Here is a 57,671-nt window from a genome sequence, read left to right as displayed (position 1 = left end):
AGGTGAAACTCACTGATGGGCTGCATGGACATGGCCGCGGTCCCACCAAGAAGGACGCCGAACAGCAGGCAGCTCGCACGACCTTTGCGGAGATCAGCGAGAACCGGCGCTGACGATGCCGGAACTGCCCGAAGTCGAGACTGTCCGCGTCGGCCTGCAGCGCCGGGTGGTCGGACGCCACCTCGGCGGGGTCCAGGTTGCCCATGAGCGTGCCGTGCGTCGCCAGGCAGGTGGGGTCGACGAGTTCCTCGGCCGGATGTCGCACGTCTCGCCCATCGCGGCGCAGCGGCGTGGTAAGTACCTGTGGCTCGAACTGGCGGACAGCGATGACGTTCTGGTCGCCCACCTGGGTATGAGCGGTCAATTCCGAGTCGTCGACAACAGTGACCTCGTCGAGCCGGATCCACATCGGCGGGTGTGGTGGCCCATGGACGATGGATCGGCGCTGGTGTTCCGCGATCAGCGCACCTTCGGGTGGGTCCTCGCCGACGAACGTGCCGGCGATGTGCCGACGGCGGCCGCCCACATCGCCCGCGACCCTTTCGACCCGCTGTTCGACGCGGGGGAGGTGTCCCGACACATCCGCCGCTCTCGTTCCGGGATCAAGCGGGTGCTGCTGGCTCAGACATTCGTCTCCGGCGTCGGGAACATCTACGCCGACGAAGCGCTGTGGCGGTGCCAGTTGCACCCCGAACATCCCGCGAATCGCCTCAGCAGTTCCCGTGTCGCCGAACTACTCGAAGTGGTCACTGACATCATGCGGGCTGCCATCGCCGCCGGGGGGACGTCCTTCGACCCTCTCTACGTGGCGGTCAACGGCGATTCCGGTTGGTTCGACCGGAGCCTGTCGGTCTACGGCAGGGAGTCGGAGCCGTGCGCGCGATGTGGACGTCCCATCGTTCGGGAACAGTTCGCCAATCGCTCGTCTCATCGGTGCCCGAAATGTCAGCGCCGTCCCCGCGTCTCCACCGCTGGAATTCACCGGTGAGTCCCCGGCGAGGGGCTCACCGGTGGGGCGGCGGCATCCAGCTCCGGAGTCGCCGGAGTTCGCCTGCGCAATGAGGACGGCTCCGGGTTGACTGAGCATCTGCGCCGGCGGCTTCCGCGGCAGGCGAGTTGCTGCCACACTGAGGGTGCTGCGACGCCGCCGTACCCGGGTACCCGGAGGGACCCGAGGCGAGGTGTGGCAGTGCAGGACTCGGCCCCGTGCGGGGTCGGCATGGGGAAAGGCCCTTGGGGCCACTAAGGGGTTGAGATGGCCAAGGCTCTGTACGGGCACATGGCGTCACCTGACCACCGGGCCGCGATCGAGATCGCACGCCTGCGCCGTCGGGTCGCCGAACTGGAAGCGCAAGTCGAGGAACTGCAGTTGGAGCGTTCCCTGTCGTTGTCCGCGTTGGAGGCGGAGTTGCTGGAGCCGGTCGCGCACTGAATGGGTGCGTGCCGTTGCGCCGGGTGCAACGTCGGGCGGGTTAGCCTGCAACGACCCGTCGCAAGGAGTTCGCGTGCACCTGAAGAGCCTCACTCTCAAGGGCTTCAAATCCTTCGCCTCGCCTACCACGCTCAACTTCGAGCCGGGCGTCACCTGCGTCGTCGGACCGAACGGATCGGGTAAGTCCAACGTTGTCGATGCCCTGTCGTGGGTGATGGGGGAGCAGGGCGCCAAGAGCCTGCGTGGCGGCAAGATGGAGGACGTCATCTTCGCCGGAACGTCCAATCGGGCGCCACTGGGTCGCGCCGAGGTCACGCTGACCATCGACAACACGGATGGCGCCCTCCCCATCGACTTCACCGAGGTCACCATCTCACGCATCATGTTCCGCTCGGGAGGGTCCGAGTACGCCATCAACGGCACACCGTGCCGCTTGCTGGACGTCCAGGAGTTGCTCTCCGACTCCGGCATCGGTCGCGAGATGCACGTGATCGTCGGCCAGGGCCAGTTGGACTCGATCCTGCACGCCACGGCAGATGACCGGCGCGGGTTCATCGAAGAGGCTGCCGGCGTGCTCAAACACCGCAAGCGCAAAGAGAAAGCACTGCGCAAACTCGAAGGCCTCACCGAGAAGATGAGCCGCCTGACGGATCTCACCGCGGAACTGCGGCGGCAGCTGAAGCCACTCGGCCGCCAGGCGGAGGTGGCCCGCCGGGCGGCGGTGATTCAGGCCGATGTGCGTGACGCCCGGCTGCGTCTGCTCGCCGATGACCTCAGTGCCCTCACCGAAGCACTGGCCAAAGAGCAAGCCGACGAGACCGCGCTCCGCGAGCAGCGTGCTGAGGCCGAGGCGCAACTCCTGGCCGATCAAGCTCGCGAGGCTCACCTCCAGGCGGATGTCGAGCGGCTGGCCCCGACTCTTGGCCGGCATCAGGACGTCTGGTTCCGGTTGTCCGGCCTCTCCGAACGATTCCGAGCCATCGGGTCCGTCGCCCGGGAGCGCGCCACCAACCTCATCGACACCGAGGTCGTCACCGCGACCGGTCCCGATCCCCAGGCCCTCGAGGCGGAGGCTCACGAGCGGCAGGCCGAGCACGCGACACTCATGGCAGACAACCGGCAACGGTCCCAGGACCTCGCCGAGGTCTCCGCCGCACGGGCCGCATCAGAATCCGAACTCGCTGCCGAGGAACGTCGTATCGAGGCTGAGCAACGGTCGGCCGCTGAGCAGCGTGAGCGGCTGGCTCGGCTGCAGGGCAAGGCCGCCGCTGCCCGCAGCCGCATCGAAGCACGCCAGAGCGAACGCGACCGGCTCGAGCACGGCCTGGCCGAGGCCCGCGGTCGAGCCGAAGCAGCAGCCACGGAGTTCGCTGCCCTCGAACAGCAGGTGTCCGGAATGGACAACGGCGAGGTCGACCTGGACTCACGGTACGAATCCTGCAACGCGGCCGTCTCACGGTCCTCGGCTTCACTCGACGCGGTCCTCACACAAGAGGCGTCCACCACTTCGCGGAAGGCCGCTTTGACCGCGCGGCTCGACGCGCTCCGCTCGGCTGTCCGCAGCCGTTCGGGTGTCCCCGACGGCATCAGTACCGATCCGGCGGTGTCGGGTCTGTTGCGAGATCTGATCCATGTGGCACCGGGTTGGGAGGCTGCCGTTTCCGCCGCTCTCGGCGAACTGGCCGACGGAGTTGTCGTCGGGTCGCACGAGTCCGCCCTGGATGTGCTCGAGCGCTTCCCCTCGGTCCCTCGCTTCATCGTGACAGCCGACGGCCCGGCAGCGCCCGGCCCCGACAGCGAACTGGCGAGCGTGATCTCCGGGCGCGACGACGTTGTCCGGGCGCTGCGCTCCGCCTTGGCGGGAGTTGTGCGTGCACGTGACGTTTCCGATGCCGCACGCCTGGTGGCCGATGGTGCTCGCCTGGCGGTGACCGCGGACGGGCATGTCGTCGGTCCCGCCTCACTGCTCATCTGGGACGACACCGAGTCAAGTGCGCTGGAACTCGCTGCGCAGATCGAGGCCACCGAGCAGGAGCTGCAGGAGGCCGCAGCGGACAGCGATAGGCTCCGTTTCACTGTCGACCAGGCGCGCCGCGAACTTCAGGAGGATGAGGAGCGGTTGGCGCACGCGCTGTCCGAACTGCACGAATCAGACGCCGCCATGGCAGCCGTCGCCGATCAGTTGGGTGCGCTCGGCTCCAGACTGCGCGCGGCCCGCAACGAGGCGCACCGCTTCGAGGCCGAACTCACCTCGGTGCTCGAGCGTCTGTCCCAGGACCAGGTCGCACTCGTCGCAGCGGATCGCGAACTCGCGCAGGCAGCGAGCCCGACTGCGCCGGACACCGCATCCCCCGACCGTCGCGAGGAACTCACCACTGCTGTGCACGAAGCCCGGAGTCGCGAGATGGAGGTCCGACTCGCGTTGCGAACTGGCGAGGAGCGGGCAGCCGCTCTCGAGCGCCGGGCCCAGGAACTCCTGGCTGCGGCACACCGGGAACGATATGCGGCCAAGGAACGGGAGCGCTTGGTTCGCCAAAGACGGCGCCAACGGGAGATCGCCCTGGCAGTTCAAGGTGCGGCTGCCGCGTCCGGAGTGCGCGCCGATCAACTGGTCGTGGTCGCCGATGCGCTTCGCGGCGACCTGCAGACCCGCCGGGACCAGTGCGACCGGGAACTCGGTGTCCTCCGTGGCCGGATCAAGGAGGTTGCGGCTGTGCTGGACACTCTCACCGACTCGGTGCACCGTGACGAGATGGTCCGCACCGAACAGCGACTGCGCATCCAACAGATGCAGGACCGTGCCTTGGAGGAGTTCGGCATCGAGGCCGACAGCCTGGTGACGGAGTATGGGCCGCACGTGATGGTTCCGCCCAGCCCCCGAGCGCCTGGTGACGAGGAGGACGGCGGTCCTGCACCCGAGTCATACGCCTTCGAGCGCGGTGAACAGGAACGTCGCCTGAAATCAGCGGAACGCGCCATGAGTCTGCTCGGGCGGGTCAACCCGTTGGCTCTCGAGGAGTTCGCCGCCCTAGAGGAACGGCACCAGTTCCTGTCGACCCAACTCGACGATCTGCGCGGTGCTCGGGATGACCTCACCTCGGTGATCAGCGAGGTCGACGAGCGCATGGAGCAGGTCTTCGCCGAGGCCTTCGCCGACACTGCCGCCCAGTTCGAGCGCGTCTTCGCACGCCTGTTCCCCGGGGGCGAAGGTCGACTGATCCTGACTGATCCGGCCGACATGCTCTGCACCGGAGTCGAGGTCGAGGCTCGTCCCCCGGGCAAAAAGGTCAAGAGGCTGTCGTTGCTCTCCGGCGGCGAACGATCCCTGACGGCGGTGGCGTTCCTCGTCGCGCTGTTCAAGGCCCGGCCCAGCCCCTTCTACGTCCTCGACGAAGTCGAGGCAGCGCTCGACGACACCAACCTCGGCCGACTCCTGGAAGTCATCGAAGAGTTGCGCGCCGATTCCCAGTTGATCGTCATCACGCATCAGAAGCGCACGATGGAGGCCGCGGACGCGCTCTACGGGGTGTCGATGCGTGGCGACGGCGTCACCAACGTGATCTCGCAACGGATCCGGGAGCCAGCGGGGGTCTGATCTGTACGGATCCGGTCAGACGTCGGCTTCCGTCTCGTCACGCCTGCCCGGTCGGGTCACACTGGGCCCATGACCACCACCTTCGAGGACCGACTCGCCGCAACCCGTGAGGCCCTCGAGCTTCTCGAGGTGCCGCAGCCGGCCGGGGTGCAGCGCCCCCCTGGGCCTTCGTCCGCCCGCAGCATGGCTCGTCTGTTGACGCGTCGGGTCGCTCCCTATCAGTTGTTCACCGAGATCAGTTCTACGCACCATCCCATCGGACACGTGAAACTCGGCGGCGCCCACCTGTATCTGTTGTCCGATCCCGATGTCATCTGGCAGGGCTTCGTGGGAGAGGCGAAGTCGCTGGCGAAGGGACGCGGGCTGCAGTTCACCCGGCCACTGCTCGGCGACGGATTGCTCACCTCGGAGGGAGCCGTGCACCTGCGCAACCGCCGCCTCGTGCAACCAGTGTTCCATCGCCAACGGATCCGCGGATACGCCGACGGTATGGTCGCCGCCACAAATCGTGTGTCACATCGGTGGCGGCGTATGTCGGGCGGCTCGCCCGTGCGCATCGACGTGGTCCAGCAGATGTCCGGTCTGACGCTGGACGTGGTCGGCAGCACGCTGTTCGGTGACGACCTCACCGGTAACGCGGGTGACATCGGCCGGTCGCTCGATGTTGTCCTGGCGGGCTTCACACGCATGATGCGACCGGGCGCCCTGGTCGCCATGCGTGTGGCGACACCAGCTCGCACACGCATGATCACGGCCGTGGATCGCCTCGACACGGTGATCGCGGCACTGATCGCTCGCAAGCGCGCTGAAGTTGCTGCCGGTCACCCGGGCGCCGACGTGTTGTCCCTGCTGTTGCAGACAGTGGACGAGGAGACAGGGGAGTCGCTCAGTGACCAGGAGATCCGCGACGAAACCATGACCATGGTGCTCGCCGGCCACGAGACCACGGCCATGGCTTTGTCCTGGGCGCTGCGGGATCTGACCATGAACCCCTCGGCCCTGCAGTGGCTGCGCGAGGAAGTCGACAACGTCGACCCCGAAGGATTCGACGCCTTGCCCCAGTTGCCGCGCACCTACGCGGTCATCGCCGAGGGAATGCGTCTGCATCCCCCCGCGTGGGTGGTCGGCAGGTACGTCACGGCGCCCATCAACCTCGCGGGGTACGATGTGCCGCCGGGAACGTCGATTCTGGCCTCCCAGTACGCCATGCATCGCGACCCTCGATTCTGGCCCGATCCTTGGGCTTTCCGACCGCAGCGCTGGATATCGCCGACCGGATCGTTCGATGAGCGCACGCCGGATGTTCCTCGGGGCACCTGGTTCCCGTTCGGCTTCGGGACCCGTCGCTGCATCGGTGAGCAGTTCGCCTGGGTGGAGGCCGTTTTGGCGCTGGCCGGCCTGATCCGTCAATGGGACATCCGGGTCCTGGCACCGGAGCAGGTGCGTCCGTTGGCGGCCGTGACGCTGCGTCCTCGCGACGGGATGCCCGCGGTGCTCCGCCCCCGCTGAGTCGGCGCCGGTCATCGGCAGCGCCGACGCTAACGGGGGTTCGGCGACCGCCCGCCCAGAATCACGCGAACCGGCCAACCGGTTCTGTCCACGCGACGCAGGTGGCGCGATAGTGGCATTCGGCTCAGAGGCCTCGGGTGGACGAGGCCGGACGTTGGTCGGGCTACGACAACTTAGACTCTGGGAGTGGAAATCGTCATCGCTCTCGTCGTCTTGCTGGTCGTCCTCGGAGTCGGCTTCATCGCCGTGCGTTCCCGGAGACGGGCGGAGTTGCCCCCCGCACCCGAGAAGCCGGAGATTCTCCCTGGCGTCAACGACGACGCCTCGGAGCCGCGCGACACACCATTGCGCGACATCGAGGACATCTCGCTGGACGGTGCTGTCGGCACGGCAGTGCTGGAACCACCGACTCCCACGGTGGAACAGCCAGCGCCCGCGCTGGGACGTATGGCTCGGCTGCGGGCTCGCTTGGCGCGCTCGAACACCGCGCTGGGCAAGGGATTGTTGGCACTGCTGTCGTCCGGCAAACTCGACGACGCCACCTGGGAAGAGATCGAGGACACACTCCTTGTCGCAGACGTCGGCATCGCCGGAGCAACAGATCTCGTCGAGCGACTCAAGACCCGGGTCAAGGTGGAGGGCACTGAGGATCCCGAACACGTGCGGCAGATGCTGCGTGAGGAGTTGCTCGTCTCAGTCGACCCAGGACTGGATCGATCGCTCAATACCGTTCGAATCGGCGCCGACCCCTCGGTGGTCCTGGTCGTGGGTGTGAACGGCACCGGAAAGACCACCACAACCGGCAAACTTGCCCGACTCTTGGTCGCCGAGGACCAAGATGTGGTTCTCGGTGCGGCCGACACCTTCCGCGCTGCGGCGACCCAGCAGTTGCAGACCTGGGGCGAACGAGTAGGAGTACCGGTGATTCACGGCCCCGAGGGCAGTGACCCCGCTTCCGTGGCCTACGACGCAGTTTCGGCGGGAATCGAGACCGAAGCGGACGTGGTGGTTGTCGACACCGCCGGTCGACTGCACACCAAGACCGGCCTCATGGACGAACTGGGGAAGGTCAAGCGTGTCGTCGAGAAGCAGGTTCCGGTCAGCGAAGTGCTGCTGGTGCTCGACGCCACCACCGGTCAGAACGGGATGACGCAGGCGCGAGTCTTCTCAGAGGTCGTGGCCATCACCGGCATCGTCTTGACCAAACTCGACGGCACCGCCAAAGGCGGCATCGTCATCTCGGTCCAGCGCGAGTTGGGCGTACCCGTGAAGTTGGTCGGTCTGGGTGAAGGCCCGGACGACCTGGCGCCATTCGATCCCACCACGTTCGTCGACGCCCTGATCGAGGCCTGATCGTCAGATCAGAGGCGGCGGGACCGGTCAGGTTCCGCCGATTGCGGCGTCAGGTGCAGCCAGCCAGCGCTGGGCGAACACTTCCGGCGGCTGTGGGCGGGCGAAAAGGAAGCCTTGGTAGCGGTTGAAGCCCGCCGAGCGTAGCCAAGCCAACTCCTCGGCGGTTTCGACCCCCTCGGCGAGACACTCGAGATTGAGCGCCTCCGCCAGTGCGATCGTCGCTGACACAATCGACGCTGCTCCCGTATTGCTGGGTACCCCCCGGATCAGTGACCGGTCGATCTTCAAACGGTGCAACGGAATCCGGTAAAGCATGGACAGTGACGAATAACCGGTGCCGAAGTCGTCGATGGCGATCGGAACCCCCGACGCAGCGAGACGTTCGACGTCGGCGGGAATCTGTCCCGTCAACGGCATCACGACCGACTCGGTGATCTCGACCTCGAGGGCATCTCGGGGAAGCCCGTAGCGTTCCAAAGTCGCCAGTAGCACGGGCGAGATTCCCGGCTCTGTGAGGAAGTGCCGTGGTGACAGGTTCACGGACACCGAGGGGAAAGGCAGCCCCTGGCTGCGCCAATCAGCCATCTGTCTTGCCGCGCGGTCGAGGACCCACACCCCCAGTCTTTCGACGAGGGGTGTCCCCTCGATGATCGGGATGAACGCGCCTGGGGGAAGAACCTCGTTGTTCTCCGTTCGCCACCGGACCAAGGCCTCGGCGCCGGTCAACGCACCGTCGGAGTCCACTTGGGCCTGGTACTCCAGAAAGAGTTGGTCGCGCTCGAGAGCCTGATCGAAACGTGACAACACGACCATGTGCTGGCGCATCACCTCGGACATGTCCTCGCGATAGAGCTGACAGGCTTCGGCTCCCCGCGCAAGGTGCAGGGCGATATCCGCGTGCTGCAGCAGGGTGCCCGCATCCGGGTCCGATCCCACTGCCAATCCCACGCGAGTGTCCAATCGGATCGGAACGTCAAGAGGGCCCGAAGTGACGAGCTGAACGGCTGCCCGCACACGATTGGCAAGTTCGAGGGCTTCTTCGGACGAGATCCCCGGGCTGAGGATCAAGAACTCGTCCCCGCCAATACGCGAGAGGTGATCCTTGGCGGGCAACAGGCGGGCCAGCGTCCGGCCCACGCGGCGCAGCACTTCGTCACCGAACTCATGGCCGTAGGTGCCGTTGATCTGCTGAAACTCCACGAGGTCCAACTGGAGCACTGCGACCGGGGCCCCTCTCTGCAACATCCGTTCCAGTTCGTTTCGGGCCGCTGTGCGGTTGGGTAGCCCGGTGAGATGGTCCTCAAATGCCAGCTTCTCCAAGGAGTCGCGCGCTTGACGAAGCTCCGTCACGTCCTGCGCGGTACCGATCGAGCGGAGTGGAAGCCCGTCGCTGCCGTATTCAGTCCTTCCGCGCTCGTGGATGAACTTGACCCTCCCATCGCGGAAGAGCACCCGATGTTCGATGGAGTACGGGGAGTGGGTCTCGACAGATCGACGGTATGCCTCAGTGAGAAGGTGACGGTCATCCGGGTGGACGAACTCGAGGAACGCGTCGTAGTCCGGAGTGAAACTCCCAGGATCCGTCTCGAAGATCCGATGTGTCTCGGCCGACCAATGCAACTCATCGGTTGTCAGATCGAGATTCCAACTGCCCAGTTGGGCCAGCTGTTCGGCCTCCGCGAGCAATTGTGACTGGAACTGAAGTTCGGTGATGTCATGGACCACGGCGATGAGCACGGGCCGACCACCGATCTCGGACAGGGTGAGGTCGACTTCCACCTCGCGGATACCACCATCCTTGCGGCGATGTCGGCTCGAGAAGCGGGCCCGACCGTGGGCGAGCAGATGTTCTCGGGTTTCCGCGGGCCAGTGGTGCCCCCCGTCTGCTTGCAGGTCGCCGACACTCATCGCCGCCATCTCGGCTCGTGTATACCCGAGCGATTCGTGTGCCGCAGTGTTGAAGGCGCGGAAGCGCATGGTCTCCAGGTCGGTGATGAAGATCCCGTCGCCGACCTTGTCGAAGAGGTCTCGAAAGACGAACTCCCGGTCATGGATGGCGACATCGAGGTCTTGCAGCGCCGTGAGATTGCGGGCAACGGAGAACAACAGTCCATCGTGTGCGCCCGACCGCAACAGCTCGGTTGTCACCAGCAGTTCCACCGCGTCTTCGTCCGACCCGAAGATATTGACGTAGGTGACGCCGGCTCGCCGTTCCCGCACCTCCGCATCGTGGCGATCCATGCGGTCGGCGGTCGGGCGTGGCCACAACTCACGTACAGTGCGCCCCACAATGTCGGTGGCGGGGAGTTGGACCAGTTGCGCGAAAGCGCGATTCACGGCGACGAATCGCCCGTCCGCGTCACGGATACACATGAGGTCCGGAGCTACGTCGATGGCGGCCCGCCACAGGGGATCAACCTGGCCGGAGTCGGCTTGATCCGCCATATCGGTGCTCCGGTCCAGGGACGCAGGTGGGCCCCCAACATCTTTCACGCTACTCGCTCCCCGACCTGATGGCCCGACTGGCGGCGTCGGTTAAGCGGCCTTCATGGCGTTGCGATCGCATAGACGTCGCCATGGTTGTAGCTGTGGCAGTGGATCCGCTCCGTCAACCACCACGGTCACAGGGGCGGGGTGCGGTCGAACCACGGCCGCGCTTCCTCGAGTTGCGCCCCCAGCGACAACAGCAGTGCCTCTTGGCCGGGCGCGGCGGCGAACTGGATGCCGATGGGGAGTCCGGTCGTGGTCCAGGCCAACGGAACACTCATGGCCGGCTGGCCGGTCATGTTGAAGATCTGGGTGTTCGGGGTGCGGGCCAGCGAGTCCGACGCCAACTGGCGAATCGCCTGACGGAACACCGGATTCATCGTGGGACCGGCGACGGCCGAGACCCTGCGGATCGTGGAAAGTCCCAAACGTTCGGCCAGTCCCAGCCCCAACTCACCAACGGCCGCGGGAGGTTGTGCGGTCGTGGCGCTGACGTGAACATCGATGGCCTCGGTCTGTCGGGCGATCGACCGGGTGAGGCTGCCGACCACGGCGAGGGCGTCCTCCAGCTCGTGGGCAGACAAGGCGTTGCCGACCTGCCCGAGGAACCATGTCGCCCGTTCGAAGTTCTGAGGCTTGGGATCGCGTCCCGTCTTGGTCCGCGTCTCGGCGATGTCTCGGGCGATGTTCGCGGCATTGATCGTCAGATAGGCCTCGGCGACCTGCTCTGCGTCGAAGGTCAGATCGAGTTCGACGACGTCGTGACCGAGCTCTGCCAGGAGCCCGGCGGTGTTGTCGACAGCCGCCACGATCTCGCGATGCTGGTCGTCGGCGAGGAAGGCGCGGCGAGTAACGCCCACCCGCAGCTTGCGGGGATGCCGACCTGCAGCGGCGACGAAACGAGTGCTGCCAGTGGGTTCCCCGTACGGGGCGCCGAGGTCCGGTCCGTGGGTTTGCTGCAGGAACAATGCGCTGTCGCGCACGCTGCGCGTGATCACGTGCGGCAGCGCGAGCCCGTTCCAGCCCTCGCTCACGTCCGGACCCATCGGCATCCGACCGCGGCTCGGTTTCAGGCCGAAAAGCCCGCAGTAGGCGCTGGGGATTCGGATGGAGCCGCCACCGTCACCGGCGTGGCCGACTGGGACGATTCCCGCCGCCACGGCAGCGGCGGAACCGCCGCTGGATCCACCCGGCGTGTGGTTGGTGTTCCAGGGGTTACGCGTCGGTCCATGGACCTCGGGCTCGGTGATGCCCATGATGCCGAACTCGGGGCAGTTGGTCTTGCCGACGAACACCACGCCGTTGCGACGGTAGCGCGCGAACAGGGTCGAGTCGTTGGGGGCGATCCAGTCGCGCAGCGACCGGGACCCGAAGGTGCACACGGCATCCGCGAGGGTCCCGTCCATGTCCTTCACGACCAGGGGCACACCCGACAACTCGCCCTCCGGCAGACCTTCGGAGATCTGGGTCGCGGCCCGTCGGGTCAGGTCGAGGACAACGGCGTTGATCCGTGAGTTGACCTGTCCCAGCCGGTCCACGGCCGCGTCGAGGAGTTCGTCAGCTGTGAACTGCTTGTCCCGAATCCCCTGGATCATGTCCGTGGCGTCCATCGCCCGGTACTCCGTGAACTTCATTCTTGCGCCCTCCGCCGTCGTGGTCGAATCTCAGAAGACCACGAGAGCCAGTATGGTCGCCAGCCACACACAACCTGCGAGCACCACCGAGGTGAGCTCGATCAGCATGGACAGGCCCGCGGCGTGGATCGCGGTCTTCGTGGCGGGCCACGCCCTGTGCCACGAGCGGGTGCGCACGAGTTCGGTGCCCAACACGCCCACGATGAAACCGACGAGGATCCCGACCACCGGGATCACGAAGAAGCCGATGACGGCGCAGATGCCGCCGACGATGATGGGGAAGTTGTCCACCTGGCCGGACACCTTCTTGGCGGGGATGAGCCACTTGCCCACCATCCCCAGGACCAGAACGACCACAGCGACGCCGGCACCGGCCCAGGCAATGGGTTCGTTGATGAGAATCGCGTAGAGGACGACCCCCGCCATGACCAGAAGTGAGCCGGGGAGGAGGGGGACGACGGTGCCGACGATCCCCAGAACGATGACAGCCCCGGCGACGAGGGTCGCCAGGATGTCGATCACCGGGCGGTGGCCTCGAACAATCGACTGGACTCATCCACGACCTCGAGGACCAATGGCTGCAAAGCCTGCGAATGAGCGGTGTAGTGATGGACGCAGAACTGAAGGTCGAGTCCGGAGTGGAGCCGGACCAGTACATACGCCTGGGCGCCGCAACGGTCGCAGCGATCGTCTGCGGCCAGGACGGGGGTCACAGTCGTGGGCATGAGTTCCACCTCCATGATTCATAGTGACACCGACCGCCGACAGGCACGAACTGCCGACGCGGCGGTTCGCGCAGGGCTTAGCCGTGACCCACCGATGGCCGTCGTAGTCTTGACCGCGTGACCGCTGATCCCACTCCGACCGCGCGGACCCCGCGCCGCCGCGCCGACAAGGATCCCGGGGTGTACTCGGCGAAGCAGTTGCGGGTCCTCGAAGGGCTCGACGCGGTACGCAAGCGGCCGGGTATGTACATCGGGTCCACCGACGGTCGCGGTCTGATGCACTGCCTGTGGGAAATCCTCGACAACGCGGTCGACGAGGCGCTCGGAGGCTGGTGTCAGCACATCGAGGTCCATCTGTTCCCCGATGGCTCGGTCGAGATCCGTGACGATGGCCGCGGGGTCCCGGTCGACAAGGAGCCCAAGACCCGCCTCACCGGGGTCGAGGTTGTGTTCACGAAACTCCACGCCGGGGGCAAGTTCGGGGGTGGCTCTTATACGGCGTCAGGTGGCCTGCATGGCGTGGGCGCCTCCGTCGTCAACGCCTTGTCCGAGCGCCTCGACGTCGAGGTCGACCGCGGTGGCAGGATCCACACAATGTCCTTCCGCAGGGGGGTTCCCGGCGTTTTCGCCGAGCCCGGACCGACCTCCGAGTTCACGCGCCAGTCAGGTCTCCAGGTGGCTGGCCGATGCTCCGCCAAGAAGACCGGAACCCGGGTGCGCTGGTGGGCTGACACCAAAATCTTCACAAAAGGCGCCGCTTACGACATCGACGAGTTGCGGGCCCGAATCCAGCAGACCACCTTCCTGGTCCCTGGGGTCACGATTCGGCTGCTTGACGAGCGGAATCCAGACCAGGTCATCGACGAGACCTTCCACCACAGTGGCGGCATCGTCGACTACGTCGACCATCTCACCGTGGGGGAACCGGTGACGCCAGTGGTCCGGCTGGCCGGCACCGAGACCTTCACCGAGACCGTCCCGGTCCTGGATGACGCGGGTCACATGAACCCACAGGACGTCGATCGCGAACTGACCGTCGACATCGCCTTGCGCTGGACCTCCGGCTACGACACGGTCGTGCGCTCGTTCGTCAACATCATCGCGACGCCCAAGGGCGGCACTCACATCGCCGGCTTCGAGCGGGCCCTGGTCAAGACACTGAACGAACGGCTGCGAGCCGCCAAAGTCATCAAGGCCAGTGAGGATGCCATCGTCAAGGATGACGTGCTGGAGGGCATGACAGCCGTTGTCACGGTGCGGTTGGCGGAACCTCAGTTCGAAGGACAGACCAAGGAGGTCCTGGGGACTCCCGCGGCCGCGAAGATCGTCGCCGGAGTCGTCAACACCGAGCTCGGCCGCTGGTTCGCGACTCCACCCCGCGGCGACAAGATCCCGGCGAAGAACGCCCTCGAGAAGGTCGCCAACGCGATGCGGACCCGCATTCAGGCGCGCCAGACCCGCGATCTGCAACGACGCAAAACCGCGCTGGAATCCTCCACGTTGCCCGCCAAACTGGTGGACTGCCGCAGCCGGGACGTTGCTGACAGCGAACTCTTCATCGTCGAGGGCGACAGTGCCCTCGGCACCGCCAAACTCGCTCGCAACAGTGAGTACCAAGCACTCCTTCCGATTCGCGGCAAGATCCTCAACGTCCAGAAAGCCTCCGTCGCGGACATGCTCAAGAACGCCGAATGCGCGGCCATCATCCAGGTCATCGGGGCGGGGTCGGGGCGCACATTCGACCCAGAGTCCGTGCGCTACGGCAAGATCATCATGATGAGTGACGCGGATGTCGACGGCGCCCACATCAGGTGCCTTCTGCTGACGCTCTTTTATCGCTACATGCGCCCGTTGATCGAGGCCGGTCGGGTGTACGCGGCCGTTCCTCCGCTGCACCGCATCGAGACCGTCGCTGCCGGCAAGCGAGGCGGCGAGGTGATCTACACGTACTCCGAAGCCGAAATGCGTCAGACCATGAAGGACCTCGACAAGAAGGGGATCCGGGTCAAGGACCCCGTCCAGCGCTACAAGGGTCTCGGCGAGATGGATGCCGCCCAATTGCGGGACACGACGATGTCGCGATCGAGTCGAACCCTGCGTCGAGTCGGGGTCGAGGACGCGGCAGCAGCTGAACATGTGTTCCACCTGCTGATGGGCAACGAGGTAGCGCCGCGCAAGGAGTTCCTCGTGACGTCGTCGCAGGATCTCGATCGGGAACGCATCGACGCATGACCCGGCTCCACGCTTAACCCGGTTGCGATACGGCCACGCCTGGGCGGCTCAGTCACGGCGCAGTGGCAGGATGGCTGCGCTCGCGGCCGGAATCGGGTGCCGCCGGCAAGGGCTCGGTGCTTGGCGAACAGGTATCCGCCCGAGCGGGAGTCGGATGTCCCCCTGGGGGAGCATGAGCCGCGAGCGGGAGCAAGGCGAGAAGGAGTTAGAGGAGTGTCGATGAGGTTCGGTTCCGTGGTCACCGTCGTCGTCGGTGCTGCACTGCTGGTCACTGGCTGCGGCCGCGAGGAGGGCACGGACGAGATCGGCCCGGTGGATCAGGTCACGCAGGCCACCGTGGTCGCTGCCGACCAGATCACCGCGATCCTGAACGGACCCGTGCCATCGGACTCCGCGGGCGCCGCGTCCTCCGAGCCCTCCGGATCCGATTCGCCGGAATCTGCCGTCGCCCCTTCGGGGACTGCAACCGAGTCCACTTCGAAAATCATCGCGCCCGCCGAGAACACGCGCGACACGTTGACGGTGTGGCTCATGCCGGAAGTGCCCGGTGCGGTCGTCGACCGCGTCAACAAACTGTTCCGCAAGGACTACCCCAAGGTCGATGTCAACGTCGAGCGACAGGACTGGGCCACGATCTCCCAGCTACTCCAAGAGCGACTGCCCGATCCCGAGACCACGCCCGACATCGTCGAAATCGCCAACGACACACCGGCAAGTCTCGGCGCCGAGGGATTGATCGCGGACCTGGACTCCGTTCGGACGAAACTGCGGCTTGCCGAATGGACCAAGGGTCTCCGCGAGTCCGTCGAGCTCGGCGATGAGCTGGTGGGCGTCCCGTTGTACGGGCAAGGTCGGGTTGTCGCCTACGACAAGGCAGCGTGGAAGGCGGCCGGGGTCGCCGAACCTCCCCGCACAATCAGCGAGATGGAAGCTTCGCTGGACAAGGTCCAGTCCGGCGGGGTTCAGCCGGACTACTCGGCCTTCTGGTTCCCGGGTCGATACTGGCAGGGCGCACTGCCGTGGATTTGGTCCGACGGCGGTGAGTTGGCTGTCCCCGACGGAGACTCGTGGGTGGGCGCAGTCGATTCCAGCGAATCCCAAGCCGGTCTGCTCAAATGGCAGACCCTCGTGCGCAAGTTCTCGCGGGCGCCCGCCGACTCCGACGAAACCTCAGCCAGCCAGGTGAAGGCACTCGACGACGGCCGGGCGGCCAGTGCCCTCATGCTGCCGTGGGAGGTTGATGCCCTCACCAAGGCCCACGGTGTGTTCGCGCTTCCGGGGGAGTCAGAGGGGGCTGTCGCTCCGCAGCTGCTGGAGGGTTCGGACCTGGCGGTCTCGAGTGCCAGCATCAGACAGGGCCTGGCAGTGGAGTGGCTGGCCCGGTTCCTCGATGACTCGGTGCAGCGGCAGTTGGCCCGCGACACCAAGACCATTCCGGCTCTGGCCAGTGCAGTGTCCGAGTTGAAGGGGGATCCGGTCGCCGAAATCCAGGCGAAACTCGCGTCCGTGGGTCGCACCACTCCGCCTGCGGCGCTGTGGCCGGCAGTTGAGCGGGAGCAGGTCCTGCCAGACATGCTTCAGGCGATCATGACGAAGCCCGGGGCCTCAGAGTCCCCATCGGCGTCGGTGTCGGGCGGTAGTCCCAGTGGGCCTGTGAGTCCTTCTCCCTCGGCGCCGTCAACCGGGCTGTCGGGGTTCCCGTCACCCAGTGGCGTTCCCACCGCGTCGGCCACCTTGCCGAGCGGCCCGCCGTCACTGTCCCCCTCAGAAATGGCGACAGGTTCCTTGCCGACGGATCTGCCGTAGTCGGGGCAAACTCGGTTGGTCTGGCGGGGTCTCTCCGGGCGTGTCTGGGGTGGAGATGTTTTGGGTTATGCGTCGATCGGGCGCAACTCACCCGTGAACACGTCGTAGATCGCGCCGCCCACCACCAAGTCTGATGGCAGGTAGGGCAGGGACTCGATGCGGGTGATGTCCTTGCGCAGGGAGGCGATCTGGTCTTCGACCACGGCGATGTCAAGGCTGCGTGTGTCCATTCCCGAGGCCTCCAGTAGCGCCTCATGGATCTGGTCCTCGGTGGCTGACGCCATCTTGCAGTTGGTGTGGGGCATGACGAGAACCCGGGTGACACCCAGCAAGTGAGTGGCGAGGACCAGTGTCCGCAGAACGTCGTCGGTGACGCGGGCACCGGCGTTTCGCAGGATCTTCACATCGCCGGGCTGCATTCCGACGATGGCGAGCGGGTTGATCCGCGAATCCATGCATGTGATGATCGCCAACCCACGGCGAGCGGTGCCGGTGAGTTCCTGTCCGCTGAACGTTGCGGCGTACTCGCGATTGGCGGCGAGGACGTCGGTGAAGGTGTCGGACGGGAACGGTTGGGTCATTGGGACTCTCCACTGGAATGGCCGGGGAACACCCCGAGTTCGGGACTGACAAGAGGCGCAGCGTTGTTGACGGCCAGGGCAGCTTCGCCGAAGCCGATCGAGAGCAGGGGGACCTTGCCCGGATAGACCGCGATATCGCCCGCTGCGAATACGCCCGGAAGATTGGTCCTCATCGTGGTGTCCACCCGGATGTGTCTCTTCTCGAGGTCAAGCCCCCAACCTGTCATGGGGCCGATGTTCGCGATGAAGCCCAGAGCAGCGACGAGTGTGTCGGCGGGCAGGACCCGGATCGACCCGTCGGTCTTGCTGGTGACCTCGACTTCGGTGATCCCGCCCTCACCACGCACCGCGGTCACCTCGCAGGGGGTCAACAGCGAGATTCCCATCTCGCGGGCCTTGTCCACCATGGTGCCGTGGGCGCGGAACTGGTCGCGACGGTGCACGACGCTCACGCTGCGCGCGATGGGGTGCAGCATGTGCGCCCAGTCCAGAGCCGAGTCGCCGCCGCCCACGATGACGATGTCCTTGCCCGCGTGTTCCTCAGGCTTGGGAATGAAGAAGACCAAGCCCTTGCCTTCCCACTCGCCGCCCGCGGGCAGCGGTCGCGGCTTGAAAGACCCGATTCCGCCCGTGATGATCGCGGCCTTGGCCGTGACCGTAGTACCGCTGGCGAGGGTCAGGGTGACTGGGCCGCCGTCGGGTGCGTCGATCTGCGTCGCCTGGTCGCCGAGCACATAGTGCGGATCGAACTGCTCCGCTTGCTTGGCCAGTTCCTCCACCAGGACCCTGCCGCGAACGCTGGGGAATCCGGCGACGTCGAAGATGTCCTTCTCGGGATACATCGCGGTGATCTGGCCGCCGATCTCTGGTAAGGCGTCGATGACCGCGGTGCTCCAGCCGCGGAAGCCTGCGTAGTACGCGGCGTAGAGGCCGGTGGGGCCGGCGCCGATGATGCCGACGTCGACGGTGATATCTGTCATACGAGAGTTTGTCACGTGAAGCTGACCGCCTCTGGTTCGTTGCCGGGTAACCACTTGATGCCGCAGCCAAGCGCGGGCCGGTGCGGCTGGGGCACCGGCTCACCGCGGAGGGTCGCGGAGATCGCGCTGCGGAGCAGATCACCGGTCAGCGGTTCATTGTTCTTGGGGCTGGAGGCGTCGAATGCACCTCGGTAGGCCAGGGTCCCTTCGGGCGAGTAGACGAAGAAGTCTGGCGTGCAGGCCGCTGCGAAGGCTCGAGCCGCGCTCTGGTCGAGGTCCTGCAGGTAGGGGAACCGCCAGTCCGCTCGTTGGGCCTGGTCCCTGAGCCCGGCCACGTCATCGTCCGGGTAGGCCGCGATGTCGTTGGAGGAGATCGCCACAAAACGCACAGGCACCTCGTCGAACTCCGCGACCAGCACACCGAGTGCGGCTTCGATGTGACGCACATAGGGGCAGTGATTGCAGCAGAACGCGACCACGAGTGAGTCGGTACCGCGGTATTCCGCGAGGTTGACGGAATGGCCGTCGAGATCCGTGAGGGTGACGTCGGGCAGGGGGGTTCCCAGCGTGATTCGACCAGATTGAACTGCCATGGTGGCGAGCCTACCGATCAGCCCCGCCACGTTCTGGCAGTGGTGTGTGCCGGCGCGACGTCCCACCGGGGGTGCGGCAACTTGGGCCAAAGGAAGAACATGGGGAGGCGTGATGCCTTCGCTACTGTTCACGGGATCGACTCGACGCGCGATGTCGGGAAGGTCATCGCGGCGTGCGGATGGAAACATCGCGGCGCCCGAAGGGCCGCGGGAAGGAGAAGCGTGATCACCCGGATCGCTCCCACCCCGAGTGGCTTCCTGCATGCGGGGAACGCGGTCAACTTTCTGCTCACCGACTGGCTGGCGCGCACGGAGCCCGGATCCACCCTTCATCTGCGCATCGACGACATGAATCTTGTCCGGGTGCCGCCGCGGTTCCTCGATGACATCTTCTGGGCGGTGGACTGGCTGGGGATCTCCGTGACTCACGGTCCCTCCGGGCCCGAGGAGTTCAGACAGAGCTACTCGCAGTTGCAGCGCGTCGACGAGTTCCGTCAAGAACTGGATCCGCTTCTGGCCGAGGACCTGGTCTTCGGCTGTCGCTGTTCCCGAGCCACGCTGCTGCACCGGGGTCCGGGTGTGGTCGATCCATGTCTGGGGCATGGTCTCGCGGCACGGCCAGGGGAATCGTCATTGCGCTTCCGCAGCGACCGATTCGACGCATCGGTCATCGCCGCGTCCGGCGTCCAGGTGACCGAGTTGGTCGATTCCATGGGGGACTTCATCGTATGGAGGCGGGATGACCTGCCGTCGTACCAGTTGGCCTCCGTGGTGCTCGACCGAGAACTGGCTGTCGACACTGTGGTTCGGGGTCGAGACCTCGCCGAATCGACCGCGGCGCAGTTGTCGTTGGCGGGACCATTGGGCGCCGATCGATTCACCGCGGCACGGTTTGTGCATCATGACCTGCTCACCGACGAAGCCGGCGCCAAGATGTCGAAGCGGGACGGAGCTGACGCGCTTCGGTCGATGGCTGCGACCGCAGGCGGTCGATCCCGCCTGTGGCGAGCAGCGCGCGCAGTAGGCGCCGCCGCTGGCATTGCGCCTCCCTGAGTCTGCGACTGGTGTGTTCGAGGGTTGTCGGAACCACGAGTCACACGACGGGCGGGCCGGTGGGTGGCTCCCATGCATGTGGTTCGGCGGCAAGGGGTTGCGTGCTGGGTGGCGGCTGAGTGGCGGTCGGGGAAACCGGTTCGGGTGGAGACGCTGCGGCCGTCGGGAGCGGCACGACCGCGCGAGCGGCCCTGATCCGTTCGACGGCGTTGTCAGCTGCTTGCTGATCCCCTACCCGCACCGCAACCGCCAGATCGGCCTGCGCTCGCTGCAGCGACGCCATCGCCCGTCTGGCAGGTCGGCCCCCCGCGCGTTTGGCTGCCGTGCGCGCGCGTTTGCGGCCCTTGCCTGTCGAGAGGCTCTGCTGCTCCGCCGGTGAACACAGCCAGTCGGGCACCCCGGACAGGCCTTCGCTGAAGAACGCGGCGTCGCGCCGCCGGGCGATACGCAGCCCCACGATCAGGATGCCGAAGGTGAACGCCCCTTTGACCAGCACCGATCCCAGGAAGCTGACCTGGTTGATCAGCAGTGGCGAGTTCCAGAACCAGTGCGCCGCATACGCACCGATGAACGCCAGAAGAGCGACACCGATCCGACGCAGCATGCTTCGGTCGGTCGCTGTGACCAGATACCCGATACCGAGTCCGACGATTCCGGTATACACGGCGTGCGAGAAAGGACCCGCGATCAGGCCTCGGATGACGAACATCTGAGCCAGCGGCGCCAGGCTGGGATCGTCCTCGATGGCGCTGGTGTTCATGGTGTAGCCGAAGTTCTCAATCACTTGGAAGCCCAACCCGACCACCGCTCCGCTGACGAAGCCATCCAGGGCAGTGCGGGGACGGCGGGGGCTTGCCATGAGGATCAACAACACGCCGAGCCCTTTGGCAAGTTCCTCGGTAGTGGGCCCGGCGATGGCCGCTCCCCAGTCCTGAGCTGCGACCACACCGCCTTGCACTGTGACCAGGTCGAAGATCGCGTCATTGGCCATCAGAGCCATTCCGCCCGCGATGAATCCGCCCCACAAGAAGGCGGCCACCAGTGAGATCCACGGCTCCCGCTCGAAGAAGTCGATACGACGGATGATGATGAGGAACGGGATCGTGTAAAGCGCCCACACCACTGCCGAAGACGCCGCCAGAAGCGGCGACACCTCCGATGACAGCAGCAGGTTCTCGAGGCTCACCAACAGCGGGACCAGGGAGATCACGATGCTGACGAACAAGATCCATCTGCGCGAACTGCCGGTCGTCAGCGGAGCCTTGGAGACAGTGCGGCGCGGCGCGGTAGCCGGAGCCGGGGCCGGGGCCATCATGACGCTCTCTTGATACGTACCGACGTGACCATCTCGGAAATCTCACTGAGCAACGCAGAAGATGCCACGGGGTCCCCGATCACGGGTACCAGCGCCGCGACCGAGCTGTCGCGGGACACGATGGCAGCGAGCATCCCGGCCTGACTCGTACCGGTCACCATGACCGCCACCCCCTGGTCACCGGTGGGAGTCTCGAATGCGACGGGTTCGTAGTCGGGCACGAGACTGCCGTCGAACTGCTCCAGCATCGCGTCCAGGTAAGCCTGCGGATCGGTACCCAGATCTGCCGGCACGGTGACGAGCGCGAGCACCACCCCTTCTTTGGCCAGCAACTGTTCCGTCGGCTGGTCAGGATCGGTATTCGCCAGAACTTCCCAGCCCGGCTGGGGCTGCAGGCTCACCCGCCCATCGGTGATCGCCCCGCTGGGGGTCGTCACCTCGGAGACCTGACCGGCCACTGCCGGCAGCGCGAAACAGAGCAGAACCGTGATGATCACACCCAACACGAGAACAACAGCCACGAACCGGCCGCTGAGGGTGTCTTCGGGGTCCGCCACAGAGACGGGATCAGGTTGCGTCACACAGACCGCCTCCGGACATCGGTGCCGGGGTCGGGACCGCCCGGGACGGACGTGTCCCGCAACCGAGACAGGGCGGCGCGGACATCGCCTGACGAAGCGCGGACCTCGACGATCTTCGTGCGGGATCGTACTCCCATCACGACCTCCACCTGTCGGGACCGAAGCCCCAATGCGTGCGCCACCGCGGCCGCCACGGCGCGGTTGGCAGCTCCCTCCACAGCCCGGGCGCTCACTTTGACCACGAGAACACGTTTGCCTGCGGCGTCGGTCCCGAGCGTCACCGACTCCCGGCGGCTGCCGGGCTTGGCGTGAACTGGCAGACGAACTGGCGAGTCAATCGAGTCAGCCACTCAGTCACCAGCCGGTCACAGCGATCTTGCCGATGGTCGTGCCCGCTTCGCTCTGACGGTGCGCATCGAGTAGGTGCGCGGCCGAAATGGGAGACAGTGTTTGCGTGACGGGGGAGACTACTGTTCCGTTCGCAGCAAGATCTGCGACCTTCCCGAGAATCCGTCCTTGCTCGGCCATGTCCTCGGTGGCGAAGAGGGACCTCGTGAACATGAACTCCCAGTGCAGCGCCAGGCTCTTGCGCTTCATCGCCGCCACGTCCAGTGGTCCTGGGTCGTCGATCACAGCGATCGCACCCTGAGGCTGGGCGATCTCGACCATGGACTCCCAGTGCTGTGCCGTGTGAGTCAGTGCGGCTTGCCATGTGACTGACTCGCACCCAACGTCGTGCAACTGCGGCAGCCACGGCTGCCGATGATCGATCACATGATGGGCACCGAGTCCGCTGACCCACATGCGGCTCTCGGGGCGGCCGGCCGTCGCGATCACGGTGAGTTTCGTGAGTCGGCGGGCGAACTGGATCAGCATTGACCCGACACCGCCGGGAGCCCCGATCACCAGCAAGTTGTGCCCGGCTCCGCCTCCAACCGGCACGCCCAGTCGGTCGAACAGCAACTCCCAGGCCGTGAGGCTGGTCAGGGGCAAGGCTGCGACTTGGGCATCCGACAGGCCGACCGGAGCGTGCGCCGCAATCCGATGATCGACAACGTGGAACTGGGAGTTGCACCCGGGTCGGTCGATGGCGCCTGCGTAGAAAACGCGGTCACCAGGCGAGAACCCCACCGCGTGATGTCCAGTCGACACCACCGTGCCGACAGCGTCCCATCCCAGCACCTGCCAGGCTCCCGGCTCTGGGCGTCGCGTGCGCCGGATCTTCGTGTCGACCGGATTGACTGCAACCGCATCGACCGAGACGAGGAGATCGGTAGGACCCGACTGAGGTTCCGGGAGTTCGAAGTCGATCAGTGCCTCGGGTCGATCGAGAGCCCCGGGTTGGGTGTAACCCACGGCTTTCATGCGGTCCTCCCGGGATCGGCAGCGGGTCCGACGAGAGTGATCAGGCCTGGCAGGCGTAGGGGTTGAAGGTGCAGAAGTTACCGACGGTGCCGCAGAACACCTCCATCGTCGGCCACGCCCGGCCGCCGGCCATGCTCTCCAGATCGGCGTCGGTCAACTGCGTGTCGGTGTCCAGATCGTCGGGGCTGAGCGGCACGCCGTGCTCGGCGGCGATCCTGAGGATGTCCTCGTTGGTCGTCGCTGTGCGTAGGGCCGCCATGAGTGTTTCATCGGTCTGCGCCTTGTCCAACAGTTCGTCGAGCGCGGCCATCGTCGAACCCTTCTTCGTCGTTGATGATCTCTGACCGTCGAGGATCAACTCACGGCGCAGGGCGACACCTTGTAGACCTTCTTGGGGATCTGACCCGTGTCACAGGCTTCAGTCAGCTTCTTGCCCTTGACGCGCTTCCAGGTGTCACCCGCAGTTCCGGTGAAGGCCTTGACCAGGTAGGCGGCATCTTCTTCGCCGGTGCTGTACGACCCTGCGCCCCAACGGAATCCGGACTTGTTTCCGCAGACCATTGTCTCGACCGTGCCGTCCTTGACAGCTTTGCCGATTGCCTTCTTGGTGCACGGTGGCTTACCAGCGGCCTGGGCAGGTCCCGAGATGAGCATGGGGGCGGCCAGAGCGCCGGCGAGGGGCAGCGTGATCGCCGCTCGTCGGATCAAGGTGCGGTTCGACACGTCGGTCTCCATCCGTGGTGGGGCGGGGCGATCCCGCGAGGACGACGCTACCCGTCCGGGGCAGAGGTTCCCCGGTGATCGGACCATTTCGTCCGCTCAATCAGAAACCGATCCCCAGGAACGGGCGTCCCAGGGGATCGGTCACCATACGCCTGTCCCACTCAGATGAAGGGACCCACTCAGATGAAGGGACCCACTCAGATGACGAGACCGGCTCAAATGCAGAGGCTCACTCAGATGAAGAGCAGTTGGGCCCCGTCGGTGAGTTCGATGAAGTCACTGGCGTTGATGATTCCCTCGATGTCATCGCGAAGGTCCGAGTCGGTCAGATTGTTCATGTCCGCTGACAGCCGACAGGCCCACAGGTGACCACCCGCGGCAACGATCTGGTCGAGGAACTCGGGCACCTCGGGAACCCCGAGATCGGCGATCTGTTTCTTGAGCATCTTGGTCGCCATTGCCGTCATCCCCGGCACGGGTGCCAGAGCCTGGGGCAAGTGAGTGTCGCGACCGGGCAGGTGCATCGCGGTGTTGCCGGCGGGCGAGAACTGCAGGTCGTTCATGCGGGACTTGGTGATCATGTCGAAGCCCCAGAAGGTGAAGAAGAGGTGAGTCTCGACCCCTTCGCCCAGCGCGGCATTGCCCAGGATCAGGGCCGGGTAGGCCATGTCCAGGTTGCCCTTGGAACAGATGATCGCGAGTTTGCGATCCGTGGCCTCGTCATCGCCGAAGTTCGGAACGATAGTCATGGGTTACTCCTTGATCCTCAGACGCAGCCGTGTGGTTTGGGAAGACCGGCGACATAGGCCATCTTCTTCGCCGGCTTCTTGGGGAACAGTTGGAACTGCTCCTTGGTGGGGAAACCTCCGACGGTCTGCACCCGGCGGGTGGTCGCCGTCTCGTTCTTCTCCTTGAAGTCCTCACGGAGCCAACGGATGAGTTCCCAGTGGCGGTCGGTCATGTCGACGCCGATATTGGCGGCGAGCTCCTTGCCGATGTCTTCGTTCCATTCGTCGTATTCGGTGAGGAAACCCTCGTCGTTGATCTGGACCTCTTGGCCCGCGATGGTGGCGGTGGGCATCTCATTTCCTTTCTATGGGGGTGGATCCCGACGGGAGGTGTTCCTCGCCGACGGTGTGCAGCATGGACAGGACTCGGGCCAGTCCGCGCCTGGTCTGGGGGTCTCGCATGGATTTCACCAATGCGAACATCGAAGGGGGTTCCAGATGGGTGTCCTCACCGTCCTGAACGGTGATGGCAGTGCGCTGGAGCAGAGCCATCACTTCGGGTTGGGTGAGTTCCTTCATCGCGTTGAGGATCGTCACGATGTTGTCACCCAGAGCCGCGACATCGTCCTCCGAGAACTCGGTGACCACTCGGTCTGCGATCAGTCCACCCTGGCGGGCAAAGGCGAAGTACCCCTTGTCGTCGGCGACCTCCAGAACCTCCGTGAGGCGACCCATCCCGGCACCACTCAAAGAATTCAGCGTGTGGAGGAGTTCGGACATGCTGTCCAACTGCGCCATCAGCATCTCCAGACGCGGCAGACTGCGAGCTGCCGTGCGGGCGAATCGAGCGAGATCTTCGGCGGTGACGTCGGCACTCAGGTCCTCGAGTTCGCGGGTGGCGACGTCCATGGCGCCCCGTGACACGGGGACGAGGGTGTCCGCCATCTCCGACCACTTCTCGCGGGCCTCTCGCTGGGCCATCAGTTCCTCGGCGATGAAGTCCATCTGCATGCTCATGCGGTCGACCCGATCGGCCAGTTCGACCACGGTGGGATCGGTGGTCATCACAGGTCCTCCGTGTCCTTGCCTGCCATGGACATGAGAGCCGGAAGGGGCAGTTCCTTGCCGGGAAGCAAGATGTTCCAGTACATCCACCGGAACATCACCTTGCCCCAGTGATTCATCTCGGTCTCCTTGAGCAGGGAGAACGGTCCGATGCCGGGCAGTGGGTACTTGCCCGGGAGCGGTTGCGTTTCGTAGTTGAAGTCGATCAGCAGTCCCTTGCCGTGCCCGGTCTCGATGAAGCAGTTGGCGTGCCCATCGAAGAACTCTGTCATCTTGAGGCCCTGGATGTGGTTGAGGAAGTTGGCGGGGAACAGGTCCATGGCGAAGTGGGCCACGGAACCGGCTTTCGACGCCGGGATGTCGGAGGCATCGCCGACGGCGAAGATGTTGTCATATGCCTTGGACAGCAACGTGTACTGATCGACCGGGACGAAGTTGAGGTCGTCGCCCAGGCCGGACCGGGCGATGAAGTCCGCACCCATGTTCAGCGGGATCGTCACCAGCAGGTCGAAGGGAACCTCACGCTCATCGAACGAGACGATCTTCTTGCCCTCGGCGTCCACCGATTCGATCATGAAGTCGGGTTCGAGGTGGACGTTGCGCGTGTCCAGCATGTCGCCGAGGTACTTCGATGCCACGGGTTTGGTGAAGGCGCCCTCGAGTGGCGTGACGTAGGTGATGTCGACCTTGTCGCGAAGTCCCTGCTCCTCGAAGAATGCATCGGCCAGGAACGTGAACTCCAGCGGAGCCACGGGGCACTTGATGGGCATCTCCGTGACGTGGACGACGAGACGACCTCCCTCCCAGGTGCGCAACTTGTCGGCGAGCCGCGTGGCGCCCTCGTACGTGTAGAACTCGTGCACGTCGCCGCCCATATCGTCGTCCATGCCGGGGGTCTGGTCGGGTCGGGGAGTGGCGCCACTGGCGATGATCAGGTAGTCGTAGGGGAACTCCCGTCCATCAGTGAGAAGAACCTTGTTGTCGTCGGGCAGGACCTTGTCGATCTCGCCCTCGACCAGGTCGACACCGGACGGGATGAACCGCTTGGTGGGCTTGACCACCTCGTCGGGTCGGTAGATACCGAACGGGATGAACAGGTAGCCAGGCTGATAGAAGTGCGTCTGGTGCTGGTCGATGACCGTGATGTTCCACTCGTCGCGCGGCAGTTGCGGACGCAGTTTGTTGACCGCCATGGTTCCGGCGGTACCGGCGCCTAGGACGAGCAGCCTCTTCATGGTTTCTCCTTCTCGGGGGCGCCGTCGGTCGGCACCGTTCTTGTCAGTGATGCGGCGATCTTCGGCAGCGCCGCCAGGACACGATCACGTTCAGCCGGGTCGAGTTCGAACAGCCCGTCGTGGGAGGTGTTCGGTGGCTCGATGCCGCCGGCAAGGACCATTCCGACGAGCGAGTTGCCGGAGCGGATGAACGAGCGGGCGCATTCGAAACCGAGGGCGCTGGGCTGGAACCGAGGTTGCAGATCGTCCAGGTCGGCCAGTTGGCGCCACTCCGTGAGGCACGAGTTCATGACGTCGGGGTCGTCGCGGTGCTCTCGGAACCACGGACACGGGTTGGCGATATCGGTCACGGGACGCCCGGACATGTCGGTGACGACCATCATGACCCCGAGCAGATCAGCGGCGACGTCGATGGCCGACTGGGCCGCTGCGGGGTCCGGTGCTGCTGGGGATGTCTCGGTACGTCCACCGTCGGACAACAATGCGCTGATCTGAGCAGCGGGGAAGCGCCACTGGGAGCCGACCCGGATGGAGGGCAGCCGACCGTCTTCGGCCATGCGGTAGACCGTGGAGCGATCGATGTGCAGCATCTCCTGTACCTCACGGGCGGTGAGCAGTTCGCGGACCGCGGCGCCGAGTCCGCCGACCCGGGTCTCGTGCGACATCTGCATACTGTGCAGCGTATGCATATCCTGCAGACGCCGATAGGGTCGAAAGTCCCGTCATCGCGGGCGGTGTCCGCCTCGCGGGCACGCCACGATCCGCCGTCGCGTTGGCTGCGGGACGTACGATCGGGAAAATTGATCGGAGTTCGCCGTGGAACCAGTGACAGGTGAGCAGTTCGTCGCCCTAGAGGAGTCCCGGGGGGCGCACAACTACCATCCGCTGCCCGTCGTGATCTCCGAGGGCGAGGGCGCCTGGGTCACCGATGTGGACGGTCGCCGCTACCTCGACTTCCTGTCCGCCTACTCGGCCCTGAACTTCGGTCACCGCCATCCTGCATTGGTGGCTGCTGCGCACCGCCAACTCGACCAACTCACGTTGACCAGTCGGGCGGTCCACAACGACCAGATGGGGCCGTTCTGCGCCGAACTCGCCGATCTCATCGGCCAGGACCGGGTACTGCCCATGAACTCGGGCGCCGAAGCGGTCGAGACAGCCATCAAACTCGCTCGGGCCTGGGGTTATCGGGTCAAGGGGGTCCCGCACGACCGGGCGACGATCGTCGTTGCCCACAACAACTTCCACGGTCGAACCACGACGATCATCTCGTTCAGTGGCGACCCGGACGCGCGCAACGACTTCGGGCCCTACACTCCCGGTTTCGTCGCGGTCGATCACGGCGACATCGACGGCCTCCGGCAGGCTTTGCAGAACCCCGACATCGTGGCGTTTCTCGTGGAGCCCGTCCAAGGCGAGGCCGGCATCATCATTCCCCCTGAGGGCTATCTGCGCGCCGCCGCCGACGCCTGCGCCGAGGCCGGGGTGCTGTTCATCGCGGACGAGATCCAATCGGGATTGGCGCGCACGGGGACCACGTTGGCCGTGGACCACGAGAATGTCCGGCCCGATCTGGTGCTGCTGGGCAAGGCCCTGGGCGGCGGCATCCTGCCCGTGTCGGCAGTTGTGGGGCGGGGAGACGTCCTCGAAGTCCTGCGCCCCGGGGAACACGGCTCGACCTTCGGCGGTAACCCCCTCGCCCTTGCAGTGGGCCGCGCGGCCATCGCCTTGTTGCGCACCGGCGGGATGCAGGCTCGCTCGACCGAACTCGGAACTCACATGAATGCGCGCCTGACAGCAGAAGCCCCCTCGTCGGTCAAAGAGGTGCGCGGGATCGGCTTGTGGGCGGGGGTCGAGGTCCACCCTCAGTACGCTCCGGTGCGGCCCGCGGCTTTGCAGGCATTGGCCGAAGGCGTCATCGTCAAGGACACCCACGCCACCACCCTGCGCCTGGCGCCACCCATCGTGATCGACAAACCCGACCTCGACCGCGGTCTGGACGTGATTCTGGCGGCGTTGCACGACCAGGCGCAGGCCTGACCCATAAGCCCGAGCTGTCGACCTACCCCGCGACTGGACCGCTGACCGCTGCGATGTGCGCGCTGAGAGGTCGGCCGGTGCCGTCGCGGCGAGGGTCGGGATCTGGCAGGTCCAAGGGAACGCCAGAACCCGACGATGCCCGCGCCGGCACCGGGCCGCACCACGCGAGTTGCAGGCGATCTTCCCCGGTGCGGAACTTGTGGCAGCGAACTCCGCCTGTGGCTCGCCCCTTGGTCGGGTAGGCAGCGGCGGGCGTTGACTTGCCGGTGCCGGCGGTCGTGCCCGGCAATGAGTCCGACGAGCCGGCAACAGTCACGACCACCGACTCGGCAGATGGGTCGATGACACCGAAGAACACGACCTCGTCGGATGCCGCGAGTTTGATCCCGGCCATGCCAGCTGCGGCGCGACCCTGCGGCCGAACCGCTTTGGCGGGGAAGCGCAGCAGCTGCCCGCCGGCAGTGATGAGCACCAGATGTCGGCTGTCATCGGCGGCTGGGCTTGCTCCCACGACACGGTCACCATCGGCGAGTTTGATGAGGTCGAACTCAAGTTTGGAGGGAACGTCCTCGATCGTGATCCTTTTGACGTTGCCGCGAGCCGTTCCGATGGCGATGGTCGCGGTCAACCCGACCACCGCGACCACTGAGGTCTTGCGGGGCATGTCCACGAGGGCCCCAACTGGAGCGCCACCGGACAGAATCGGCGCGCTACTGGTATCCGCGAGGGCCGGAAGTTCGAGGACCGAGATCTTGCGCACCACCCCGTCCGAACACAACAATCCGACCTGGCCCCGGGTTGTGGCCCGTGTGGCGGACACGATGCAGTCGTGTTTGCCGCGCGGGCCGTCGGGAGCAGGGATCTCGGCTGTGGACGTCCGTGCGAGAAGTCCGGTGTTGGACATCAGCACCCAGCAGGGCTCGTCGGGAACCTCGAGGGGGGCATCCGCGACCGCGGCGTGCTCGGCCCCGTCGGACTCCAGCAGGATGGTGCGGCGCGGGTCCCCGTGGCGTTTGGCGACGTCGGCGAGTTCGTCGGACACGACCCGTTTCAGCTCGTCGGGATCCTGCAGGATCCGGTTCAACTCCTCGATGGTCCGCCGGAGTTCGTCGGATTCGGTCTCCAACTCGATTCGGGAGAACTTCGTGAGCCGCCGCAGCGGCATCTCGAGGATGTAGTTGGTCTGGGTCTCGGTGAGCTCGAAGGCCGCCATCAGGCGATGGCGGGCCATCGCGGTGTCGTCGCTGCCGCGAATGATCGCGATGACTTCGTCGATGTCGAGGATCGCAATCAACAAACCCTCGACCAGGTGCAGTCGGTCGCTGGCCCGTCCGCGGCGGTACTCCGATCTGCGGCGCACGACTTCGATCCGATGGTCGACATAGACCTGGAGCAGCTGCTTCAGCCCCAGTGTCTGAGGTCGGCCGTCGACCAGTGCGACGTTGTTGATCGAGAACTGCTCTTCGAGTGGAGTCAGCTTGTGCAACTGCGCCAAGACCGCGTGAGGGTTGAACCCGGATTTGATCTCGATGACCAGTCGCAGCCCATGCTCGGCGTCGGTGAGGTCGGTCAGGTTGCTGATCCCGGTGAGCTTCTTGGCGACTACCAGTTCCTTGATGCGCTCGATGACCCGCTCTGGCCCCACCGAGTACGGAAGCGATGTCACCACGATGCCCTGGCGCCGGGGTGTCACTTGTTCGATGCGGGTCGTGGCGCGCATCCGGAAGGACCCCTTGCCCGTTTCATAGGCCTGCTTGATGCCGTCGAGGCCGACGATCATGCCGCCCGTGGGCAGGTCCGGACCAGGGATGAAGCGGGTGAGGCTCGCGGTCGTGGAGTTCGGATGTTTGAGCAGATGTCGGGCGGCCGCGACCACTTCGACGAGGTTGTGCGGAGCCATGTTGGTGGCCATCCCGACGGCGATACCGGAGGCGCCGTTGACCAGCAGGTTCGGTATGGCCGCCGGGAGCACTGATGGCTCGAGTTCCCGACCGTCGTAGTTGGCCGTGAAATCGACGGTGTCCTCGTCGATGGACACCGTCATGTCCAGTGCGGGGTGATCCAGCCGGCACTCCGTGTAACGCATCGCAGCGGGACCGTCGTCGGGGGAGCCGAAGTTGCCGTGACCGTCGATCATCGGCAGCCGCAGACTGAACGGCTGCGCCATGCGCACGAGGGCGTCGTAGATCGCGCCGTCGCCGTGGGGGTGGAGTCGACCCATCACTTCGCCCACGACCCGTGCGCTCTTGACGTGACCGCGGTCCGGGCGCAGACCCATCTGCGACATCTGGAACAGGATTCGGCGTTGCACAGGCTTGAGGCCGTCGCGGGCGTCGGGCAAGGCCCGCGAATAGATCACCGAATAGGCGTATTCGAGGAAAGAGCCCTGCATCTCGGCGGTGACGTCGACGTCGACGATGGTCTCGTGCGTGGGACCGCTCCTGGAGCCAGAACGAGCCATGCGAATCCTCCTGTGGTGACGTCCTAGGGTAGGCGGCGGGTGGGGCCGGCCCCGACATACGGTGCGCCCTCCCGATAGCGTGTCGGAGTGTCCGATGACGATCCGGCAGGCGCTGCACCAGAAGTGGCACCGAAGATCGAGTATCCCCACCACTGGGAAGCTGACGCGGTCTTGCGGGACGGCAGCGTCGTTCACCTGCGCCCCATATCGCCGGAGGATGCCGACCGGTTGCGAGTCTTCCATTCGCAGTTGTCGCCCGAGACCATCTACTACCGCTTCTTCGCGCCCTACCCCGAGCTCACCGACAAGGATGTGCGTCGATTCACGCAGGTCGATCACGCGTCGCGGGTCGCCCTCGTCGCCACGGTGGCGGGGGAGATCGTCGGGGTTGGTCGCTATGACAAGGTCAGCGCGACCGACGCCGAGATCGCTTTCACGGTCCGCGACGACTACCAGGGCCGCGGGCTGGGATCGGTCCTTCTGGAGCATCTGGCGGTGGCGGCCCGCGAACGCGGGATCCGGCGGTTCGTCGCCGAGGTCCTGCCGCAGAACCGCCGCATGACCGCGACGTTCTCCCACGCGGGATACAAGGTCGCGCAGGAGCTCGCTGATGGCGTCGTGAAGTTGGCTTTCGAGGTGGAGGCGACCAAGAGCGTGCGAGCTGTCATGCAGGCTCGCGAGCAACGCTCGGAGGCGCGTTCGGTCGAGCGGTTCATGGATCCCCGATCCGTGGCCGTCGTGGGGGCCTCTCGGCGCACCGAGTCACTGGGCAACCTGGTGCTGCGGAATCTGCGTGAGGGCGGGTTCGAGGGGCGGCTGTTCCCCATCCACCCCGAAGCGAGCATGGTCGCCGGGTTGCCGGCCTACAAGACCGTCGGCGACGCTCCCGGTCCGGTCGACATGGTTCTCGTGGTGGTACCGGTCGACCGGGTTCCCGATGTAGTTGCCGACAGCGGGGCGGCGGGCGCCCATGCCCTCGTGGTGATCTCCGCCGGGTTCTCCGATGCCGGCCCGTCGGGAGCCGAGAAGGAACGCGAGCTGGTGGCCTCCATCCGGGAGCACGGCATGCGGCTCATCGGTCCGAACGCTCTCGGGATCATCAACACCGACCCAAGAGTCAACCTCAGAGCGGCGGTCCCGGTGCATGTCCCGCCGCGCGGTCGCGTGGCCCTGTACTGCCAGTCGGCGCCGCTGTCCGTCGCAGCCCTCGATCGGCTGGCCCTGCGTCGGCTGGGTATCTCCACATTCGTGTCTGTGGGAAACCGGGCCGATGTGGCCGGACATGAGCTGTTGCAGTACTGGCGGGAGGATCCCAGCACCGCGATCGTCCTGTTGTACGTCGAGAGCCTCGCGAATCCCAGCAAATTCATCCGGATCGCTCGCTCGGTCACGCGGCACAAGCCGATCGTGGTCGTCCGCTCCGGCCGGACCAGTCAGTCGTTCCCCCTCGGGGCGCGACCTCGGCGTACCGGCATCCCCGCCCGCGGTGTCGATCAACTGATCGCCAATGCCGGGATCATCGAGACCAACAGTCTGGGCCAGTTGATCGGGGTCGGCTCGATCCTGGCCTGCCAGCCCTTGCCGACCGGTCGGCGTGTCGCGGTCATCGGGGACACGCATGATCTGGCCGTCTTGGCCGCGGATACGTGCGCGACGGCAGGTCTGGACGTGGTGGCGCAGCCGATCGTGCACGGTGAGTCGCTCGAAAGGGCGTTGGAGAGCGAACTCGAAGGCATCCTCGAGCAAGGAACCGCGGACGCCATCTTGGTGGTGCACGTGCCGCCGGCACGGTCGGACGATCGCGAGGTCCGGCGCGCGATGCTCCGCGTGTCCGCCAACTCGACGGTCCCGGTCGTCGGGGTCCTGCACGCCGAGGACGGAATCAACTCATTGATCGCTGCCCGCGACAAGGACGGTTCCGCCGGGCATGGTTCGGTCCCCTATTTCGGCACCGTGGAGGAAGCCGTGCAGGGCCTCAAACTGGTGTCCGACTACGCCGAATGGCGTCGTCGTCCCGCCGGTGACGTCCCTGAGCACCCCGACATCGACGATGAGGGGGCCCGCGCGATCGTCGCCGATGTTCTCGTCGGCTCGGCGTCCGACGAGCGGCGCACCGTACCGCTGGTCGGCACCAGGCTGACCGCTCTGCTCGCGTGCTACGGGATCGAACTGTGGCCGCAATATCCGGCGCCCACCGAGGACCAGGCGGTCGCCGCCGCCGACGAGGCCGGCTGGCCCGTCGTGTTGAAGAGTATCGACCCCCGCATGCTGCGCCGATCGGTATTCGCCGGGGTCCGGCTCAACCTCGAGAACGAGGCGGCGTTGCGGGCTGCGTACCTGTCGATGGCGGCGTCCCTGGACGCCGAGGCGCGCAGCCAACTGGTCGTGCAACGAATGGCGGCGCCGGGGGTGCACGTGATGTTGCGCACGCAGGAAGATCCCCTCTTCGGGCCCGTCGTGTCCTTCGGGCTGGGGGGTGCCATCCCCGAGTTGTTGGAGGACCGCGCCTACCAGGTGCCCCCCATCAGTGACAGTGACGCCTCTCGACTGGTGCGTGGGACGGGTGCGTCGAGCATCCTGTTCGGCTACGGCGGAACGGTTCCCGTCGACGTGGCCGCACTCGAGGATCTGATGACTCGCCTGGGCCGGATGAGCGACGAAGTACCCCAGGTCGCCCAGTTGGACCTGAACCCGGTGATTGTCGCGGAGTCGGGGCTGGCCGTCCTGTCCGCCTCCGCGTGGCTACGGATTCCGGATGCACGCGGTGACTCCGAAGCCCGGCGGCTCGTGGACCCGTGAGTCCCGGGTCCGGACATCTCGACGGAAATGGCGGATACTGACGAGATGAGCACATCCGGGGTTCGCGAGTTGCTGCGTCAGGACATCGAGAGGTCCGGCTACTACCCGGCACTCGTGGACGATTCCTTGTCGACGGCATTGGGGTCGGAGGATCTCGTGGACTTCGTGGTCCACCACGAGGCAACGTTCGATCGTGACGAACTGCGCCGCCACGCGACCGTCCTGGCGCTCACCGCCACGCGGCTGATCATGCAACACACCGACGAGCACCCCGCCGATGACAGTTATCCGACTCCGTATGCCACATCGGTCACCGAAGCCGTCACATTGCAGGCCGTGGACTCGGTCGTGGTCACCAGAGTGGTGCCTCAACCCGAGAACTATCGTCCCGACGGGCGCCCCGCGGAGTTGGTGCTGACCGTGGGCTGGGGAGCCGTGCAGCGCATCGAACTGGAACCCGCGACGTGTGGAGATCCGCAATGCGAAGCCGACCACGGCTACAGCGGCACGTCCACCAGTGACGATCTGGCACTGCGCTTCTCGGCTGCAGCAGACGGTGAGGATGTCGTTGCGCGCGCCTTGTCGTTCGCCGAGTCGCTGTCGCGCGCCACCGGAGCGGCCCGTTCGTGAGCACCGCCCTGGTGCTTCCCCGCTACGGCGAAGCGAGCATCGCCGACGTCGTCGGGTCCGTGTGTGACGGGCTGGCCGTCCCAGGTGCCTGGGATGTGCTGGGCCTGGGTCCGGCGCACCGGGTCGTCGTCGTGGTTATCGACGGCTTGGGGCACCATCAGTTGGCGGAACATTCCGATCTTGCACCCGTGCTCTCAGCCGGCCAACGAACGTTTCTGACCAGTTGTGTTCCGTCGACCACCCCTGCCGCCTTGACGTCGATCGGTACGGGCCGGGGTCCAGGAAGCCACGGTCTGGTCGGGGCCGCGTTCCTGCTCCCCGAGACCGGTCGGATCCTGGCCCCGCTGGGGTGGGGGAGTGAACCCGAGCCCAGGATGGTGCAGCCGGAGTCCACGTGGTGGGAGCGCGCGCATCGTGCCGGTGTCGACGTGACCGTGGTGGGTCCCCGGGCCTACCTCGGCAGCGGCTTGACCACCGCGGCGCTGCGTGGGGGCGCCCATGTGGGTGCTGACGGTCCTGGCGAAAGGGTGGCCGAAATCGCGCAGGCGGCGCGTCGGGGGGACAGGTCCTTGGTCTACGGCTATTGGGAGTACCTGGACCGAGCCGCGCACATGCACGGGGTGGCCTCACGTCAATACCGGGCGGAACTGGTGGCTGTCGATCGTTGGGTGGCCCAGATCGCCGACGAGTTGCCGCCCGGAACCCGCCTCGTCATCACGTCCGATCATGGCGTCGTCGACTGTCCGCGCATGATCGACCTCGATTCCCTGCACCTGTGGGACGACGTCGACAAGGCGGCCGGTGAGCCCCGGTTCCGCCATGTGTACACCCGTCACGGTGAGCGCGTCGCCGCCCGTTGGCAGGCGGAGCTGGGCGATGCGGCTGTGGTGATGACGCGCGAGCGGGCCTGCGACGCGGGATGGTTCGGTCCTGTCGAACCCGACGTCCGCGGACGGATAGGTGACGTGGTAGCCGCCGCCACGGGGACCGTGCGGTTGGGGCTGCCCAGTCGTGACGCCGCCGTTTCAGGGCTGCTCGGGCAACACGGCTCGCTTACCCCCGCTGAGATGGACGTACCACTGGTGGTGCTGGAGTCGTAGTGGATCCAGACGTTGCCGGGTCGATCCGCACCGGCGGGGTCAGCGGTCCTCGTCGCCCGGGGAACCGAACAGGACCTCGTCCCACCGTGGGCGTTCTGCTTCAGTCTCGCGAGGGCTGGGTTGCGGATCGGGCGGGGGAGCCGGTGTCGGGGTGGCAGTCGGGCGTGAGAGGCCCTGTGCCCGCCCCGCCGGATGGTTACCCATGTAGGCCGGGTTAGGGCGCTGGGATTCGGGGGCGTCGTCGTCGACGACTGTCATCAGCCGCGGCCGGGGCTCGGTGTCCGGCAGGCCCTGCTCGATGAACCAGCGGGCTTCGTCGTCTTCGGCTGACAGGGAACTGGCTTCGGCGTCGAAGGACCAGGTCGCCACCCGGTCGCCCTTGCCGGCCGGGTAGGCGAGCAGCACCGTCCACAAGCCGTCATCACGACGCCAGGAGTCCCACCGGATGCTGTCCTCGTCGATGCCTCGCTCCGCCAGGCGACGGAGGACGACATCACCCAGCGCGGGATCGTCCTCGGCGCGCCCCACAGCACAGGCCTGCGCCTTCTCGGCGATCCACCCTCGCTCTTGCAGGATGGGAGCGGCGAAGGCCTCGACTCGGTCGACATTCCAGCCGGAGAAGTCGGCGACCTCGGTTGGGGTGGCGCCGGCCCGCAGCCGTGCCTGAATGTCGCGGGCCGTCACTGGCGCATCGGAGACGTCCATGTGGGTGCGGCCACCGCGGGTGGCGGAACGCAGGCGTTCGTCGATGGGCAGGCGGTAGCGGTTGCCGTCACCTGCGGACAGGATCAGCGCAGAGCCGTCATCCGACAGCCCGACGAAGGTCAGATTCTGCATCGCTCCCCTTGTTGCTCCCGATAAGGGTACGCGGAGTGACCGGAGCCTCCCGCCCGGGCGGCTCCGGGGTGTCGGACCAGCCTCACGGTGACGCCAGTTGTCGTGCCAGGATCCCGTGGGTGGCTCCTGCGAGGATCACGGTGGCCGCCCCGCACCCCGCCATGACCAAGTAGCCGCTGCTCGCGCCGAATCGGTCGATCAGGGCGCCCGACAGGGGTGATCCGACGGCGAGCCCGACGGCAAGACCTGACGTATTGACTGTCAGCGCCTCCGTCAGTCGTGCCGCGGGGACGAGTCTCTCCACAGCGGCGATCGCGAGAATCAGGACCGGGGAAACGGACAGGCCCGACAGGAACGCCGCCGCCATCAACAGGGGCAAGGAGCCCACGAACGGCAGGGGTGCCGTGACGAGAGCCAGCACAGCCGTCGCGATCAGCAACTGGCGAGCCACTGACCGGGTATGTGGCCGCGCGCCGTAGACCAGCCCGGAGATCAGGCTTCCGACTGCGTACAACGCCAGGACCAACCCGGTCAGTTCCTCATGACCGAGAGTTTTCGTGAATGCCACGGTCGTGACTTCGAATGCTCCGAACACTCCTCCCAACAGGAGCATCAGGGCCGTCACCACCACCAGGCCCGCGCCGAGCATCGCCGGGTGGCTCCCCCCGGCCTCTGGGAATCGGACCGGTGGTTGGGTGGCCCGCTGGGTCGCGAGCCACCAGGCGCCGGTAGCCAACAGAATGCCGCACAGAATCAGGCCGGCGACTTCGCTGACGGACAGGGCAACAATGGTGACCAGCGGCGGCCCCACGATGAAGACCAACTCGTCGACCACCGCCTCCAGAGCAAAGGCCGAGCGCAGGCTCCGCTCCTCGCGGATCGAGGCTGCCCAGCGGGCCCGGACCAGGGATCCCACATTGGGCGCGACTGCGCCGGCCCCGACCAGGGTCGCGAACTGCAGGGGGATCGGCGCCGATTGCCACACGGCCCACGTGAAGAGCAGAAGGAAGGCGACCTCCGCCGTGGCCAGGATCGGAACGACGCGGTCTTGCCCCCGTCGGTCGATCCAACGGGCACCGAGCGGACCGACGAACGCCGCGGCCAAGGCGAACGAGGCGGACATCCCACCGGCGAGCGCGTAGTTGCCCCCGCTGGCCGTCACCAACAGGACCACTCCGAGGGTGATCATCGAGATCGGCAGTCGACCGACGAATCCCGCCGCCACGAACTGAAGGGCCCCCGGGCGACGCAGCAGATCCGTGTACGTGCCGACCACCCACCGACGCTACCGCTCGGAACCGATCCCACTTTCGGTCGGCTCCCCTGCATGGGCCGCCCGCACGTCGCCGGCCCCACGCCACATCGCGGCCACACCGATCCAGGCCAAGCCCACACCCACAGATGCGGGCTACCGTGAACCTGTGCGCTTCGATGACGTAGATGCCTTGGTGGTCATGTCGTTCGGGGGACCCGAGTCCATGGCCGAGGTCATGCCGTTCCTGCGGCACGTGGTGGCCGGACGCGACGTGCCAGACGAACGCCTGGCCGCCGTCGCCGAGCAGTACCACGCCTTCAATGGGGTGTCGCCGCTGAACGGTCACAACCGCGACCTCGTATCCCGGCTGCGCGAACAGGCACCACGGCAATGGCGCGGGCAGAAGGTCTACCTCGCGAACCGCAACAGTCATCCGTTCCCACAGGACAGCTTCGCGATGATGGCCGAGGCGGGAGTGCAGACTGTCGCGGCGTTCATCACCAGCGCCTTCTCGTCGTATTCCGGTTGCCGCCAATACCGACAGAACCTGACGGTCGGAGCCGACTACGCGGGGATCGACGTCAAGGTCCTCCCGCGCTTCTATGACCATCCGATCCTGCGGGACATCTGGGTCGACCGCGTTGTCGCTGCTCAGCCCGGACCGGGGACCCGCGTGGTCTTCGTCACCCACTCGCTGCCCGTGGCCCAGGCCCGCGGCGCGGTCCCGGGCATCACCGGGTATCTGGCCCAACACGAGGCTTTGGCGGCAGAGATTGCCGAGCGGGCGGGGGACAGGATGGCTCAGCCGCTCGACTGGACCCTGGCATTCCAGTCTCGCTCGGGTCCGCCGCACCAACCGTGGCTGGAACCGGACATCTCGCCCACCATCGAGTCCGCCGCCGACGACGGTGTGAGCCGCGTCGTCGTCGCCCCCATCGGGTTCTGTGCCGACAACCTCGAAATACGTTGGGACCTGGACACGGTCGCCGCCGCGACGGCTGCTGATCGGGGCATCGAGATGCAGCGATTGGACCCACCGCAGTCCGAAGGGCGGTTCACCGATCTGGTGTGGGACCTGTTCGCCGTCGGCGACGGGTTCTCGTGTCAGGTTGGCTGTTGCCCCGACCCCCACGGTGGCGGTCCTGCGGTGGGGGAGCGGTGACTGATCGCCCCGGCGAACCCACTGAACTCGCCGAACTCGCCCTCGACATCGCCCGCGAGGCCGGTTCGTTCCTTCTCCCGGGCGCGGGAGCCGTCGAGGCTCTCGCGACCAAGTCGTCACCGCATGACTTGGTCACGGCAATGGACCGGGACTCGGAGGACCTGGTGCGTCGCCGCATCCAAGAGGCCCGCCCGGACGACCAGGTCGTCGGGGAGGAGCAAGGAACCCGCGGAGCCGCGAGTTCGGTGCGATGGATCGTGGACCCGCTCGACGGGACAGTCAACTACTTCTACGGGCAACCGTCGTGGGCCGTGTCGATCGGAGTGGAGATCGATGGATTCATGGCGGCTGGGGCAGTGGTCGCCCCCGCATTGGGGGAGGAGTACCTCGGGATCGCGGGTTCGGGCAGTTGGACCATCGAGCAGGGCGTCCGTCGTCCCTTGCGGGTGTCGGAGATTCCCGACCTCGCCGATGCCGTCGTATCGACGGGGTTCGGATATGTGCGCGCACGTCGTGAGCAGCAGGCGGGCATCGTCGCGGCGTTGCTGCCCCAGGTCCGTGACATCCGTCGTGTCGGCGCCGCGGCCGTCGACCTGTGCTGGGTCGCCCGAGGTCGGATCGATGCTCACTACGAACGAGGCCTGCAGGACTGGGACCGAGCGGCTGGGAGTGCGATCGCGGCCGAAGCGGGGGCCGTCGTGGCTGGATTGCGGGGGACTCCCGCGTCCGCGGATCTGCTGATCGCCGCGAATCCGCAGCTGTACCGCCAACTGGATACGGCGTTGGCGCAGTTGCGGGCAGACTCCGGCGACTGACCGCGGTTGCCCTCCCGATGCGAGTGGCGCCTCCAGCCACTCGCATCGTGCCAGTCGGGTCGACCCGTCGGCCGGGTCGGCCTGTCAGTCGGGTCGGCCTGTCAGTCGGGTCGGCCTGTCAGTCGGGTCGGCCTGTCAGTCGGGTCGAACTGTCAGTCGAGTCGACGCAGCTCCGCGTTGTACCAGTGGGCGTTGCGCGTGTAGACGGCGACCGCGTCGTCGTGCGCACCGGGTGGGACCTTGTCGGGCAGAATCCGGGCGGGGACGCCCAGAGCGAGTGCGCGGGCGGGCACTTCAGTGTCGTTGGTCACCAAGGCCTGTGCTCCCACCAGGGCCCCGGAGCGAACGACGGCACGGTGCAGTACGACGGAACCCGACCCGATCAGGCAGTCGTCCTCGATCGTGCAGCCCTCGAGGTGGGCCCGGTGCCCGATGACGCAGCGTTGCCCGATGATCGTGTCCAGCGTGGAGGTGCAGTGCACCACGGTTCCGTCCTGTACCGATGTCTGCGCCCCCACGATGATGGCCCCATGGTCACCGCGCAGCACAGCGCCTGGCCACACTGTCGCCTCCGGTCCGATGGTCACTCGACCGATGACGACTGCGTCCGGATGCACAAAGGCGGAGTCGGCGATGGTCGGCTCGTGTTCGCCGATGGCGTACAGGGGCATATTCGGGCTCCTTTGGGCGCTGGGCAGCATGAGGATGTCACGTCCCGGCCCGCAACGGCGAGGGATCTGATGTGGCAATCGTTACTTCCCGGCTTGTCGGGTGTGTGGAATGGCCATCGGTAAGGCACAATGCCGGGGCCGCATGAGGATCAGAACAGGCAGGTGTACGGCAGCCGATGGCAACCGACTACGACGCTCCCCGCAAGACAGACGACGACGTCACCGATGAGAGCATCGAGGAACTCAAGGCACGCCGTGGTGATCGAGTCAGCGCCAGCGTTGACGTCGATGAAACCGAACTCGCCGAGAACCTCGAGTTACCGGGCGCCGATCTGTCCGACAAGAGCCTCGAGGTGCGGGTCATCCCGAAACAGAGCGACGAGTTCACGTGCTCTGAATGCTTCCTCGTCCATCACATCAGCCAACTGGCGGACGAACGCGATCGCATCTGCTCGGACTGTCTGGGCTGACCGGGTCGTGATGCTGGCTTCTTGGCCTGCCTGACCGCGGTCAGACGGCGGGGAAATCGGCTCTTGCCTCGGCTTTGACACTGGCGCGGGTCACCTGGCGCGTCACGGCGGTGTTGATGATCGCGGCGACCATCGCACCGGCCGCGGCGTACAACAGCACTCGTGCTATGGGTGCATCCAGATCGTCGGCGGTCGGCGGGGTGTTGCCGGTGGCCGCCCGATAGCCGCTCGTGAGGGCCTTCTGGGCGACCCACACCCCACCCATGGCGAGGAACGGGGCGCTGAGGCGAAGTACATCGGCACGCGTCACGGAAACTCCTTTGGTCTGTCACTGGCGGCTTCGGTCTGTCACTGGCGGCTTCGGTCTGGTCACTGGCGTCGTGGGCCCGGTCGCTGTCGTCGGTCTGATCACTCATGTCCGGGCTGGAAGTCCCTGTGTGACTTCTTACCGAGCGCAAGGCATCTCCACCGGGACACTAGCCTGCCTGCTCCGGCAGTTCTTGGCCAGTCGCCTGGGACTTCTCGACAGCGGTTGTGATGGCATCGGCCAGAGCAGCGGGTCGGCGACTGGATACCAGCCAGTAGGGATGAGGGTCCGCACGGTCCAGTACGAAGACCCGGACCGCACCCGGTGCCGCCCACGTGCGCAGAAGTAGGTGTGCTCCGGGATCCAACTCCAAGGTGCGAGCGCGGGCGGCGGCGTCGCTGTCCAGGGCCTCGACTGTGCCGACCCATTTCAGCGGGAGCCGAGCGCGTCCAACGCGGAGCACCTTGTCATCCACCTGAATCACGGTGATCGAGCTGATCAGAAGCGCGACGACACCGAGCCCCAGCAGCAGGCCGGCCGCGGCGGCCGCCACCGTTCCCAGGGCGTATTCGTACGCCACGGCGACCACAGCGGCGAAGGACAACCCGATCAGCCACAGCCACCAAGGGGCCACGAGCCGTTCCCGGTAGGAGACGACACTTCCGTCCTCGCCTTCGTGCCATGTCACGTGCCGATCGTGCCACGGCCCGGGTGGCACCCGCGGTGCAGCCCAGCCCGGCTGGCCACCGGGAGGGCGAGTCCGTTGGGTAGGGTCGAGTTGTGAGTGAGGAGTTGCAGCGCCATCCCCAGGCCCCCGCAGCCGGCACGGAGTTGCCCAGCCATTTCCCCTACTGCTTCGGCTGCGGCCGAGACCATGCCAGTGGTCTTCACCTGCGCATGGTCGCCGGCGAAGGTCTGACCATGACGGGCCACTTCGTGGTGCTGGAGGAACATCAGGGAGCCCCGGGACTTGTCCACGGCGGCATCCTGGCGGCCGCATTCGACGAAGTCCTGGGTGCGTCGAACTGGTTGTTGCTCACCCCCGCGGTCACCGGACGCCTGGAAGTCGATTTCCGCAAACCGGTGCCGGTGGGACGCGAGGTCACCATTGAGGCGCGCATCGACAAGGTCGACGGTCGCAAGGTCATGACCTCGGGGGTCGGGCGCTTCGACGATGGCACGGTGGTGGCGGAGGCCGCGGGGTTGTTCATCCAGGTCCCGCTCGAACACTTCACCACGCATGGTCGCCGCCGTGATGTCGATCAGTTGTCGCGCGAACTCACTTGGGGCCTGGAGTTGAATCCATGACGGGCGTGGATGTGTTGATCCAGCGGCTCGACCCGGGTGTTCCATTGCCCGCCCGAGCTCATCCCGGGGACGCGGGTCTGGATCTGGTCACTACGCGATCCGCAACGATCCCGCCCGGCGCTCGTGAGTTGTTGCCGACCGGCATCGCGCTGGCCCTGCCTCGGGGATACGCAGTTTTCGTCGTTCCGCGCAGTGGGCTCGCGGTGCGGCACGGAGTCAGCCTGGTGAACTCTCCCGGCACAGTGGACGCCGGCTACCGCGGTGAGATCCAGGTGATCGTGATCAACCACGATCCGCGGCAGCAGGTGGAGTTCCAGCGCGGCGACCGTATCGCCCAGATGATCGTGCAACGGGTCCCCGAAGTGCGCTTGCATGAGGTCGATCAGTTACCGGGAAGTGATCGCGGCTCAGGTGGCTTCGGCTCCACAGGGCACAGTTCGGCGGAAGGACAGCGGTGATGTTCAAGCGTAAGAAGGCCACGGACGATTCCACGCAGCCCGACAGCGACGAGTGGGACGGGGTCACCGACGGAACCGCTCACGCCGACGAGGATGCCTCTTCCGATGAAGAGCCGGCCCCGCCGGAACCGGTCGCCGTGGACCGGAGTGCGGGTCCATTCGACATCGAAGAGGTCGTCGAGCCGGACCCCATGGTGGCCGAACGCATCAACTTCGGTGCCGTGCAGATCCCCCTCGTCGACGGGTTGGAGATCCGAGTCGAGATCGACCCCGAGACCAACGAGCCCGCAGCGGTCACCTTGGTCCATGGTGCGGGTGCTGTCCAGGTGCGGGCGTTCGCGGGACCGAAGTCGGGAGGCGGCTGGGAGCAGGCACTGACCGAACTGCGCCGCGAGATCAGTTCCGGCGGCGGAACGGTGGACGAGTCCGCCGGTCCGTTCGGCAACGAGATAGCAGCGGCGCTGACGGCGCAGGACGAGCAAGGCAACAACGTCGTGCAACCCATCCGGTTCGTGGGGGTCGACGGTCCGCGGTGGACTTTGCAGGGGGTCATGTTCGGAGCGGGGACCGATCGCGAGACCGCCGGGCCGCTCGAGGACTTGTTCCGTTCCATCGTCGTCGTGCGCGGCGACGCCGCCATGCCCGTGGGAGTCGCCCTGTCCCTCACCCTGCCCACCGAGGTGCCCGGTCAGGTGGAGGAATCCGACGGCGACGACGGTTCTCAGGAGCCTGTCTGAGCCGGGAGGACCGCCTCAGAACTGAAGGCGCAGCAGGGCCTCGCGTGCCGCTGTCGCGAACACCCAGAGTCCGTCACCGGGTCCTTCTCGGGGGATCGAGACCTGTTCCGAAGTGGGGATCAGTTGCTGCCAACGAGTCGCGACGGACACCGGATGCAGCGGGTCGTCGGCCAAGGCCACGATGGCGCACGGCACCGAAATCCTCGCCATCGCCGCAGCATCCGGAGCGTCCTGCGTGGCAGCGGTGAGCAGTTCCTGCACCAGATCCGCCGCCGTGCGGTGCGCCCAGGCGCGAGCCAGTTGCGGTGTCACCCAGTCGTCTGGATCGAGTTCGGCGAGCACTCCTTCGGGCCCCAGCACCGCCAGGGCGTCGCCGGCAGCGTGGGTCAGGTCAGCCACGGGATCCGGGTGCCCAGTCCATGCCGGCATCACGAGAAGACCGGCGACCACATGTCGCGGTAGGTCGGGTCGGGCCAGCAACGCGGCAGCAGCATGAGCACCCAACGACACACCCCCAAGGATGGTGGGGACAGGGTCTGCGGCGGCGTGTGCCAGAGCCGTCATGATCCGGTCGATGCGTCCCGTGCGATCGTCGACCACGACGGTCTCCCGCACCCCTAACCGGTCGGCCGGGAAAGCCAACTCGAGGAATCGCGCGTCAGATCCCGCGCCATGAGCCAACACGAGGCGGCAGGCGTCGAGTTCATGCGCCGCAGGTTCAGCCGCCGTATGGTCCATCCCCCCATCGTGACGTACCAACCGCTGGCCGAGTCGGCGCGGCGCGGTTAGCCTGAGGCTATGGGTCTGTTGCAGGCTGCGCGCTCCCGGCTCGCCACCGGTCTGTCCCGTGGTGCCACGGAGGAGAAAGACCTCCAACAAGTCGCTGAGGAGGCAGGCGCGACACCGATCAATGCCTGTTCCCGCGGCGACGTCGTGACCGCCTGTGGCGTGTTGAACAGCGTCATCGTTCGACCCGTCGCCGGAGCACCGGCTCTTGAGGCCGATCTCTACGACGGCACCGGTCACATGACTCTGGTCTGGCTGGGGCGGCGGCAGATCGCCGGCATCGAAGCCGGTCGAGCCATCACCATCACGGGCCGCATGACCTGCCTGGACGACACGGTGACGATTTTTAATCCGCGGTACTCGTTGCGTCCCCGCGGAACCACGTGAGCACCCCGGACGACCGGCGGGTGAGTTCCGCCGACGTCTCGTCCGCGCTTGCGAGCGGCATCGGGGGCAGCCGCGGACTACTGGATTCCGGACTACCGACCGCGGTGTTCCTGGTCGTGTACCTGGTCTCCGGATCGCAATTGATGCCCTCCGTATGGGCCGCGGTCGCCGCGGGCGTCGTGGTGGCGATCCTCCGCAAGGTGCGTGGCGAATCACTCCAGCAGATTCTCGCGGGCCTCGTGGGCGTCGGGATCGCCGCGTTCTTCGCAGCACGAACTGGACGCGCCGAGGACTTCTTTCTCCCGGGTCTGTTGATCAACGCCGCCTATGCGGCGGTCTTCGCGATCTCCGCGCTGATCCGGCGCCCTCTGGTGGGATACGCCGCTGGCGCCGTGACGGGGGACCTGACGTCCTGGTCGCGCGACCCCAGGGCCCGCAGTGCGGCAACAGCCGCGACATGGCTGTGGGCCGGGATGTTCGCCCTGCGCCTCGTCGTGCAGGTGCCCTTGTACTTCGCTGGTGCCGTGGAGATCCTCGGAGTCGCCAAACTCGCCATGGGTTGGCCGCTGTTCCTTCTGGTGGCGTACCTGTCCTATCGGATCATGGCTCCTGTGCTGCGGCGGGACGAACGCGCGGACCCTGGGCCGACCACTGAGGAGATCGACTCGTCCGACGAAGAGGTCACGGTCGTCGATCCCGACGCAGCGCGTCGAGTCGACTGACATCTCGGCGAGCCGACTGAAACCCCGCGTCAGTCGTCGTCGTCGACGTCGTCGCCGGCGGACCGGTGCACATGGCCAGGCGACAGTAGTTGTTGCAGGGCCTCCTCTTGGGCCGGACTGCACACGAACAGCAGTTCGTCCCCCGACTCGAGGGGGTCGTCAGGTGTGGGAGCAATGACGTGCGTCCCTCGCACGATGGCCACGAGCGCGGTGTCAGGCGTCCAGGCAACGTCACCGACGCGGGAGCCGGCCAAACTCGAGTCGGCGGGCAGTGTCAACTCCACCAGGTTGGCCTCGCCCTGTCGGAAGGTGAACAGTCGCACCAGATCGCCCACGGTCACCGCTTCTTCGACGAGCGCGGACAGCATGCGTGGGGTGGAGACCGCGACATCGACGCCCCAGGACTCGTCGAACATCCACTCGTTCTTCGGGTGGTTCACTCGGGCGACCACGCGGGGGACGCCGTACTCGGTCTTTGCGAGCAGGGAGACTACGAGGTTGGACTTGTCGTCACCTGTCGCGGCGACCACCACCTGGCAGTTGGCCAGGTCGGCCTCGTTGAGCGACGAGATCTCGCAGGCATCCGCGAGCAGGATCTCGGCGCTTTTCACGACACTGCCCGACACGATGTCGGGATCGCGGTCGATGAGCAGGACCTGGTGGCCGTTGGCGATCAGTTCCCGCGCGATGCTACGGCCGACCTTGCCGGCGCCGGCGATGGCTACTCTCACGGCGTCTCCTTCGGCGGTTGCCGCAGAGCCTTCTCCACGCTGTCGCGCTCGTCGGCCCGCATGACGATGTGCAACAAGTCCCCCTCCTGCAGCACCGTGTCGGCGTCGGGTAGCAGCCCCTCGCCGTAACGAGTGACGAAGGCGATTCGCGATCCGGTCTGTTCACCCATCCACCGGATGCGGTGCCCGATCCACTCAGGGTTCACAGTCATCTGCGCCAGGATCACGGTGCCGCTCGGGTCGCGCCATTCCTCGGAGGCTCCTTCGGGCATGAGACGTCTGAGCATCTGGCCAGTGGACCAGGCCACCGTCGCGACCGTCGGGATACCGAGGCGCTCGTAGATCTCGGCTCGCTTCGGATCGTAGATGCGCGCGACCACGTTCTCGACGGCGAACGTCTCACGCGCGACGCGGGCCGCCAAGATGTTGGAGTTGTCACCGCTGCTGACGGCAGCGAACGCATGCGCCTCAGCTATGTTGGCCCGCCTCAGGGTGTCGCGATCGAATCCGACCCCGGTGACGGTGGTGCCTCGAAAGGTCGGTCCGAGGCGTCGAAATGAAGCAGCATCGCGATCGATGACCGCCACAGAGTGCCCTTCCTCCTCGAGCTTGAGAGCCAATGCTGAACCCACCCGACCGCAGCCCATGATGACGATGTGCACGCGTGCGATCCCTTCTGGCCGGCTCCGCCGACCAACGCTACACGGCGCGGTTCACCCGCCGCGCGCGCGGAACCCTACTATGAGGACTCGTGGGCTTGTCCGAATACGCGAAGCGAGTAGTTGTCGGCCGCGCATTACGCAGCGACAAGTTGGACGAGACCCTGTTGCCCAAGCGGATCGCACTTCCTGTTTTTGCGTCCGACGCCCTCTCGTCCAACGCCTACGCCACTCAGGAAATCCTCGTCGTGCTGGCTTTGGGCGGCGCTTCGCTGTACCAGTACGGACCGTGGATCGCCGCGATGGTGGTTGTCGTCTACTTCGTGGTCGTGGCGTCCTATCGCCAGAATGTGCATGCGTACCCGTCCGGTGGGGGCGACTACGAAGTCGTCACCACGAATATCGGTCCCCGCGCAGGCGTACTTGTGGCGTCGGCTCTCCTCGTGGATTACGTGCTCACCGTCGCGGTCAGCATCTCGGCTGGTGTCGCAAGTCTTGCCTCGATCTCGACATTCGTGGAAGAGAACACCGTCTTGATCGCTTTGCTCGCGATCGCGGCCATCACTTTCCTCAACCTGCGGGGTGTCCGCGAGTCCGGGTCCTTGTTCGCTATTCCCACCTACCTGTTCATGTTCAGCATCGGGGCCATGGTGCTGACGGCGATCATCAAGGCGACGAGCGGGCAGCAGATGGTTGCGGAGAGCGCCGCCTGGCAGATCGAGGCTGAACACGAGTATCTGGGGGTTGCGCTCGTGTTTCTGTTGGCGCGGGCGTTCTCGTCGGGCACCACAGCTCTCACCGGCATCGAAGCCATCGCCAACGGGGTCCCTGCGTTCCGACCGCCGAAGAGCCGCAACGCTGCCACTACCTTGCTGGCGCTCGGATTGATCGCCACCAGCATGTTCGGGGCCATCACCTTCCTCGCCATCCAGACCGGGGTCAAGGTTACAGACAACGACAGCGAGTTGATCGGTCTTCCAGCGGGCCAGAGTCAGAAGACGGTGATCGTCCAGATCGCTGAAGCGGTCTTCGGTGACGCGACGTGGGCGGTGGCGATCGTGTCCATCGCCACCGCGGCAATTCTGGTGCTCGCCGCCAACACCGCTTTCAATGGGTTTCCCGTGCTGGGGTCGGTGCTCGGGCGAGACGGTTACCTACCCCGGCAACTGCACACCCGTGGCGACCGGCTCGCGTACAGCAATGGGATCCTGGCTTTGGCGCTCATGGCGGCTGTGTTGGTGTTCATCTTCAAAGCGGATGTCAGTTCGCTGATCCAGTTGTACATCGTCGGCGTGTTCATCTCGTTCACGTTGAGCCAGATCGGGATGGTGATCCACTGGACCCGCAAGTTGCGTGATCCATCGCCGGCGGACAAACCCGCTCACATGCGCCGATCGCGGGTGGTGAACTCCATCGGAGCAGTTCTGACAGGTTCGGTGCTGATCATTGTCATCGTCACCAAGTTCACTCGCGGTGCCTGGATCGTCTGCATCTTGATCCCTCTTCTTTATCTGTTGATGAGGGCCATCCGCGCCCACTACGACCGTGTCAACGTCGAGCTCGCCTTGGATCGTGACGATGAGAAGGTCACGCTGCCGTCTCGGGTACTGGCGCTCGTCCTGGTCTCCAAGATTCACAAACCCACCCTGCGGGCTCTGGCCTATGCGCGCGGAAGCCGTCCAGCAGTGCTGGAGGCCATCACCGTGAATGTCGACCCGGGAGAGACTCAGCAACTGATGGCGGAATGGGAGCGTCGCGAGATCCCGGTTCCTCTGCGAGTGCTGGATTCCCCCTATCGAGAGATCACACGCCCGGTCGTGCAGCACGTCAAGAACCTGCGGCGGGAGTCACCGCGCGACCTCGTTGCCGTGTACATCCCCCAATACGTGGTGGGCCACTGGTACGAACACCTGCTGCACAACCAGTCGGCGCTGAGGCTGCGCGCCCGCCTGATGTTCTCGAAGAATGTCGTCCTGGTGACCGTGCCATGGCAACTGCAGTCCGCCGTTGATCCCGGCGATCAGTCCGAGAACCCGATCGCAGAGGCCATCCGGCTCGGCAGCACTGAAGCCGTGCAGCCTCCCGCCGACGGGGTGACCCCACCGGTGACCCGGCGGTGATCACGCTCACCGTCGACCGGATCGCCCATGGGGGCCACTGCGTCGGACGCCATGAGGGGCAGGTCGTGTTCGTTCGGCACGCGATCCCCGGTGAGACGGTCAGGGCTGAGATCACCGGGTCGGGCCCGCGGGGCCGGTACCTGTTCGCGGACGTCGTGGAGGTAATCACTCCTTCTCCGCAACGTGTGACCCCGGAATGCGACATGGCCGGCCTCTGCGGGGGATGCGACTTCCAGCACATCGCCGAAGCCCATCAACGGGAACTCAAAGCCCAAGTCATCTCCGAGCAGTTCTCACGGTTGGCCGATCTCGATCGACCCGTAGAAGTTCAGGCGGTTCCCCGCTCCGGATCGGGCTGGCGGACCCGGACGCGGTTCGCCGCTGATCGGGAGGGCGGCTGGGGACTGCGCCGCCATGCAGATCATGAGGTGGTGTGCATCGAGACCTGCCCCATTTCGATGCCGGGCATCAACCGTCGCCTTGCGGGATTGGACCCTGGGCAGCCAGGTGCGGAGGTGCTCGTTGTCGACCAACCCGATCAGGCGGTGGTCGCGCCTGTCCCGACGGCCCACGCGCCCGAGGTTCACCATGAAGTGGCCGATCGTCACTGGACAGTTTCGGCCGACCTGTTCTGGCAGGTCCATGTGTCCGCTCCCGAGACCTTGGTCCAGGCGGTTGCCCCGTACGTCTCCTCAGTCACCGCTTGGTGGGACCTGTACTGCGGTGTCGGTCTGCTGGCCGGCTCGCTGGCCACCCCCCGCCAGCAGGTGATGGCCGTCGAAGGTGATCGCCGGGCTGCCGATCAGGCCGCGCTCAACCTGTCCGATCTGCCGGCAGTACGCGTGTTCGCGGCAGACGTCGGTCGCTGGCTCGCAGCTGAACCCGATGCCCCCGTTGAGGTTATCGTTCTCGATCCCCCCCGCAAGGGAGCCGGCAAAGGGGTGGTCACGGGACTGACGCGGACGAGTGCCCATACCCTCGTCTACGTCGCCTGTGATCCTGCCACCTTGGCGAGGGATGCAGGATTGCTGATCCGGCAGGGCTGGGAGGTCGATGAGATCACCGGCTTCGACCTGTTCCCGATGACACACCACGTCGAGACAGTGGCGGTCCTGCGCCGCTGACCGTCGCACTAGACTATTGGCGCTCCGCCGAGGAGATCATCGGCGCCCTGCCGAGGACCTGGTCGGGGATGAGAGGGAGACCATGGCTGTCAGCCGCAACAGTTTCGATGCCCGTGCGACTCTGCAAGTCGGAGCCGAGACCTATGAGATCTTCCGGATCGACGCGTTGCCGGCGTCCGCGCACCTGCCGTTCACCCACAAGGTTCTCCTGGAGAACCTGTTGCGCACCGAAGATGGCGCCAATGTCACCGCCGAGCAGATCAGCGCGCTCGCGGGGTGGGACGCTGCAGCCGTTCCCACCGACGAGATTCAGTTCACCCCGGCACGAGTCATCATGCAGGACTTCACTGGGGTGCCGTGTGTCGTGGATCTGGCCACTATGCGAGAAGCGGTGCGCGACTTGGGCGGTGACCCCGAGCGGATCAACCCTCTGGCTCCGGCCGAGCTCGTCATCGACCATTCGGTCATTGCGGACTACTTCGGGACGTCCGATGCAGCCGAGCGCAATGTCGAACTCGAGTACGAACGCAATCGGGAGCGCTACCAGTTCCTGCGCTGGGGACAGACGGCCTTTGACGGATTCAAGGTCGTCCCCCCCAGCACTGGCATTGTTCATCAGGTCAACGTCGAAGCGCTCGCACGGGTGGTCATGGCCAACGGCGGCCAGGCTTACCCAGATACCTGTGTGGGCACCGACTCCCACACCACCATGGTCAACGGACTCGGTGTCCTCGGCTGGGGGGTCGGAGGCATCGAGGCCGAGGCTGCCATGCTCGGCCAGCCGGTCTCGATGCTCATCCCGCGAGTGGTCGGTTTCCGGCTCAGTGGCCAGTTGCCCGAGGGAGCGACTGCAACCGATCTGGTGCTTGTCATCACCGAGATCCTGCGAGCGCACGGCGTTGTCGGCAAGTTCGTCGAGTTCTACGGCGACGGGGTGGCAGCGGTGCCGCTGGCCAACCGGGTGACCATCGGCAACATGAGCCCGGAGTACGGATCCACCGCCGCGGTCTTCCCCATCGACGACGAGACCCTGCGCTACTTGCGCCTGACTGGTCGCACCGACCAGCAGATCGCCCTGGTCGAGGCGTACAGCAAAGAACAGGGACTGTGGCATGACCCCAGTCGGGAGGCCACCTACTCGGAGTTCCTCGAACTCGACCTGAGCACGGTGCGGCCTTCGATCGCCGGACCCAAACGGCCCCAGGACCGCATCGATCTCTCTGCAGCGGCCGCGGCCTTCCGGGCCGCGTTGCCGGACTACTCCGATCAGCCCGACGCCACGGTGGCGGCGGACCTGTCGGGGCAGCAGGTGAACCTGGGCCATGGGGCGGTCGTCATCGCAGCGATAACGTCGTGCACCAACACGTCGAATCCGTCGGTGATGTTGGGAGCCGGTCTGCTCGCGAAGAAGGCCGTGGAACGTGGCCTCAGTCGCAAGCCCTGGGTCAAGACCACCCTGGCCCCAGGGTCCCAGGTCGTCACCGACTACCTGAACAAGGCCGGCCTGACCCCCTACCTCGACAAACTCGGTTTCGACCTCGTCGGATACGGGTGCACGACCTGCATCGGCAACTCCGGTCCACTTCCGACCGAAGTGTCGGAAGCTGTTCGCTCGGGTGACTTAGCCGTGGCTGCGGTGCTCTCGGGCAACCGCAACTTCGAAGGTCGCATCAACCCCGACGTGAAGATGAACTACCTGGCCTCGCCGCCGTTGGTTGTTGCGTATGCCCTGGCCGGCACGATGAATCTCGACATCACAACGGAACCATTGGGAAATGACCCCGCCGGCGAACCGGTCTACCTGGCTGACCTTTGGCCCACCCCGGCGGAAATCCAGCAGACGATCGAACAGGCGATCGATGCCGACATGTTCGCCAGTCGATACGCCGATGTCTTCGCGGGCGACGAACGTTGGCGAGCGCTCCCCACCCCGACCGGTGACACGTTCACGTGGGATCCGGAAAGCACCTACGTGCGCAAACCTCCCTACTTCGACGGCATGACCACCCAGCCCGAGCCCGTCAGCGACATTTCGGGAGCTCGTGTGCTGGCGAAACTGGGCGACTCGGTCACCACTGACCACATCTCACCCGCAGGGGCGATCAAGCGCGACAGCCCCGCGGGCCGCTACCTGACCGACCACGGCGTCGCACCCAAGGACTTCAACTCCTACGGCTCGCGGCGGGGCAATCACGAGATCATGATCCGGGGTACTTTCGCCAACATCCGGTTGCGCAACCAGTTGGTGCCCGGCGTCGAGGGCGGAGTCACCGTCGACTTGCTCGACCCTCAGCGCCCGCAGGTCACCATCTTCGACGCCGCCGAACACTACCGGGCGGCGGGCGTACCGCTCGTCGTGCTCGCCGGCAAGGAGTACGGCTCCGGGTCATCGCGGGACTGGGCAGCTAAGGGAACGGCCCTGCTCGGTGTGCGGGCGGTCATCGCCGAGTCCTATGAGCGCATCCACCGGTCGAACCTGATCGGCATGGGGGTACTGCCACTGCAATACGCGGACGGCGACTCAGCGGAGTCTCTGGGACTCACGGGGACCGAGACCATCGACATCGCGGGCGTCGCAACCATCAACGATGGTCCGGTACCCGCATCGGTGCCGGTACGCGCCACTGCCGAGGACGGGCGGGTCATCGAGTTCGATGCGGTCGTGCGGATCGACACCCCGGGGGAGGCCGACTACTTCCGCAACGGTGGGATCCTCCAGTTCGTGCTTCGTTCCCTGTTGGTGTGACCGCCCCGCCGGGCTGGCCCCGGGACCTGCCCCCGCCGCAGGCGGGGGAGTTCAGCGAGCGGGTCACCGGTTGGCTGCTGGACCGGGCTCCCGGTTCCTGGCGCACCCAGCCGGTGCTGCGTAGGCATCCGCGGGCGTTGGCGCTGCTGGTGTCGGATGGGCTGGAATCCGAACTTGAGGGTCTGCGCCGCTCGTACGCCTCCGCCCGGCGACGACTCACCGATGTCGTGACACCCGCAGATCTCGCCGCGATCCTCACCGCCATCGAGGCACTGGCCACGGAGGTCACAGAGTCCCGCCGTCAGGTCGAGCAGGTCGCCGAAGCCTTGGCGGGGGTCCGTTGGCGTCCCCGACTGTGAATGGCTGAACCCACGGCGATCCGAACCCGAGGCACGGCCCCGGACGCGCAGCGCCAGCCGGTGGATACGTGTATTCGGGCTTACACTCGAGGGCGTGGCGGTCATCGATGGCGTGAATGGTCCAGCCGATCTGGCGGACCTCAGCTCTGAGGACCTGACCCAACTCGCGGCCGAGATTCGGCAGTTCCTGGTCCAGTCCGTCGCTCGCACTGGGGGTCACCTTGGCCCGAACCTCGGCGTCGTCGAACTGACAATCGCCCTGCATCGCGTGTTCGACTCCCCCCGGGACGCGATCCTGTGGGACACCGGTCACCAGACATACGTCCACAAGATTCTCACGGGGCGCCGCGGTGACTTCTCAACCCTGCGCCAACCCGGTGGCTTGTCAGGTTACCCGTCGCGGGCCGAAAGCCCCCACGACTGGATCGAGAACTCCCACGCCTCGACCGCGCTGTCCTACGCCGACGGACTGGCCAAGGCATGGCAACTCAGCGGTGAGTCCAGCCAACGACGCATCGTTGCCGTCGTCGGGGATGGCTCGTTGACCGGGGGCATGGCCTGGGAGGCGCTGAACAACATCGCCACCGCAGACCGGCCGATGGTCATCGTGGTCAATGACAACGAACGGTCCTATGGGCCGACCATCGGTGGAGTCGCTCATCACCTGGCTACCCTGCGGACCACCCAGGGATACGAGAAATTCCTCGGTTGGGGAAGGCGCGCGCTGAACCGCACGCCAGTGCTGGGTCGCCCGATGTACGAGGCCTTGCACGGCGTCAAGAAGGGCGTCAAGGACATCGTCACCCCCCAGGGCATGTTCGAGGATCTCGGCATCAAGTACGTGGGCCCGATCGATGGTCACGATGTCGAACTCGTCGAGAGCACCCTGCGTCAGGCCACTCGATACCCCGGCCCCGTCATCGTCCACTGCATCACTCAGAAAGGCCGAGGATATGCCCCGGCGGAGACGGACGAGGCTGACCGATTCCACGGCGTTGGGGTCATCGATCCCGAGACGGGTCGACCCACTGCGGCACCCACTCGCACCTGGACCCAGGTCTTCTCGGAGAGCCTCATCGCCGAGGCGTCACGCCGCCCCGATGTCGTGGCCATCACGGCTGCCATGCCCGGTCCCACCGGGCTGTCTGATTTCGCCGCCGTTCATCCGGATCGTTGCTTCGACGTGGGAATCGCCGAACAGCATGCCGTCACGAGCGCCGCGGGGCTCGCCATGGGCGGGCGACACCCAGTGGTGGCCGTCTACGCGACCTTCCTCAACCGCGCCTACGACCAGGTGCTCCTCGATGTCGCCCTGCACGGACTGCCGGTGACAATCGTTCTCGACCGGGCGGGTGTCACGGGTGACGACGGTGCCAGCCACAACGGCATGTGGGATCTGCCGCTGCTCGCCGGTGTGCCGGGGCTGGCTGTGGCCGCTCCTCGCGACGGTGTCACGCTGCAGTCGGAGTTGAGCGAGGCATTGGACGTGGACGACGGCCCGACTGTCCTGCGTTTCCCCAAGGGAACCCTGCCGGACGAACTGCCCGCCTTGCGCCGCAGTGGATCAGTGGATGTCCTGGCGGAGTGGGGCAATGAGGTCCTCATCATCGGGGTCGGTGCCATGGCTCCGGTCGCCGTTGATGCTGGTCATCTCCTCAAGGACGAAGGGGTGCAGGTGACTGTCGTCGATCCCCGCTGGGTCCTTCCCGTCTCGGAATCACTGGTGGACCTGGCCCGGGACTTCCGTCTGGTCGTCTGCGTCGAGGACGGCAACCGGCGCGGCGGGGTCGGTGCTGCCTTGGCCGAGGCGCTGGCCCCGGGGCCGGTCGTCGCACTGGGCCTTCGTCCCGAATTCCTCACTCAGGGTCGACGCGCCGATATCTTGGCGGAGCAGGGGCTCACGCCGGAAGGCATCGCCGGAATCGGTCTCCAAGACTCTCGTGGCGTTCGGTACTTGAGAACGCCCGGCCACAGAGGGTGAAGCCCCGCTAACCTGACGTCAGGAGGTGGCGATGGACTCGACGGAAAGCGACTCTGGGCCATTCTCCGAGTTGGCGTTCCGACTCAGCCCCACCCCCACGATCGTTGTTTCGCGCGCCGGCGAGATTCTGGACATGAGCGACGCCTTCCTGCATTTGGTGGCCGCTGATAGGCAAGCCGTGATCGGCAGGCCGTTGACCGACTTTGTGCACCCGGATGACGGCGCGCAGGTGGACCTCGACTCCGCCAGACTGTTCGACCCCGCACATCCGGTGCAAGTGCGAATAGTTCGCGCCGGGTGGGGAGTCGTGTGGGTGTCGATCGGCGTCACGGAGGTGCAACGTCGTGATCGACCGGACGTGATCGTCATGGCGTTCGACGACATCACCCAATACCGCAAAGCCGAGCGGGCCTTGGCCCATCGTGCCTCACACGATCCTCTGACCGGGCTCCCGAATCGAGCAGTCCTGATGAGTCACCTCGGCCGCGTGTTGGCCCGGTTGGGTCGTCGCCCGGGCACGGTGGCGCTGCTGTTCGTCGACCTCGATGGCTTCAAGACCATCAACGACACGCACGGCCATCGCGCGGGCGACTCGGTTCTGCGCGATGTCGCCGGTCGAATCGTGGCGGCCGTGCGCGGCGATGATGTCGTCGCCCGGATGGGCGGTGACGAGTTCGTCGTCGTGTGCGACTCCTTGGAATCGTCGGTTGAGTCAGCGCTGGTGGCGGAGCGGATCAGGGCGGCCATGGAAGGACCGTTCGAGGCTCACGGTCGGACGCATCGAATCGCTGCCTCAATCGGGGTTGCCCAGACTTCCGACGCCGGCACTTCGGGGGAGGACCTTCTGCGGCGGGCCGACCTGGCCATGTATCGAGCGAAAGAGCGGGGCCGTAACCGGGTCGAGTTCTTCGCCGCCGACCTCGAGGAGAAGGTCCTGCGGCGAGTACGCATGGTCGATGTGGCGCGACGGGCCATCGGGGAGGACCAGCTCCGGATCGTCGTGCAACCCATCTTCCGACTCTCCGACCACTACGCCTGTGGGTACGAAGCTCTCGCGCGGCTTCCCATCGGCGCCAGTGCAGTCCTGACTCCCACGCAGTTCCTGGCAGCCGCCGATGAGGCCGGGCTGCTTGCCTATCTGGACGAGCAGGTCGTCGACTTGGGTCTGCAGTGGAAGCGTGACAAGCACGGCTCCGGCGACAGCTGGTTGGCTGTCAACGTCTCCGCGCGATCGCTCGAGATCGCCGGGTTCGCCGAGAACATGCTCGACCGTGTCCTGACGGCCGGGCTGCAACCGTCCGACATCGTGGTCGAGGTCTCGGAAGCGACAATGCTCTCCGGGGGTGGCATCCCGCCCAGTGGCGGGACGCTCTCCGGAGGTGGCACCACAGTCCAGCGTTTGCGCGAACTTCGCGAGCACGGATTCCGCGTTGCGATGGACGATTTCGGCACTGGACCGGTCCCGCTGATCTCTCTGCCGGATCTCCCCGTGGACATCCTCAAGATCGACGTCGAACTCGTCGCCGGGCTGGGACTGCGCGCGGAGATCGATGCCCTGGTGGCCTCCGTGATCTCGGTCGCACACGATCTGGGCTGGGCGGTCGTGGCCGAGGGAGTCGAACGGCCGCTCCAGGCCGAGTTCCTGCGGGCGGAGGGCTGTGACATGGCCCAGGGCTACCTGCTCGGCTCGACCGCGGCGGTGGGTCCATGACCGGCGATCAAGCGATCGCCCGCCGCCCCCTCCTGCTCGTCTCCGCGATGGCGGGGCTGGTCCTCGTGGTGATGGGTGACACCTGGCTGGTCACCGTGGCAGGTGTCCCCGTCCTGGCTCTGACGACGGGATATGTGGCGGCGTGGGTCGCACGGTTGGGAGCGGCGATCGCTTGGTGGGGGGTACCGGCCGTCGTGGTGGTCCTTCTGGCCGACTACGCCGACACCTCGCACACCTGGATCGTCGGAGTTCTCGCCGTTCTGGCCGGGGTGGGCCTCGGGATCTTCCTGCGGCTGCTCCAGG

The 57,671-nt window shown here is 66.1% G+C and carries 55 protein-coding genes (2 of these 55 cut by a window edge); 28 read left to right on the top strand and 27 right to left on the bottom strand.

Annotated features, from left to right (window positions below; all coding sequences use genetic code 11):
* The 6 genes from rnc to ftsY all read left to right on the top strand — a co-directional run.
* A protein-coding gene (gene rnc, locus V9E98_15665; protein ID MEI2718401.1) for a ribonuclease III crosses the window boundary here: on the top strand, positions 1–113 show its final stretch. It extends 595 nt beyond the left edge of the window; only the last 113 of its 708 coding nucleotides appear in the window; its start codon lies off the left edge, out of view; the stop codon is at positions 111–113.
* A gap of 2 nt (positions 114–115) precedes the next feature.
* Positions 116–988: a bifunctional DNA-formamidopyrimidine glycosylase/DNA-(apurinic or apyrimidinic site) lyase gene (gene mutM / locus V9E98_15660; GenBank protein MEI2718400.1), complete on the top strand. Its 873-nt coding sequence runs from the start codon at positions 116–118 to the stop codon at positions 986–988.
* A gap of 267 nt (positions 989–1,255) precedes the next feature.
* A complete protein-coding gene (locus V9E98_15655; GenBank protein ID MEI2718399.1) occupies positions 1,256–1,432 on the top strand; it encodes a hypothetical protein in 177 nt (58 codons plus the stop codon).
* Positions 1,433–1,505: 73 nt separating this feature from the next.
* Positions 1,506–5,027, top strand: coding sequence for a chromosome segregation protein SMC (gene smc, locus V9E98_15650; protein ID MEI2718398.1), 3,522 nt, complete (start codon positions 1,506–1,508; stop codon positions 5,025–5,027).
* Between the two features lie 69 nt (positions 5,028–5,096).
* Positions 5,097–6,536 carry a cytochrome P450 gene (locus V9E98_15645; GenBank protein MEI2718397.1) on the top strand — a complete coding sequence of 480 codons (1,440 nt, stop codon included), beginning with the start codon at positions 5,097–5,099 and terminating at the stop codon, positions 6,534–6,536.
* A 186-nt stretch (positions 6,537–6,722) separates the two neighbouring features.
* A complete protein-coding gene (gene ftsY / locus V9E98_15640; GenBank protein ID MEI2718396.1) occupies positions 6,723–7,889 on the top strand; it encodes a signal recognition particle-docking protein FtsY in 1,167 nt (388 codons plus the stop codon).
* A 27-nt stretch (positions 7,890–7,916) separates the two neighbouring features.
* Here ftsY and V9E98_15635 read toward each other — a convergent pair whose 3' ends face one another.
* The 4 genes from V9E98_15635 to V9E98_15620 all read right to left on the bottom strand — a co-directional run bounded on the left by V9E98_15635 (position 7,917) and on the right by V9E98_15620 (position 12,735).
* Complete coding sequence (locus V9E98_15635) at positions 7,917–10,334, bottom strand: EAL domain-containing protein (protein ID MEI2718395.1); 2,418 nt, start codon at positions 10,332–10,334, stop codon at positions 7,917–7,919.
* A 176-nt stretch (positions 10,335–10,510) separates the two neighbouring features.
* Complete coding sequence (locus tag V9E98_15630) at positions 10,511–12,010, bottom strand: amidase (GenBank protein ID MEI2718394.1); 1,500 nt, start codon at positions 12,008–12,010, stop codon at positions 10,511–10,513.
* Positions 12,011–12,040: 30 nt separating this feature from the next.
* Positions 12,041–12,532, bottom strand: a complete 492-nt coding sequence (locus tag V9E98_15625; protein ID MEI2718393.1) for a DUF456 domain-containing protein — start codon at positions 12,530–12,532, stop codon at positions 12,041–12,043.
* Entirely contained in the window at positions 12,529–12,735 is a 207-nt protein-coding gene (locus V9E98_15620) for a hypothetical protein (protein ID MEI2718392.1), read from the bottom strand. The genes V9E98_15625 and V9E98_15620 overlap by 4 nt, the downstream gene beginning before the upstream one ends.
* A 117-nt stretch (positions 12,736–12,852) precedes the next feature.
* Between V9E98_15620 and V9E98_15615 the strand changes: the two genes are divergently transcribed.
* Positions 12,853–14,967: a DNA topoisomerase IV subunit B gene (locus tag V9E98_15615; protein ID MEI2718391.1), complete on the top strand. Its 2,115-nt coding sequence runs from the start codon at positions 12,853–12,855 to the stop codon at positions 14,965–14,967.
* A gap of 219 nt (positions 14,968–15,186) precedes the next feature.
* Positions 15,187–16,773 carry an extracellular solute-binding protein gene (locus V9E98_15610; protein ID MEI2718390.1) on the top strand — a complete coding sequence of 529 codons (1,587 nt, stop codon included), beginning with the start codon at positions 15,187–15,189 and terminating at the stop codon, positions 16,771–16,773.
* A 65-nt stretch (positions 16,774–16,838) separates the two neighbouring features.
* Here the strand turns inward: V9E98_15610 and V9E98_15605 are convergent, their stop codons facing one another.
* From V9E98_15605 to V9E98_15595, 3 genes are read right to left on the bottom strand one after another with little or no spacing between them, the layout of a single operon-like run.
* On the bottom strand, positions 16,839–17,354 hold the full coding sequence (locus tag V9E98_15605) for a carbonic anhydrase (protein ID MEI2718389.1): 516 nt from the start codon (positions 17,352–17,354) through the stop codon (positions 16,839–16,841).
* A complete protein-coding gene (locus V9E98_15600) occupies positions 17,351–18,334 on the bottom strand; it encodes an NAD(P)/FAD-dependent oxidoreductase (protein ID MEI2718388.1) in 984 nt (327 codons plus the stop codon). The genes V9E98_15605 and V9E98_15600 overlap by 4 nt, the downstream gene beginning before the upstream one ends.
* Positions 18,335–18,345: 11 nt before the next feature.
* Entirely contained in the window at positions 18,346–18,927 is a 582-nt protein-coding gene (locus tag V9E98_15595; GenBank protein MEI2718387.1) for a thioredoxin family protein, read from the bottom strand.
* 222 nt (positions 18,928–19,149) lie between these two features.
* Here V9E98_15595 and V9E98_15590 point away from each other — a divergent pair, with 222 nt between their 5' ends.
* Positions 19,150–19,980 (top strand): glutamate--tRNA ligase family protein, encoded by an 831-nt coding sequence (locus V9E98_15590; GenBank protein MEI2718386.1) that lies wholly within the window; start codon positions 19,150–19,152, stop codon positions 19,978–19,980.
* A 40-nt stretch (positions 19,981–20,020) separates the two neighbouring features.
* On the opposite strand, the gene V9E98_15585 is transcribed toward V9E98_15590, so the two are convergent.
* The 11 genes from V9E98_15585 to V9E98_15535 form a co-directional block, all read right to left on the bottom strand.
* The gene (locus V9E98_15585) at positions 20,021–21,205 is read right to left on the bottom strand and encodes a PrsW family glutamic-type intramembrane protease (protein MEI2718385.1); all 1,185 of its coding nucleotides are present in this window, start codon (positions 21,203–21,205) and stop codon (positions 20,021–20,023) included.
* Between the two features lie 86 nt (positions 21,206–21,291).
* Positions 21,292–21,876, bottom strand: a complete 585-nt coding sequence (locus V9E98_15580) for a hypothetical protein (protein MEI2718384.1) — start codon at positions 21,874–21,876, stop codon at positions 21,292–21,294.
* A complete protein-coding gene (locus V9E98_15575) occupies positions 21,873–22,226 on the bottom strand; it encodes a DUF167 domain-containing protein (GenBank protein ID MEI2718383.1) in 354 nt (117 codons plus the stop codon). Before V9E98_15575 ends, V9E98_15580 begins: the two co-directional genes overlap by 4 nt.
* Before the next feature lie 4 nt (positions 22,227–22,230).
* Positions 22,231–23,241 (bottom strand): zinc-binding alcohol dehydrogenase family protein, encoded by a 1,011-nt coding sequence (locus V9E98_15570; GenBank protein MEI2718382.1) that lies wholly within the window; start codon positions 23,239–23,241, stop codon positions 22,231–22,233.
* Positions 23,242–23,281: 40 nt separating this feature from the next.
* Positions 23,282–23,551 (bottom strand): Nif11-like leader peptide family RiPP precursor, encoded by a 270-nt coding sequence (locus tag V9E98_15565; protein MEI2718381.1) that lies wholly within the window; start codon positions 23,549–23,551, stop codon positions 23,282–23,284.
* 44 nt (positions 23,552–23,595) lie between these two features.
* A complete protein-coding gene (locus V9E98_15560; protein ID MEI2718380.1) occupies positions 23,596–23,964 on the bottom strand; it encodes a hypothetical protein in 369 nt (122 codons plus the stop codon).
* 233 nt (positions 23,965–24,197) lie between these two features.
* Positions 24,198–24,713 carry a DsrE/DsrF/DrsH-like family protein gene (locus V9E98_15555; protein MEI2718379.1) on the bottom strand — a complete coding sequence of 172 codons (516 nt, stop codon included), beginning with the start codon at positions 24,711–24,713 and terminating at the stop codon, positions 24,198–24,200.
* A gap of 17 nt (positions 24,714–24,730) precedes the next feature.
* Positions 24,731–25,045 (bottom strand): TusE/DsrC/DsvC family sulfur relay protein, encoded by a 315-nt coding sequence (locus V9E98_15550; protein ID MEI2718378.1) that lies wholly within the window; start codon positions 25,043–25,045, stop codon positions 24,731–24,733.
* Position 25,046: 1 nt separating this feature from the next.
* Positions 25,047–25,757 (bottom strand): DUF1641 domain-containing protein, encoded by a 711-nt coding sequence (locus V9E98_15545; GenBank protein ID MEI2718377.1) that lies wholly within the window; start codon positions 25,755–25,757, stop codon positions 25,047–25,049.
* A complete protein-coding gene (locus tag V9E98_15540) occupies positions 25,757–26,992 on the bottom strand; it encodes an FAD/NAD(P)-binding oxidoreductase (protein ID MEI2718376.1) in 1,236 nt (411 codons plus the stop codon). The genes V9E98_15545 and V9E98_15540 overlap by 1 nt, the downstream gene beginning before the upstream one ends.
* Positions 26,989–27,663 carry a helix-turn-helix domain-containing protein gene (locus V9E98_15535; protein ID MEI2718375.1) on the bottom strand — a complete coding sequence of 225 codons (675 nt, stop codon included), beginning with the start codon at positions 27,661–27,663 and terminating at the stop codon, positions 26,989–26,991. Before V9E98_15535 ends, V9E98_15540 begins: the two co-directional genes overlap by 4 nt.
* 145 nt (positions 27,664–27,808) lie before the next feature.
* Between V9E98_15535 and rocD the strand changes: the two genes are divergently transcribed.
* The gene (rocD, locus tag V9E98_15530) at positions 27,809–29,032 is read left to right on the top strand and encodes an ornithine--oxo-acid transaminase (protein ID MEI2718374.1); all 1,224 of its coding nucleotides are present in this window, start codon (positions 27,809–27,811) and stop codon (positions 29,030–29,032) included.
* Positions 29,033–29,054: 22 nt separating this feature from the next.
* On the opposite strand, the gene V9E98_15525 is transcribed toward rocD, so the two are convergent.
* A complete protein-coding gene (locus tag V9E98_15525) occupies positions 29,055–31,493 on the bottom strand; it encodes a DNA topoisomerase IV subunit A (GenBank protein MEI2718373.1) in 2,439 nt (812 codons plus the stop codon).
* An 87-nt stretch (positions 31,494–31,580) separates the two neighbouring features.
* Between V9E98_15525 and V9E98_15520 the strand changes: the two genes are divergently transcribed.
* The 3 genes from V9E98_15520 to V9E98_15510 are packed head-to-tail and all read left to right on the top strand — an operon-like array spanning position 31,581 to position 36,022.
* Positions 31,581–34,292, top strand: a complete 2,712-nt coding sequence (locus tag V9E98_15520; GenBank protein ID MEI2718372.1) for a GNAT family N-acetyltransferase — start codon at positions 31,581–31,583, stop codon at positions 34,290–34,292.
* A gap of 45 nt (positions 34,293–34,337) precedes the next feature.
* Positions 34,338–34,922, top strand: coding sequence for a DUF5998 family protein (locus V9E98_15515; GenBank protein MEI2718371.1), 585 nt, complete (start codon positions 34,338–34,340; stop codon positions 34,920–34,922).
* Positions 34,919–36,022, top strand: coding sequence for a nucleotide pyrophosphatase/phosphodiesterase family protein (locus tag V9E98_15510; GenBank protein ID MEI2718370.1), 1,104 nt, complete (start codon positions 34,919–34,921; stop codon positions 36,020–36,022). Before V9E98_15515 ends, V9E98_15510 begins: the two co-directional genes overlap by 4 nt.
* A 39-nt stretch (positions 36,023–36,061) precedes the next feature.
* On the opposite strand, the gene sepH is transcribed toward V9E98_15510, so the two are convergent.
* Both sepH and V9E98_15500 read right to left on the bottom strand, forming a co-directional pair.
* The gene (gene sepH, locus V9E98_15505) at positions 36,062–36,859 is read right to left on the bottom strand and encodes a septation protein SepH (protein ID MEI2718369.1); all 798 of its coding nucleotides are present in this window, start codon (positions 36,857–36,859) and stop codon (positions 36,062–36,064) included.
* A gap of 82 nt (positions 36,860–36,941) precedes the next feature.
* Positions 36,942–38,135: an MFS transporter gene (locus V9E98_15500; protein ID MEI2718368.1), complete on the bottom strand. Its 1,194-nt coding sequence runs from the start codon at positions 38,133–38,135 to the stop codon at positions 36,942–36,944.
* A 145-nt stretch (positions 38,136–38,280) separates the two neighbouring features.
* Here V9E98_15500 and V9E98_15495 point away from each other — a divergent pair, with 145 nt between their 5' ends.
* Both V9E98_15495 and V9E98_15490 read left to right on the top strand, forming a co-directional pair.
* Positions 38,281–39,276, top strand: coding sequence for a ferrochelatase (locus tag V9E98_15495; protein ID MEI2718367.1), 996 nt, complete (start codon positions 38,281–38,283; stop codon positions 39,274–39,276).
* On the top strand, positions 39,273–40,091 hold the full coding sequence (locus V9E98_15490) for an inositol monophosphatase family protein (protein ID MEI2718366.1): 819 nt from the start codon (positions 39,273–39,275) through the stop codon (positions 40,089–40,091). Before V9E98_15495 ends, V9E98_15490 begins: the two co-directional genes overlap by 4 nt.
* Before the next feature lie 152 nt (positions 40,092–40,243).
* Here the strand turns inward: V9E98_15490 and V9E98_15485 are convergent, their stop codons facing one another.
* Positions 40,244–40,762 (bottom strand): gamma carbonic anhydrase family protein, encoded by a 519-nt coding sequence (locus tag V9E98_15485; protein MEI2718365.1) that lies wholly within the window; start codon positions 40,760–40,762, stop codon positions 40,244–40,246.
* 176 nt (positions 40,763–40,938) lie between these two features.
* On the opposite strand from V9E98_15485, the gene V9E98_15480 reads away from it, so the two are divergent.
* Positions 40,939–41,232, top strand: a complete 294-nt coding sequence (locus V9E98_15480) for a DUF4193 domain-containing protein (protein ID MEI2718364.1) — start codon at positions 40,939–40,941, stop codon at positions 41,230–41,232.
* Positions 41,233–41,272: 40 nt separating this feature from the next.
* On the opposite strand, the gene V9E98_15475 is transcribed toward V9E98_15480, so the two are convergent.
* Together V9E98_15475 and V9E98_15470 are read right to left on the bottom strand one after the other, a co-directional pair.
* The gene (locus V9E98_15475; GenBank protein ID MEI2718363.1) at positions 41,273–41,542 is read right to left on the bottom strand and encodes a DUF4235 domain-containing protein; all 270 of its coding nucleotides are present in this window, start codon (positions 41,540–41,542) and stop codon (positions 41,273–41,275) included.
* A 166-nt stretch (positions 41,543–41,708) separates the two neighbouring features.
* Positions 41,709–42,227, bottom strand: coding sequence for a DUF3093 domain-containing protein (locus V9E98_15470; GenBank protein ID MEI2718362.1), 519 nt, complete (start codon positions 42,225–42,227; stop codon positions 41,709–41,711).
* A gap of 92 nt (positions 42,228–42,319) precedes the next feature.
* On the opposite strand from V9E98_15470, the gene V9E98_15465 reads away from it, so the two are divergent.
* From V9E98_15465 to V9E98_15455, 3 genes are read left to right on the top strand one after another with little or no spacing between them, the layout of a single operon-like run.
* Complete coding sequence (locus V9E98_15465; protein ID MEI2718361.1) at positions 42,320–42,847, top strand: PaaI family thioesterase; 528 nt, start codon at positions 42,320–42,322, stop codon at positions 42,845–42,847.
* Positions 42,844–43,305, top strand: a complete 462-nt coding sequence (gene dut, locus V9E98_15460; GenBank protein MEI2718360.1) for a dUTP diphosphatase — start codon at positions 42,844–42,846, stop codon at positions 43,303–43,305. The genes V9E98_15465 and dut overlap by 4 nt, the downstream gene beginning before the upstream one ends.
* Positions 43,305–44,042 carry a DUF3710 domain-containing protein gene (locus tag V9E98_15455; GenBank protein MEI2718359.1) on the top strand — a complete coding sequence of 246 codons (738 nt, stop codon included), beginning with the start codon at positions 43,305–43,307 and terminating at the stop codon, positions 44,040–44,042. Before dut ends, V9E98_15455 begins: the two co-directional genes overlap by 1 nt.
* Positions 44,043–44,057: 15 nt before the next feature.
* Here V9E98_15455 and V9E98_15450 read toward each other — a convergent pair whose 3' ends face one another.
* A complete protein-coding gene (locus V9E98_15450) occupies positions 44,058–44,780 on the bottom strand; it encodes a hypothetical protein (protein ID MEI2718358.1) in 723 nt (240 codons plus the stop codon).
* A 60-nt stretch (positions 44,781–44,840) separates the two neighbouring features.
* On the opposite strand from V9E98_15450, the gene V9E98_15445 reads away from it, so the two are divergent.
* Both V9E98_15445 and V9E98_15440 read left to right on the top strand, forming a co-directional pair.
* A complete protein-coding gene (locus V9E98_15445) occupies positions 44,841–45,215 on the top strand; it encodes a DNA-binding protein (protein MEI2718357.1) in 375 nt (124 codons plus the stop codon).
* Between the two features lie 20 nt (positions 45,216–45,235).
* On the top strand, positions 45,236–45,937 hold the full coding sequence (locus tag V9E98_15440) for a DUF3159 domain-containing protein (protein MEI2718356.1): 702 nt from the start codon (positions 45,236–45,238) through the stop codon (positions 45,935–45,937).
* Between the two features lie 29 nt (positions 45,938–45,966).
* On the opposite strand, the gene V9E98_15435 is transcribed toward V9E98_15440, so the two are convergent.
* On the bottom strand, positions 45,967–46,668 hold the full coding sequence (locus tag V9E98_15435) for a TrkA family potassium uptake protein (GenBank protein MEI2718355.1): 702 nt from the start codon (positions 46,666–46,668) through the stop codon (positions 45,967–45,969).
* The gene (locus V9E98_15430; protein ID MEI2718354.1) at positions 46,665–47,330 is read right to left on the bottom strand and encodes a TrkA family potassium uptake protein; all 666 of its coding nucleotides are present in this window, start codon (positions 47,328–47,330) and stop codon (positions 46,665–46,667) included. Before V9E98_15430 ends, V9E98_15435 begins: the two co-directional genes overlap by 4 nt.
* Before the next feature lie 89 nt (positions 47,331–47,419).
* Between V9E98_15430 and V9E98_15425 the strand changes: the two genes are divergently transcribed.
* From V9E98_15425 to V9E98_15395, 7 genes are all read left to right on the top strand, one after another.
* Positions 47,420–49,447, top strand: coding sequence for an APC family permease (locus tag V9E98_15425; protein ID MEI2718353.1), 2,028 nt, complete (start codon positions 47,420–47,422; stop codon positions 49,445–49,447).
* Positions 49,444–50,571: a TRAM domain-containing protein gene (locus V9E98_15420; GenBank protein ID MEI2718352.1), complete on the top strand. Its 1,128-nt coding sequence runs from the start codon at positions 49,444–49,446 to the stop codon at positions 50,569–50,571. Before V9E98_15425 ends, V9E98_15420 begins: the two co-directional genes overlap by 4 nt.
* Before the next feature lie 82 nt (positions 50,572–50,653).
* The gene (acnA, locus tag V9E98_15415) at positions 50,654–53,317 is read left to right on the top strand and encodes an aconitate hydratase AcnA (protein ID MEI2718351.1); all 2,664 of its coding nucleotides are present in this window, start codon (positions 50,654–50,656) and stop codon (positions 53,315–53,317) included.
* Positions 53,314–53,676: a hypothetical protein gene (locus V9E98_15410; GenBank protein MEI2718350.1), complete on the top strand. Its 363-nt coding sequence runs from the start codon at positions 53,314–53,316 to the stop codon at positions 53,674–53,676. Before acnA ends, V9E98_15410 begins: the two co-directional genes overlap by 4 nt.
* 94 nt (positions 53,677–53,770) lie before the next feature.
* Positions 53,771–55,657, top strand: a complete 1,887-nt coding sequence (dxs, locus tag V9E98_15405) for a 1-deoxy-D-xylulose-5-phosphate synthase (GenBank protein ID MEI2718349.1) — start codon at positions 53,771–53,773, stop codon at positions 55,655–55,657.
* Positions 55,658–55,688: 31 nt separating this feature from the next.
* Complete coding sequence (locus V9E98_15400) at positions 55,689–57,368, top strand: EAL domain-containing protein (GenBank protein ID MEI2718348.1); 1,680 nt, start codon at positions 55,689–55,691, stop codon at positions 57,366–57,368.
* A protein-coding gene (locus V9E98_15395; GenBank protein ID MEI2718347.1) for an EAL domain-containing protein crosses the window boundary here: on the top strand, positions 57,365–57,671 show its start. It continues 2,651 nt past the right edge of the window; only the first 307 of its 2,958 coding nucleotides appear in the window; its start codon is at positions 57,365–57,367; its stop codon lies beyond the right edge, outside the window. The genes V9E98_15400 and V9E98_15395 overlap by 4 nt, the downstream gene beginning before the upstream one ends.

The sequence above is a fragment of the Candidatus Nanopelagicales bacterium genome, from assembly GCA_037045355.1.
Lineage (GTDB): Bacteria > Actinomycetota > Actinomycetes > S36-B12.
This window is presented reverse-complemented; position numbering and strand designations above follow the sequence as displayed.

What these genes read in the sequence shown, in the direction of transcription:
- V9E98_15645 (MEI2718397.1), top strand. Translation starts at nt 5,097, where the DNA reads ATGACCACCACCTTCGAGGACCGACTCGCCGCAACCCGTGAGGCCCTC.
- V9E98_15635 (MEI2718395.1), bottom strand. Translation starts at nt 10,334, where the DNA reads ATGGCGGATCAAGCCGACTCCGGCCAGGTTGATCCCCTGTGGCGGGCC.
- V9E98_15605 (MEI2718389.1), bottom strand. Translation starts at nt 17,354, where the DNA reads ATGACCCAACCGTTCCCGTCCGACACCTTCACCGACGTCCTCGCCGCC.
- V9E98_15620 (MEI2718392.1), bottom strand. Translation starts at nt 12,735, where the DNA reads ATGCCCACGACTGTGACCCCCGTCCTGGCCGCAGACGATCGCTGCGAC.
- V9E98_15540 (MEI2718376.1), bottom strand. Translation starts at nt 26,992, where the DNA reads ATGAAGAGGCTGCTCGTCCTAGGCGCCGGTACCGCCGGAACCATGGCG.
- V9E98_15525 (MEI2718373.1), bottom strand. Translation starts at nt 31,493, where the DNA reads ATGGCTCGTTCTGGCTCCAGGAGCGGTCCCACGCACGAGACCATCGTC.
- V9E98_15570 (MEI2718382.1), bottom strand. Translation starts at nt 23,241, where the DNA reads ATGAAAGCCGTGGGTTACACCCAACCCGGGGCTCTCGATCGACCCGAG.
- V9E98_15565 (MEI2718381.1), bottom strand. Translation starts at nt 23,551, where the DNA reads ATGGCCGCGCTCGACGAACTGTTGGACAAGGCGCAGACCGATGAAACA.
- sepH (MEI2718369.1), bottom strand. Translation starts at nt 36,859, where the DNA reads ATGCAGAATCTGACCTTCGTCGGGCTGTCGGATGACGGCTCTGCGCTG.
- acnA (MEI2718351.1), top strand. Translation starts at nt 50,654, where the DNA reads ATGGCTGTCAGCCGCAACAGTTTCGATGCCCGTGCGACTCTGCAAGTC.
- V9E98_15610 (MEI2718390.1), top strand. Translation starts at nt 15,187, where the DNA reads ATGAGGTTCGGTTCCGTGGTCACCGTCGTCGTCGGTGCTGCACTGCTG.
- V9E98_15485 (MEI2718365.1), bottom strand. Translation starts at nt 40,762, where the DNA reads ATGCCCCTGTACGCCATCGGCGAACACGAGCCGACCATCGCCGACTCC.
- V9E98_15545 (MEI2718377.1), bottom strand. Translation starts at nt 25,757, where the DNA reads ATGACCACCGATCCCACCGTGGTCGAACTGGCCGATCGGGTCGACCGC.
- V9E98_15455 (MEI2718359.1), top strand. Translation starts at nt 43,305, where the DNA reads ATGTTCAAGCGTAAGAAGGCCACGGACGATTCCACGCAGCCCGACAGC.
- V9E98_15630 (MEI2718394.1), bottom strand. Translation starts at nt 12,010, where the DNA reads ATGAAGTTCACGGAGTACCGGGCGATGGACGCCACGGACATGATCCAG.
- V9E98_15555 (MEI2718379.1), bottom strand. Translation starts at nt 24,713, where the DNA reads ATGACTATCGTTCCGAACTTCGGCGATGACGAGGCCACGGATCGCAAA.
- V9E98_15515 (MEI2718371.1), top strand. Translation starts at nt 34,338, where the DNA reads ATGAGCACATCCGGGGTTCGCGAGTTGCTGCGTCAGGACATCGAGAGG.
- V9E98_15655 (MEI2718399.1), top strand. Translation starts at nt 1,256, where the DNA reads ATGGCCAAGGCTCTGTACGGGCACATGGCGTCACCTGACCACCGGGCC.
- V9E98_15450 (MEI2718358.1), bottom strand. Translation starts at nt 44,780, where the DNA reads ATGGACCATACGGCGGCTGAACCTGCGGCGCATGAACTCGACGCCTGC.
- V9E98_15445 (MEI2718357.1), top strand. Translation starts at nt 44,841, where the DNA reads ATGGGTCTGTTGCAGGCTGCGCGCTCCCGGCTCGCCACCGGTCTGTCC.
- dut (MEI2718360.1), top strand. Translation starts at nt 42,844, where the DNA reads ATGACGGGCGTGGATGTGTTGATCCAGCGGCTCGACCCGGGTGTTCCA.
- mutM (MEI2718400.1), top strand. Translation starts at nt 116, where the DNA reads ATGCCGGAACTGCCCGAAGTCGAGACTGTCCGCGTCGGCCTGCAGCGC.
- V9E98_15535 (MEI2718375.1), bottom strand. Translation starts at nt 27,663, where the DNA reads ATGCAGATGTCGCACGAGACCCGGGTCGGCGGACTCGGCGCCGCGGTC.
- V9E98_15600 (MEI2718388.1), bottom strand. Translation starts at nt 18,334, where the DNA reads ATGACAGATATCACCGTCGACGTCGGCATCATCGGCGCCGGCCCCACC.
- V9E98_15595 (MEI2718387.1), bottom strand. Translation starts at nt 18,927, where the DNA reads ATGGCAGTTCAATCTGGTCGAATCACGCTGGGAACCCCCCTGCCCGAC.
- V9E98_15480 (MEI2718364.1), top strand. Translation starts at nt 40,939, where the DNA reads ATGGCAACCGACTACGACGCTCCCCGCAAGACAGACGACGACGTCACC.
- V9E98_15550 (MEI2718378.1), bottom strand. Translation starts at nt 25,045, where the DNA reads ATGCCCACCGCCACCATCGCGGGCCAAGAGGTCCAGATCAACGACGAG.
- V9E98_15400 (MEI2718348.1), top strand. Translation starts at nt 55,689, where the DNA reads ATGGACTCGACGGAAAGCGACTCTGGGCCATTCTCCGAGTTGGCGTTC.